The sequence below is a fragment of the Candidatus Accumulibacter necessarius genome, assembly GCF_036625085.1.
In genome coordinates this window covers 115,343-164,332 of the sequence record NZ_JAZKUM010000011.1, presented here as the reverse complement: position 1 = coordinate 164,332, position 48,990 = coordinate 115,343, and the positions used below count along the sequence as shown (strand labels likewise).

Annotated in this window: 46 protein-coding genes, 6 pseudogenes and 1 riboswitch (1 of these 53 running past the window's edge); of the genes and pseudogenes, 37 read left to right on the top strand and 15 right to left on the bottom strand. The window is 61.9% G+C overall.

The window, feature by feature from the left end:
* Positions 1–213 precede the first annotated feature (213 nt).
* Together V5B44_RS23415 and V5B44_RS26905 are read right to left on the bottom strand one after the other, a co-directional pair.
* A complete protein-coding gene (locus V5B44_RS23415; RefSeq protein WP_332361443.1) occupies positions 214–1,614 on the bottom strand; it encodes a caspase family protein in 1,401 nt (466 codons plus the stop codon).
* Positions 1,615–1,718: 104 nt separating this feature from the next.
* Complete coding sequence (locus tag V5B44_RS26905; protein WP_434735520.1) at positions 1,719–1,922, bottom strand: hypothetical protein; 204 nt, start codon at positions 1,920–1,922, stop codon at positions 1,719–1,721.
* Between the two features lie 299 nt (positions 1,923–2,221).
* Between V5B44_RS26905 and nifB the strand changes: the two genes are divergently transcribed.
* Genes nifB through V5B44_RS23385 form a run of 5 tightly spaced genes read left to right on the top strand, consistent with a single transcriptional unit; the run spans position 2,222 to position 6,091 of the window.
* On the top strand, positions 2,222–3,739 hold the full coding sequence (nifB, locus tag V5B44_RS23405) for a nitrogenase cofactor biosynthesis protein NifB (protein WP_332361442.1): 1,518 nt from the start codon (positions 2,222–2,224) through the stop codon (positions 3,737–3,739).
* Between the two features lie 10 nt (positions 3,740–3,749).
* Positions 3,750–4,028: a ferredoxin gene (locus V5B44_RS23400; protein WP_332361441.1), complete on the top strand. Its 279-nt coding sequence runs from the start codon at positions 3,750–3,752 to the stop codon at positions 4,026–4,028.
* 3 nt (positions 4,029–4,031) lie between these two features.
* Positions 4,032–4,523, top strand: a complete 492-nt coding sequence (locus V5B44_RS23395) for an ArsC/Spx/MgsR family protein (RefSeq protein WP_332361440.1) — start codon at positions 4,032–4,034, stop codon at positions 4,521–4,523.
* Complete coding sequence (locus V5B44_RS23390) at positions 4,501–5,775, top strand: FprA family A-type flavoprotein (RefSeq protein WP_332361439.1); 1,275 nt, start codon at positions 4,501–4,503, stop codon at positions 5,773–5,775. Before V5B44_RS23395 ends, V5B44_RS23390 begins: the two co-directional genes overlap by 23 nt.
* 28 nt (positions 5,776–5,803) lie before the next feature.
* On the top strand, positions 5,804–6,091 hold the full coding sequence (locus tag V5B44_RS23385) for a 2Fe-2S iron-sulfur cluster-binding protein (RefSeq protein WP_332361438.1): 288 nt from the start codon (positions 5,804–5,806) through the stop codon (positions 6,089–6,091).
* Between the two features lie 110 nt (positions 6,092–6,201).
* Here the strand turns inward: V5B44_RS23385 and V5B44_RS23380 are convergent, their stop codons facing one another.
* Complete coding sequence (locus V5B44_RS23380; protein WP_332357861.1) at positions 6,202–7,554, bottom strand: IS701 family transposase; 1,353 nt, start codon at positions 7,552–7,554, stop codon at positions 6,202–6,204.
* 142 nt (positions 7,555–7,696) lie between these two features.
* Between V5B44_RS23380 and V5B44_RS23375 the strand changes: the two are divergent.
* Positions 7,697–8,023: pseudogene (locus tag V5B44_RS23375) on the top strand (2Fe-2S iron-sulfur cluster-binding protein); the annotation flags it as partial.
* 5 nt (positions 8,024–8,028) lie between these two features.
* Complete coding sequence (gene draG / locus V5B44_RS23370; RefSeq protein WP_332361437.1) at positions 8,029–8,946, top strand: ADP-ribosyl-[dinitrogen reductase] hydrolase; 918 nt, start codon at positions 8,029–8,031, stop codon at positions 8,944–8,946.
* 16 nt (positions 8,947–8,962) lie between these two features.
* Here draG and V5B44_RS23365 read toward each other — a convergent pair whose 3' ends face one another.
* Complete coding sequence (locus V5B44_RS23365; protein WP_332344556.1) at positions 8,963–9,820, bottom strand: SIR2 family protein; 858 nt, start codon at positions 9,818–9,820, stop codon at positions 8,963–8,965.
* A 255-nt stretch (positions 9,821–10,075) separates the two neighbouring features.
* On the opposite strand from V5B44_RS23365, the pseudogene V5B44_RS23360 reads away from it, so the two are divergent.
* Both V5B44_RS23360 and V5B44_RS23355 read left to right on the top strand, forming a co-directional pair.
* Positions 10,076–11,205, top strand: a pseudogene (locus V5B44_RS23360) (recombinase family protein); the annotation flags it as partial.
* A pseudogene (locus V5B44_RS23355) lies at positions 11,202–11,628 on the top strand (LacI family transcriptional regulator); the annotation flags it as partial. The pseudogenes V5B44_RS23360 and V5B44_RS23355, both read left to right, overlap by 4 nt.
* Before the next feature lie 5 nt (positions 11,629–11,633).
* Here V5B44_RS23355 and V5B44_RS23350 read toward each other — a convergent pair.
* Positions 11,634–11,993: pseudogene (locus V5B44_RS23350) on the bottom strand (reverse transcriptase domain-containing protein); the annotation flags it as partial.
* A gap of 132 nt (positions 11,994–12,125) precedes the next feature.
* Between V5B44_RS23350 and V5B44_RS23345 the strand changes: the two are divergent.
* Positions 12,126–13,487 carry an IS701 family transposase gene (locus V5B44_RS23345; RefSeq protein ID WP_332361447.1) on the top strand — a complete coding sequence of 454 codons (1,362 nt, stop codon included), beginning with the start codon at positions 12,126–12,128 and terminating at the stop codon, positions 13,485–13,487.
* A gap of 23 nt (positions 13,488–13,510) precedes the next feature.
* Here V5B44_RS23345 and V5B44_RS23340 read toward each other — a convergent pair.
* Together V5B44_RS23340 and V5B44_RS23335 are read right to left on the bottom strand one after the other, a co-directional pair.
* A pseudogene (locus tag V5B44_RS23340) lies at positions 13,511–14,026 on the bottom strand (reverse transcriptase domain-containing protein); the annotation flags it as partial.
* A 556-nt stretch (positions 14,027–14,582) separates the two neighbouring features.
* A pseudogene (locus V5B44_RS23335) lies at positions 14,583–15,503 on the bottom strand (ISAs1 family transposase); the annotation flags it as partial.
* A 501-nt stretch (positions 15,504–16,004) separates the two neighbouring features.
* On the opposite strand from V5B44_RS23335, the gene V5B44_RS23330 reads away from it, so the two are divergent.
* Both V5B44_RS23330 and V5B44_RS23325 read left to right on the top strand, forming a co-directional pair.
* Positions 16,005–16,910 (top strand): hypothetical protein, encoded by a 906-nt coding sequence (locus V5B44_RS23330; protein ID WP_332361435.1) that lies wholly within the window; start codon positions 16,005–16,007, stop codon positions 16,908–16,910.
* A gap of 15 nt (positions 16,911–16,925) precedes the next feature.
* The gene (locus tag V5B44_RS23325) at positions 16,926–18,293 is read left to right on the top strand and encodes a phosphoribosyltransferase-like protein (protein WP_332361434.1); all 1,368 of its coding nucleotides are present in this window, start codon (positions 16,926–16,928) and stop codon (positions 18,291–18,293) included.
* 1,271 nt (positions 18,294–19,564) lie between these two features.
* Here V5B44_RS23325 and V5B44_RS23320 read toward each other — a convergent pair.
* The 3 genes from V5B44_RS23320 to V5B44_RS23310 form a co-directional block, all read right to left on the bottom strand.
* Positions 19,565–21,094 (bottom strand): tetratricopeptide repeat-containing serine protease family protein, encoded by a 1,530-nt coding sequence (locus V5B44_RS23320; RefSeq protein WP_332361433.1) that lies wholly within the window; start codon positions 21,092–21,094, stop codon positions 19,565–19,567.
* A gap of 726 nt (positions 21,095–21,820) precedes the next feature.
* A complete protein-coding gene (locus tag V5B44_RS23315) occupies positions 21,821–22,111 on the bottom strand; it encodes a hypothetical protein (RefSeq protein ID WP_332361432.1) in 291 nt (96 codons plus the stop codon).
* On the bottom strand, positions 22,108–22,467 hold the full coding sequence (locus V5B44_RS23310; RefSeq protein WP_332361448.1) for a hypothetical protein: 360 nt from the start codon (positions 22,465–22,467) through the stop codon (positions 22,108–22,110). Before V5B44_RS23310 ends, V5B44_RS23315 begins: the two co-directional genes overlap by 4 nt.
* Between V5B44_RS23310 and V5B44_RS23305 the strand changes: the two genes are divergently transcribed.
* Positions 22,360–23,712 (top strand): IS701 family transposase, encoded by a 1,353-nt coding sequence (locus V5B44_RS23305; protein ID WP_332361324.1) that lies wholly within the window; start codon positions 22,360–22,362, stop codon positions 23,710–23,712. The two genes, V5B44_RS23310 and V5B44_RS23305, sit on opposite strands and share 108 nt — an antisense overlap.
* 98 nt (positions 23,713–23,810) lie before the next feature.
* Here the strand turns inward: V5B44_RS23305 and V5B44_RS23300 are convergent, their stop codons facing one another.
* Positions 23,811–24,002 carry a PLP-dependent transferase gene (locus V5B44_RS23300; RefSeq protein ID WP_332361431.1) on the bottom strand — a complete coding sequence of 64 codons (192 nt, stop codon included), beginning with the start codon at positions 24,000–24,002 and terminating at the stop codon, positions 23,811–23,813.
* 461 nt (positions 24,003–24,463) lie between these two features.
* Between V5B44_RS23300 and V5B44_RS23295 the strand changes: the two genes are divergently transcribed.
* The 4 genes from V5B44_RS23295 to V5B44_RS23280 all read left to right on the top strand — a co-directional run bounded on the left by V5B44_RS23295 (position 24,464) and on the right by V5B44_RS23280 (position 27,794).
* Positions 24,464–25,558, top strand: a complete 1,095-nt coding sequence (locus tag V5B44_RS23295) for an isocitrate/isopropylmalate dehydrogenase family protein (protein WP_332361430.1) — start codon at positions 24,464–24,466, stop codon at positions 25,556–25,558.
* 132 nt (positions 25,559–25,690) lie between these two features.
* Entirely contained in the window at positions 25,691–26,401 is a 711-nt protein-coding gene (locus tag V5B44_RS23290) for an alpha/beta hydrolase (protein ID WP_332361429.1), read from the top strand.
* A gap of 2 nt (positions 26,402–26,403) precedes the next feature.
* Positions 26,404–26,919, top strand: coding sequence for a YgjP-like metallopeptidase domain-containing protein (locus tag V5B44_RS23285; protein WP_332361428.1), 516 nt, complete (start codon positions 26,404–26,406; stop codon positions 26,917–26,919).
* A gap of 110 nt (positions 26,920–27,029) precedes the next feature.
* Entirely contained in the window at positions 27,030–27,794 is a 765-nt protein-coding gene (locus V5B44_RS23280) for a ParA family protein (protein WP_332361427.1), read from the top strand.
* 159 nt (positions 27,795–27,953) lie between these two features.
* Here the strand turns inward: V5B44_RS23280 and V5B44_RS23275 are convergent, their stop codons facing one another.
* Entirely contained in the window at positions 27,954–28,997 is a 1,044-nt protein-coding gene (locus V5B44_RS23275; RefSeq protein WP_332361426.1) for an esterase/lipase family protein, read from the bottom strand.
* 309 nt (positions 28,998–29,306) lie between these two features.
* Between V5B44_RS23275 and V5B44_RS23270 the strand changes: the two genes are divergently transcribed.
* Positions 29,307–30,473, top strand: a complete 1,167-nt coding sequence (locus V5B44_RS23270; RefSeq protein WP_332361425.1) for an HDOD domain-containing protein — start codon at positions 29,307–29,309, stop codon at positions 30,471–30,473.
* A gap of 84 nt (positions 30,474–30,557) precedes the next feature.
* Positions 30,558–30,656: riboswitch (cyclic di-GMP riboswitch) on the top strand.
* A gap of 174 nt (positions 30,657–30,830) precedes the next feature.
* Positions 30,831–33,029, top strand: coding sequence for a DUF1631 family protein (locus V5B44_RS23265; protein WP_332361424.1), 2,199 nt, complete (start codon positions 30,831–30,833; stop codon positions 33,027–33,029).
* Here the strand turns inward: V5B44_RS23265 and hisC are convergent.
* Positions 33,026–34,141, bottom strand: a complete 1,116-nt coding sequence (hisC, locus tag V5B44_RS23260; RefSeq protein WP_332361423.1) for a histidinol-phosphate transaminase — start codon at positions 34,139–34,141, stop codon at positions 33,026–33,028. The two genes, V5B44_RS23265 and hisC, sit on opposite strands and share 4 nt — an antisense overlap.
* Before the next feature lie 151 nt (positions 34,142–34,292).
* On the opposite strand from hisC, the gene hisB reads away from it, so the two are divergent.
* The 10 genes from hisB (at position 34,293) to tatC (ending at position 39,957) form a co-directional block, all read left to right on the top strand.
* Positions 34,293–34,880, top strand: a complete 588-nt coding sequence (gene hisB, locus V5B44_RS23255; RefSeq protein WP_332361422.1) for an imidazoleglycerol-phosphate dehydratase HisB — start codon at positions 34,293–34,295, stop codon at positions 34,878–34,880.
* Positions 34,880–35,539 carry an imidazole glycerol phosphate synthase subunit HisH gene (gene hisH, locus V5B44_RS23250; RefSeq protein WP_332361421.1) on the top strand — a complete coding sequence of 220 codons (660 nt, stop codon included), beginning with the start codon at positions 34,880–34,882 and terminating at the stop codon, positions 35,537–35,539. The genes hisB and hisH overlap by 1 nt, the downstream gene beginning before the upstream one ends.
* A gap of 50 nt (positions 35,540–35,589) precedes the next feature.
* Positions 35,590–36,333: a 1-(5-phosphoribosyl)-5-[(5-phosphoribosylamino)methylideneamino]imidazole-4-carboxamide isomerase gene (hisA, locus tag V5B44_RS23245; protein ID WP_332361420.1), complete on the top strand. Its 744-nt coding sequence runs from the start codon at positions 35,590–35,592 to the stop codon at positions 36,331–36,333.
* A gap of 40 nt (positions 36,334–36,373) precedes the next feature.
* Entirely contained in the window at positions 36,374–37,135 is a 762-nt protein-coding gene (gene hisF / locus V5B44_RS23240) for an imidazole glycerol phosphate synthase subunit HisF (protein ID WP_332361419.1), read from the top strand.
* A 56-nt stretch (positions 37,136–37,191) separates the two neighbouring features.
* On the top strand, positions 37,192–37,536 hold the full coding sequence (hisI, locus tag V5B44_RS23235; protein WP_434735523.1) for a phosphoribosyl-AMP cyclohydrolase: 345 nt from the start codon (positions 37,192–37,194) through the stop codon (positions 37,534–37,536).
* Positions 37,533–37,853, top strand: coding sequence for a phosphoribosyl-ATP diphosphatase (locus V5B44_RS23230; RefSeq protein WP_332361417.1), 321 nt, complete (start codon positions 37,533–37,535; stop codon positions 37,851–37,853). Before hisI ends, V5B44_RS23230 begins: the two co-directional genes overlap by 4 nt.
* A gap of 3 nt (positions 37,854–37,856) precedes the next feature.
* A complete protein-coding gene (locus tag V5B44_RS23225; RefSeq protein ID WP_332361416.1) occupies positions 37,857–38,207 on the top strand; it encodes a histidine triad nucleotide-binding protein in 351 nt (116 codons plus the stop codon).
* An 82-nt stretch (positions 38,208–38,289) separates the two neighbouring features.
* Positions 38,290–38,535 carry a Sec-independent protein translocase subunit TatA gene (tatA, locus tag V5B44_RS23220; RefSeq protein WP_332361415.1) on the top strand — a complete coding sequence of 82 codons (246 nt, stop codon included), beginning with the start codon at positions 38,290–38,292 and terminating at the stop codon, positions 38,533–38,535.
* Positions 38,536–38,657: 122 nt separating this feature from the next.
* Positions 38,658–39,077 carry a Sec-independent protein translocase protein TatB gene (gene tatB / locus V5B44_RS23215; protein ID WP_332361414.1) on the top strand — a complete coding sequence of 140 codons (420 nt, stop codon included), beginning with the start codon at positions 38,658–38,660 and terminating at the stop codon, positions 39,075–39,077.
* 16 nt (positions 39,078–39,093) lie between these two features.
* On the top strand, positions 39,094–39,957 hold the full coding sequence (gene tatC / locus V5B44_RS23210; protein WP_332361413.1) for a twin-arginine translocase subunit TatC: 864 nt from the start codon (positions 39,094–39,096) through the stop codon (positions 39,955–39,957).
* Positions 39,958–39,971: 14 nt separating this feature from the next.
* Here tatC and V5B44_RS23205 read toward each other — a convergent pair whose 3' ends face one another.
* Both V5B44_RS23205 and V5B44_RS23200 read right to left on the bottom strand, forming a co-directional pair.
* Positions 39,972–40,778: a class II glutamine amidotransferase gene (locus V5B44_RS23205; protein WP_332361412.1), complete on the bottom strand. Its 807-nt coding sequence runs from the start codon at positions 40,776–40,778 to the stop codon at positions 39,972–39,974.
* Positions 40,779–40,794: 16 nt separating this feature from the next.
* Positions 40,795–41,967 (bottom strand): trypsin-like peptidase domain-containing protein, encoded by a 1,173-nt coding sequence (locus tag V5B44_RS23200; protein ID WP_332361411.1) that lies wholly within the window; start codon positions 41,965–41,967, stop codon positions 40,795–40,797.
* A gap of 24 nt (positions 41,968–41,991) precedes the next feature.
* On the opposite strand from V5B44_RS23200, the gene V5B44_RS23195 reads away from it, so the two are divergent.
* From V5B44_RS23195 to V5B44_RS23160, 8 genes are all read left to right on the top strand, one after another.
* Positions 41,992–42,738 (top strand): Nif3-like dinuclear metal center hexameric protein, encoded by a 747-nt coding sequence (locus V5B44_RS23195; RefSeq protein ID WP_332361410.1) that lies wholly within the window; start codon positions 41,992–41,994, stop codon positions 42,736–42,738.
* 19 nt (positions 42,739–42,757) lie between these two features.
* Positions 42,758–43,441, top strand: coding sequence for a fumarylacetoacetate hydrolase family protein (locus V5B44_RS23190; protein ID WP_332361409.1), 684 nt, complete (start codon positions 42,758–42,760; stop codon positions 43,439–43,441).
* A gap of 121 nt (positions 43,442–43,562) precedes the next feature.
* Positions 43,563–44,102, top strand: coding sequence for a DUF3124 domain-containing protein (locus tag V5B44_RS23185; protein ID WP_332361408.1), 540 nt, complete (start codon positions 43,563–43,565; stop codon positions 44,100–44,102).
* Between the two features lie 49 nt (positions 44,103–44,151).
* Positions 44,152–44,700 carry a Gx transporter family protein gene (locus V5B44_RS23180; protein ID WP_332361407.1) on the top strand — a complete coding sequence of 183 codons (549 nt, stop codon included), beginning with the start codon at positions 44,152–44,154 and terminating at the stop codon, positions 44,698–44,700.
* Positions 44,693–45,310, top strand: a complete 618-nt coding sequence (locus V5B44_RS23175; RefSeq protein WP_332361406.1) for a flavin prenyltransferase UbiX — start codon at positions 44,693–44,695, stop codon at positions 45,308–45,310. The genes V5B44_RS23180 and V5B44_RS23175 overlap by 8 nt, the downstream gene beginning before the upstream one ends.
* Positions 45,307–45,477, top strand: coding sequence for a hypothetical protein (locus V5B44_RS23170; protein WP_332361405.1), 171 nt, complete (start codon positions 45,307–45,309; stop codon positions 45,475–45,477). The genes V5B44_RS23175 and V5B44_RS23170 overlap by 4 nt, the downstream gene beginning before the upstream one ends.
* Positions 45,474–46,694 carry an MFS transporter gene (locus tag V5B44_RS23165; RefSeq protein ID WP_332361404.1) on the top strand — a complete coding sequence of 407 codons (1,221 nt, stop codon included), beginning with the start codon at positions 45,474–45,476 and terminating at the stop codon, positions 46,692–46,694. The genes V5B44_RS23170 and V5B44_RS23165 overlap by 4 nt, the downstream gene beginning before the upstream one ends.
* Positions 46,695–46,873: 179 nt before the next feature.
* Positions 46,874–48,990: the 5' portion of a PAS domain S-box protein gene (locus V5B44_RS23160; RefSeq protein WP_332361403.1), read on the top strand. Its footprint extends 760 nt past the window's final position; only the first 2,117 of its 2,877 coding nucleotides appear in the window; its start codon is at positions 46,874–46,876; its stop codon lies beyond the right edge, outside the window.

Sequence of the window (48,990 nt, the reverse complement as noted above, 5' to 3'; positions counted from 1 at the left end):
GCAGTTCCAGGCGGTGGTCAAGAAATTCAACGAACTCGGCGGTGCCTTGACCGCCGCAGCGACGACAGTGCTGTCGGTCTACACCGGGTTGAAAGGTGTGATCGGCAGCTGACGCCGGCGGCATTGCGGTGACCGTTGGTCTCCTTGTTGCCCGCCGAACCCTTCCAGCAACTTGTGGCCGTTGGCATGGCAGGCCCCAAGAATTTCCTCGGGTCAGAAACCCCGTCCGTGCGTCGAGGAAAACGCGTCAATTCTTGAAGAAAGTGGCTTCGCAGGGCCGGAGTTCGATCCGCGTTGCCTTGCCGTTCGTCGGCGTGAAGGTGCCGCGCATGCGGTACGAGTACGGCGAGCTTGGGCGGGCGTGGCCCACCGCATAGTCCGGGTTTGAGGTGAGGCCGTTGGCGTTGATCTCGGCCGCTCCGTCCGCCTTGATGACGCCGACCAGGGGTGAGGGGATCCCGCTGTCCCGGGTTCCCCTTTTTGCCCAGTCAGCCGCCCTTCCTTGACGTCGCTGAAGAAGTTGAAGGTGTAGCCCTTGGCTACCTTGCCGCCCTCGCCAACATCCTCGCAGATGAGCGTGATCGCCCAGCGCCCGTCGAAGGCCGTGGATGACCCGGTCGCGGATGCGGTGGGTGGCGCAGTGGATGAAGGGGCAGCGGGTGCCTGCTGGTCGGCCTTGAGCTTTTTCAGCCGGTTTTCGGCCAGCGCCTTGTAGCTACCGTTCGGGTATTTCTGCAGGTAGGCTTCGAAGTCCGCGGCATCGTTGCTGCGCTCGATGCTGGCCCAGAAGGTCTTTTCGATTTCTCCTCGACCGGGTTCGACCGTGACCTGAAAATGGAAGCTCTTTTGCAGCGTCTTCGGGCCGTTGACGTAGGGGGTCTGGGTTTGCCCGCTGGCCTTTTCGACTTCGGCACTGGCGGTCGTCAGAACGCCGTCCAGGGTCAGATCCTTGCCCTTGAAGGCGGTCAGCAACCCGGCCGTGAATAGGCCGTTGCGCCCGGTGCCGTCGGAGGCGACGTTGCCGGGGTCGGTCGCATAGACAATCACGGTGCCCTTGGGCGCGCTGCCTGGGCTGGCCAGCCCGCGCGACTGGCCGGAGCGGAATTTGCCGGTGATCGGATTGTTGCGGCAGGCGTCGAGCATCACGATGTTGGCACCGCTCTTGCCGTTGTCCATCTCGTCGAGAACCAGATTGAGGTTGACGCCCTGGTACGGTACCGAGGCTTCGCTTTCAATCCGGGCATTAACCGGTATCAGGTAGTTCTGGTTCTTGACCTGGATGCCGTGCCCGGCATAGTAGAAGAGCGCGGCTTCGCTGCCGCCGATCTTGCTGCCGAACTCGGCGATAGCCTGGTTCATCCCTTCGAGCGTCTGGTTCTTGCGCTCGATGACGTCAAAGCCGAAACCGCGCAGCGCCTTGGCTATGTCTTCGGCGTCGTTGGTCGGGTTGGCCAGTTTCGGCAGGTCAGGCTGCTGGTAATTGCCGTTGCCGATCACCAGGGCTATGCGCTGTCCCCGGGCGTTGGCGGCGGCAGCCAACAAGGCGCAAGCCAGCGCCAGGACGAGCGCCCGCCACAGGTGCGACGATAAGGCCGGAAAAAAGGTGGAAGGCATGGTGTCTGAATGCGATGCTTGTCGTGTCGCTGCTGCAATTGGTCCTGGCTGGCCGAGCGCAACGGTCATCCGTGACTGAGTATATGAGCGCCCACCAGGCAGCGTCAATCTCCAGGGTTGTTCCAGCACCCCATGGTCACGATGCGGCAGATGAAGGCACCCGCGTCGATCCGGGAATCGGCACCCACAGCCGGGCAGGCGCGGCGCAAGGCTTGTTCCACGACGCTCAGGAAAATGCGCAGCGCCAGCGTCTCGATCGCGGGATCGTGTTGCAGGTAGTAGCGCAGCCGCGTGGGAGCCGACAGCACCCACTGGCGAACCCGCAGTCGCGGAAAACGTGGTCGGCCAGATGGGCGGCGGTTGCGACCATTCGCCGGCTGTTGCCAGCGGGACAGACACCCCGGCCCGTGCACGAATGCGCGAGTGTGTGCGATGAGAAAGTCGTGACGGCAGCCAGTCGTCAATCCGCCATTGTCGCTTTTGCAACATCGCAAGCGAGCGTGAACATCCCATACTTTTCAGCGACTTGGTTGAATCAGCGGGGCTGGCACGGCAGTTGCTGTATTCCAGGTGCCTCCAACCCGAAAATGCCCAAGGGAAGCTCGCCATGGATCTGCCTGTCATCGAACCCTCGCCCGCTGCAGCCGCTGGCTGCAGCGCCGATAGTTGCGGCGCCACGGCCCGGCAGATGGACGGTCTGTCGGACGCCATCCGCGCCCGGGTGCAGGATCACCCCTGTTATTCGGAGGACGCCCACCACTACTTCGCACGCATGCACGTCGCCGTGGCGCCCGCCTGCAACATCCAGTGTCACTACTGCAACCGCAAGTACGACTGTGCCAACGAGTCGCGGCCGGGTGTTGTCTCCGAACTGCTGACACCGGACCAGGCGGTCCGCAAGACCCTGGCGGTGGCGGCGGCGATCCCGCAGATGAGCGTGCTCGGCATCGCCGGCCCCGGCGATCCGCTGGCCAATCCCGAGCGGACCTTCGAGACCTTTCGGCAGCTGGCGCTGAAGGCACCGGATATCAAGCTCTGCGTGTCAACCAACGGTCTCGTCTTGCCCGACTACGTCGAGGAGCTGGCCCGCTACAACATCGACCACGTCACCATCACCATCAACTGCGTGGACCCGGAGATCGGCGCCAGGATCTACCCGTGGATATTCTGGAAGAACCGGCGCGTCTACGGCCGCGAGGCGGCGGCGATCCTCATCGGGCAGCAGCAGAAAGGGCTGGAGATGCTCAGCGCCCGGGGAATCCTGGTCAAGGTGAACTCGGTGCTGATTCCCGGCGTCAATGATGCCCATCTGCCTGAGGTGTCGAAGATCGTCAAGGTCAAGGGAGCCTTCCTGCACAACGTCATGCCGCTGATCGCCGAGGCCGGGCACGGCACCTTCTACGGCGTGATGGGCCAGCGCAGCCCGCAGCCGGCCGAACTCAAGGCCCTGCAGGATGCCTGCGCAGGCGACATGAACATGATGCGCCACTGCCGTCAATGTCGTGCCGATGCGGTCGGCCTGCTCGGCCAGGATCGCGGCGCCGAGTTCACGCTCGACAAGATCGAGGGCATGGAGGTCGATTACGAGGCGGCGATGGTCGTGCGTGCCGAGCTGCGGACGCAGATCGCGGCCGAGCTGGCGGCGAAGCGGGCCAGGGCGCACGCGCCGGCTGCCTCGGCAGCACCGCAGGTGATCAAGTTCCAGCCACAGGTGGCAAAACCGGCGCCCGCGGTCGGCCGCTCGGTTCTGATGGCGGTGGCGGCGAAAAACGGGCTGGTCGCCGTGCACTTCGGTCACGCCAGGGAGTTCCTGGTGTACGAAGCCTCGGCCGCTGGCGCCCGTCTGGTCGGCCACCGCCGGGCAGCGTCCTATTGCGCGGGTGACGAGACCTGTGGCGATGCCGAGGTGGTGCTGGTCGAAACGATCCGGGCGCTTGCCGACTGCGAAGTCGTGCTCTGCTCGCGCATCGGCTACGAACCCTGGGGGCAGCTTGAGGCAGCGGGAATCCAGCCGAACGGCGAGTACGCCATGCAGCCGATCGAGGAAGCCGTCATGGCGGTGTGGAACGAGATGCTCGCCGCCGGCAGGCTGGCGGTCGGGCAATCCGCCGCAAGACGCGCCTGAGGAGCAGATCATGGCCCTGGAAATCGTCGACAGCTGCGTCAATTGCTGGGCGTGTCAACCGCTCTGTCCGAACCAGGCAATCCACGAGGCGACACCGCACTTTCTGATCGAAGCAGATAAATGCACCGAATGCAGCGGCGACTTTGCCGAGGCGCAGTGCGCCAGCATCTGTCCGATCGAAGGAGCGATCATCAACGAACTCGGTGAAGCACTGAACCCGCCGGGTTCGCTGACCGGCATCCCGCCGGCGCGCTGGGCAGCGGCACAGGCCGAGATTGCGGCGCGCTGAACCATGGCCGAAGTCATTTTCTACGAGAAGGCCGGCTGCGCGGGCAACGCCCGCCAGAAGGCCTTGCTGCGCGCCTCCGGTCACCAACTGGTGGTCCGCGATCTGCGCGAGCTATTCTGGAGCAATGTGCGTCTGCTGGAGTTCCTCGCCGACCTGCCGGTGGCGCAATGGTTCAACCCTGCCGCGCCGGCGATCAAGTCGGGGATCCTCGTGCCTCACCAGCTCGATGAGCTCAGCGCGCTGGCCCTGTTGCGGCACAATCCCCTGCTCATCCGGCGGCCGCTGTTGCAGGTCGGCGAAGAGCGGCGGGTGGGTTTCGATGTCGCGACAATCGATGCCTGGATCGGTCTGCGCGCAATTCCTGCCGGCGACCTCGAAGCCTGCCGGCGCGATCGCGCCGAGGAACGCAAGTCCCCTGTGCAGACGGCAGGTGGCGTCGCCTGTCCGTGCAGCTTCGACGAGCAACCAGCCAATGCGCCCCACGGCCGACCTTGACCAAGCGGTGCCCGTCGCCGCCGGGGTTCACTGGATCGGCGCCTTCGACCCCGACCTGCGCAGCTTCGACATCATCCTGCGTACCGCCAACGGTACGAGCTACAACGCCTATGTCGTGCGCGGCAGTCACGGCGTGGCGGTGATCGACACGGTCAAACTCAACTTTTCCGAGACCTTCTTTCGCCGTCTGGAGTCGATCGCCGATTACGACGAGATCACCACCATCGTCCTCAATCACCTCGAGCCTGACCATTCCGGCGCCTTGCCGGAATTGCTGCGGCGCGCGCCCGGCGCGACGCTGCTGGTCTCGCCGCAGGCCCGCCTGATGCTGAAGGGGCTCTTCGATCCGGCCGATCTGGCGGGGCGGATCACTTTCGTCGGCACCGGCGATTGCGCCGATCTCGGCGATCGGCAACTCGCGTTCCTCAACACGCCCTATCTGCACTGGCCAGACACCCAATGCACCTGGCTGGCGGCAGAGGGCGTCCTCTTCTCGGCTGATTTTCTCGGTTGCCACTATTGCGATACCCGCCTGTTCAACGATGCCGTCGGCGACTTCCGCTTTTCCTTCGAGTACTACTACGCGCACATCATGCGCCCCTTCCGCACCTACGTGCACAGCGCCCTCGACCTGATCGAACCGCTGCCGCTGCGGATCATTGCCCCGGGGCACGGCCCGATCCTGCGCCAGAATCCGCGCGACTACGTGTCTCGCTATCGTGCGCTCTCGGCAAGCAGTCTGCGCTGTGCCAACACCAGGACGCTGCTGGTCTTCTATATTTCGGCTTATGGCGCCACGCGCCGGATGGCTGAAGCCGTGGCGGCGGGTGCCGAGTCGGCTTCGAGCGCAGCTGGTGAGGTGCGCGTCTCCCTCTACGACCTCGAAGGTGGCGACGCGCAGCCTTTCGTCGACCTGATCGAGGAAGCAGACGCGCTGCTCTTCGGCAGCCCGACAATCAACGGCGACGCGGTCAAGCCAGTCTGGGATCTGCTCTCGTCGCTGACGATGGTCGATGTCAAGGGCAAGCTTGGCGCCGCTTTCGGTTCCTACGGCTGGAGCGGCGAAGCGGTGCCGATGATCGAAGACCGTCTGCGCCGCCTGAAGCTGCGCGTGCCCGTGCCCGGCGTCAGGGCACGCCTGACACCGACCGCCGATGACTTTACTGCCTGCCGCGATCTCGGCCGCGAGATCGCGCTGCACCTCCTCGGTCGTGCGACGCCGCGAACCATCGACCTCGCCCAACTCGCCTGATTCCCCCTTACTTACCGGAGAAAACCGCATGCCCAAGGCCAGCATCACCTTTCAGGATATCGGCGTCACCGTCACCGTACCGGCAGGCACCCGCCTGATCGAGGTCTCGGAAAAGGTCGGCGCGGGCATCACCTACGGCTGCCGCGAAGGCGAATGCTGCACCTGCCTGACCAGGATTGTTTCCCGTCATGAACACCTTGCTGCACCGTCCGTACTGGAAGATCAGGTGCTCAAGGACAACCTCGCGCCACGCCGTCACCGGCTGGCCTGCCAGGCGCAGGTCCTCGGCGGCAGCATCGTCGTCCAGCCCGCTTGAGTCTTCACCCACCCCTTCCATTTACCAGGAGCCCAGCATGCCAAACATCACCTTCTCCAGTCCGATGCACAAGGACAAGACCATCTATTTCTACTTTGTCAGATTGTCTTTCAATCTAATGCTGAGAGCATGGCGGCTTGCTTTCTGTAGGCGGATTCCATGGCTTTGTGCCGCCGTCGATGCCTATCGATGATGGATGCCGCGAGGTCTTCGTCGGTGACGATCTTGGTAGGCAGCCGATGGCGCATGATCTCTATCAAGTCACGGCAGGAGAGCAGTTCAGCCGTCTCGCGATGGGCCAGGCGCTCCTTGGCCAGGAACATGGTGGCGATCATGACCAGGGCCATGTGATGGTGCCACGCCTGCCAGCGGCGGACCTGATACTCGGCCATGCCGCAGGCGCTCTTGGCCTCTCGGAAGGACTGCTCGACGAAATGGCGCGCTCCCTGCATTTCCGCCAAGCGGCGCAAAGACGCCCTGGGCTTGGCATTGGACAGGCCGAATTTGAGTTTCGTCCCATCGAGTTCCCGTCGTACCAGGAGATGCCAACGGCTCGCCAACGGCGCCTCGCCGTCCCAGACCCACACCCGCTGGGTGAGATAGTCGGCCATCACCTCGCCCTTCTCGCCGTCACGGATCGACAGACGCCCCCAGGCGGATGCCGACTGCGTGGCTGCCCACGCGGCCACCGTCATGGGCACCGCCGTGGTCCGCAGCCGACGGGGCGCTCGACCCTTCGACGAACGACGAGCCGCCACCGCGGGTGCGGGATCCTGGAGATAGATCGCCTGATCCGAATGCACCTCAGCGAAGAAGATCTCTCCCTCGACATCCAGTTCCCCGAGCAGCCAGGGCAAGTGCCCGTAGCCGCCATCAAAGGCGACGAAAGAGAAGTGCAAGCCTTCCCGCCTCAGGCGAATTACCATGTCCAGAGCGATCTCGCCCTTGGTGCGGAACGTCTGCGCCTCCTCAGGCACCCCCACCGCCTCGCAACGTGTCGTATCTTTGGCCCACTTCTCCGGCAGATACAAGTCGGCATCCACCACGCTTGCTACGCCATCGCGCGTCACCGCCGCGAAGACGCCCACCTGACAGTTATCGACCTTCCCCAAGCGACCGTTCCACTGCCGCGCCACGCCCGCGGACATGTTTCCCTTCTTCCCGAACGCGCTCTCGTCCAGGAGTAGAGCGCTGGGATAGCCGAAGTGGGCGTTGGCATCGACCACCAGTTGCCGACGCACCGCGCGCCGATCCCAATTGGATTCGCTAAGCATATGATGCAGTGGCTGATAGCGGCTGTCGGATACGGTTTCCGCCATGCACTCCAGGTTACGGCGCGAACTCTGGAACAGCCCGTGCAGATACCGGCGCGCGGTGTCTTCTACCGAACGGGTCCGGCTTCGAAAGCAATGGAGATAGGGCGCGAAGTGCGAATCGAAGTGCTCGAGTGCCGAAGCGACCAGCGAAGATATGCTATCGACGTAATGGAGTTGACATTGTCATTTACAACTCCATGAATAGATTAAACAATCACGACGTATGGCATTCTAGCACATGACAAACGCAGATCACAGGAAGGCGAATACGAATCTGACAAAGTAGAACTATGCCGTTGCCGGCAGCCACACCCAGACCATTCTGAAGCTCGCCAAGGAGAACCATGTCCCGATCGACTTTTCCTGTGGTGACGGCGAGTGCGGCACCTGCCTGGTCAAGGTCAGCAGCGTCGACAAGAGCAGTCACAACAAGTACGGCCACATGGGTGGTCCGCTCAACGTGCGCGAGGTCGCTGTCCTCAAGGAGATGGGCAAGATCAAGCAGGCGCAGATCGAACAGATGTACGTCGACGATCTGCCGCCAACCGAATGGCGGCTCGCCTGCCAGTACATCGTCCGCGACGAGGACATCCTGGTCGAGTACCCAAGCCGGTGACACTGGTGGCGCCAGCCAGCGCGCAGGCCAGTGTTTCCCGGGCGCTGCTGGCACGGGCCGAGGCCGCCTATCTGGGCCTGGCGCTGGGCGACGCGCTGGGCGCCACGGTCGAATTCATGACGCCACGCGAAATCGTTCATCACTTCGGCGTGCATCGCGAGATCGTCGGTGGCGGCTGGCTCAAGCTCAGGCCAGGCCAGGTGACCGACGACACGGGCATGTCGTTGGCTCTCGGCGATGCCATCCTGGCCAACGGCGGCAGCGTCATGCCGCTCGCCTGCGCCGAGGCCTTCGATGCCTGGATGCGGCGCAAGCCGGTCGATATCGGTAATACCGTCCGCCGCAACCTGCTCACCTTTCGCCAGACCGGCGTGCCGGTCGCGCCGTCGTCGGATCACGACGCCGGCAATGGTGCCGCCATGCGCGTGTTGCCGGTGGCCCTGGCGACCCTCGGCCAGTCGCCAGCCGCCGTGAGCGCGGCCGTGCAGGCGCAGGCGCACGTCACGCACAACAACGCCGTGTCGGACGCGGTCTGCCAATTTCTGACCCTGGCCGTACAGGATCTGCTGCGCGGTTGTTCGCTGCCGGAGACCCTCAGCCACCACCTGGGCTCATTGCTGGCGGTACATCCCGAACTGTCGTTCCGCGACCGCCCTCGCCGCGAGAACCCAAGCGGCTGGGTCGTCGAGACGCTGCAGGCGGTGTTGCAGGGGCTGGACGACAGCGACGGTTTTGAGGACTGCCTGGTCGATGTCGTCAATCGCGGCGGCGACGCCGATACGACCGGTGCCATCGCCGGCATTCTCGCGGGCGCGCTGTACGGGCCGCAGGCCATTCCGAAACGCTGGCTCAACGCCCTCGACCCCGGCGTCGCCAGCCGCTGTCGCGCGCAGGCGCGCTCCCTGCTGCCAGTCACCGCTTGACGGGTCGCCGAGCGAATCAGCCCGGCACGGCCTCGGCCAGCAGCGCCAGCGCGTCGGCCTCGACGATCTCGATACCGATGCGCTTGCAGAAACGACGCTCCTTGTCGTTTGGCTCGGCGATCAACGCCCAGCCGGCGGGCTCGACAGCGGCATCATGGATCAGGTCGGCGAGGACCATGCGCTCGGTGTCGCGATTCAGTCGCATGCCGAGCAGGAGATAACGCCGGCCGCGGCGATGCGCCTTGACGAACGATGGCACGGCAAAGCCGCCCATCAGCTCGGTGATGTAATCCACATAGTCGGCGTCAGAGGCAATGTAGCTCGGCTGTGGCAGCGGCGCCCCCATCGGCTTGAAGAGCACCGGCAGCGTCGCGTCGGCCTCCGCGGGCAAGATGGCGCGGTAGCTGTGGCCATCCGAGACATGCAGCCGGAAGCGATAGTCGGTGCCGCCGAGCCGTGCGCAGCCGAGGATCAGCAGGTGTGGCGTCCCGGCATACGACTCGAGCAACTGCGTATCGCGGTTGATGTCGATGACGTAGGGCGGCCGGACGGTCGCCAGCCAGTCATGCAGCGCCGCCCGTGTCCAGCGTGTGGCACCGTAAGTGCTGTCGAGGAAGCGCGTCACGGCGCTCCTGCCGCGCTTGAGTTCGACATTCATCGCCGCCCGGGGGAACTCGTACATCTGCTTCGGCGCCATCGGCCGGCCGCCGTTCATTGCCAGGATCAGTTGCTCGCTGGTCGCGGGCATGCTGCGGCCGTCGGCCAGCGAAGCGACATCGGCGAGCACGCCCGGCCCTAGGTAGGGAACGATACTGCCGTCGGCCAGGCCAGCTTGCCATGGTTCGAGGAGGTCGGTGAGGGTCATTGTCGGCATTGTGCATACTCCGCGTGAATTCATCCTGTCCACGCAAGAAGCGCGCCGGCCCGGACATCCCTTGACGACGGGTTGTCCGGGCCCCGCTGGCAATCCGGTTGTCGGTTTCGCGACAAAGCCGTCATCAGTTCGGATCCGAGGCAAAAGGTCGTGCCTTTTGCCTCGAGGTAGGCTGCGCAAGAACCAGGAAGAAGGAGAAGAGCGGCCCACCCGAGTTCGACACAAATACCGCCAAGTGATTGTTTGCGGGAAAATGACATCGAGGCCGGCAAGATCGACGTGGTCGTGATCTACAAGATCGATCGCCTGACGCGCAGCCTGGCGGACTTCTCCAAGATGGTCGAAGTCTTCGAACGCTACGGCGTCTCGTTCGTCTCGGTGACCCAGCAGTTCAACACCACGACCTCGATGGGCCGGCTGATGCTCAACATCCTGCTGTCCTTCGCGCAGTTCGAGCGCGAGGTCACCGGCGAACGCATCCGCGACAAGATCGCCGCCAGCAAGGCCAAGGGCATGTGGATGGGCGGCGTGCCGCCGCTGGGCTACGACGTCGAGAACCGGCGACTGGTGCCCAACGAGCGCGAGGCCAAACTCATCCGGCACATCTTCCAGCGCTTCGTCGAACTCGGTTCCAGCACCGCCCTGTTCAATGAGCTGAAACTGGACGGCGTCACCTCGAAGGCCTGGACCACGCAGGACGGCAAGGTCCGCGAGGGCAGGCCGATCGACAAGGGGATGATCTACAAGCTGCTGAACAACCGCACCTACCTCGGCGAGTTGCGGCACAAGGAGCAGTGGTTCCGGCGGCGCACCCGCCGATCATCGAACGCGAGTTGTGGGACCGCGTGCACGCGATCCTCGCCACCAACTGCCGGGTGCGCGGCGGCGCCACCCAGGCGGTCGTGCCCTTCCTGCTCAAGGGCATCGTGTTCGGCAACGACGGGCGCGCCCTGTCGCCCTGGCACTCGACGAAGAAGAGCAACGGGCGCCGCTACCGGTATTACATCCCGATGCGCGATACCAAGGAGCAGGCGGGCGCGTCCGGTCTGCCACGCTTGCCGGCGGCAGAACTGGAATCGGCGGTGCTCGAACAACTGCGAGGAATCCTGCGCGCCCCGGCGCTGCTCGGCGACCTGCTGTCGCAGGCGAGCAAACTGGATCCGACCCTGGACGAGGCCAAGGTCACCGTCGCCATGACGCGCCTCGATGCGATCTGGGACCAGTTGTTCCCGGCCGAGCAGACCCGCATCGTCCGACTGCTGGTCGAGAAGGTGATCGTTTCGCCCACCGATCTGGAAGTGCGCCTGCGCGCCAATGGCATCGAACGGGTGGTGCTGGATCTGCGTCCGGAGCCGGCCGAACGGCGGCAGGAGGCTCTGGCATGAACGGGGTTCGGATCCGCAAGACCGGGGCGCCGGATGTCATCGCCGCCAGCGACGGCAGGCTGACCCTGTCGGTGCCGATTCAGATCAAGCGCCGCAGCGGGCGGAAACTGGTCACCCTGCCGAACGGTGAGGCCGCCAGCCCAGGCCCTGGGATGTGGCCGCCACGCCGATGCAACTGGCGCTGGCCCGGGGCCATCGCTGGCTGGCGATGCTCGAATCGGGCGAAGCCAAATCCATCACCGAACTCGCCGCCCGCGAGAAGATCGACAACAGCTACATGTGCCGCATGCTCAACCTGACCACGCTCGCGCCCGACATCGTGGCGGCCATCCTGGATGAGACCTTGCCTCAGCTCACGTCACCGTGCATGAGCTTGCGATCAGTCCGCCGGTGTTGTGGGAGGAGCAGCGGGAGCGGATTGGTGCCACCCTTGGCCGGAAGGTATATCCGAGGAAATCAAACTGCGTGACCGGATACCTCCCCTTGCGACTACCGTCTTTGCAGTACACGATCTTGGTCTTGTCCGGATGCATCTGCAGGGCGCATTGCGCAAACCTTGCATCGAGCGCCGCCATCAGGGCCTGCGCCTCCTGCTCGGTCCGACAATGGACCAACCCATCATCCGCATACCGGCACCAGGGGTTGTCCGGATAGTGTTTCGTCATCCAGACGTCAAACGTGTAGTGAAGGAACAGGTTGGCCAACACCGGACTGACGACGCCGCCTTGCGGTGTCCCCCGGGTACGTTCTACCCGGGTTCCGTCCGCCTGTTGCAGCGGCGCAGTTAGTTCTACTTTGTCAGATTCGTATTCGCCTTCCTGTGATCTGCGTTTGTCATGTGCTAGAATGCCATACGTCGTGATTGTTTAATCTATTCATGGAGTTGTAAATGACAATGTCAACTCCATTACGTCGATAGCATATCTTCGCTGGTCGCTTCGGCACTCGAGCACTTCGATTCGCACTTCGCGCCCTATCTCCATTGCTTTCGAAGCCGGACCCGTTCGGTAGAAGACACCGCGCGCCGGTATCTGCACGGGCTGTTCCAGAGTTCGCGCCGTAACCTGGAGTGCATGGCGGAAACCGTATCCGACAGCCGCTATCAGCCACTGCATCATATGCTTAGCGAATCCAATTGGGATCGGCGCGCGGTGCGTCGGCAACTGGTGGTCGATGCCAACGCCCACTTCGGCTATCCCAGCGCTCTACTCCTGGACGAGAGCGCGTTCGGGAAGAAGGGAAACATGTCCGCGGGCGTGGCGCGGCAGTGGAACGGTCGCTTGGGGAAGGTCGATAACTGTCAGGTGGGCGTCTTCGCGGCGGTGACGCGCGATGGCGTAGCAAGCGTGGTGGATGCCGACTTGTATCTGCCGGAGAAGTGGGCCAAAGATACGACACGTTGCGAGGCGGTGGGGGTGCCTGAGGAGGCGCAGACGTTCCGCACCAAGGGCGAGATCGCTCTGGACATGGTAATTCGCCTGAGGCGGGAAGGCTTGCACTTCTCTTTCGTCGCCTTTGATGGCGGCTACGGGCACTTGCCCTGGCTGCTCGGGGAACTGGATGTCGAGGGAGAGATCTTCTTCGCTGAGGTGCATTCGGATCAGGCGATCTATCTCCAGGATCCCGCACCCGCGGTGGCGGCTCGTCGTTCGTCGAAGGGTCGAGCGCCCCGTCGGCTGCGGACCACGGCGGTGCCCATGACGGTGGCCGCGTGGGCAGCCACGCAGTCGGCATCCGCCTGGGGGCGTCTGTCGATCCGTGACGGCGAGAAGGGCGAGGTGATGGCCGACTATCTCACCCAGCGGGTGTGGGTCTGGGACGGCGAGGCGCCGTCGGCGAGCCGTTGGCATCTCCTGGTACGACGGGAACTCGATGGGACGAAACTCAAATTCGGCCTGTCCAATGCCAAGCCCAGGGCGTCTTTGCGCCGCTTGGCGGAAATGCAGGGAGCGCGCCATTTCGTCGAGCAGTCCTTCCGAGAGGCCAAGAGCGCCTGCGGCATGGCCGAGTATCAGGTCCGCCGCTGGCAGGCGTGGCACCATCACATGGCCCTGGTCATGATCGCCACCATGTTCCTGGCCAAGGAGCGCCTGGCCCATCGCGAGACGGCTGAACTGCTCTCCTGCCGTGACTTGATAGAGATCATGCGCCATCGGCTGCCTACCAAGATCGTCACCGACGAAGACCTCGCGGCATCCATCATCGATAGGCATCGACGGCGGCACAAAGCCATGGAATCCGCCTACAGAAAGCAAGCCGCCATGCTCTCAGCATTAGATTGAAAGACAATCTGACAAAGTAGAATTAGCCAGCGCCTGATATACAGCATGGCCCATTCACACTCCACGTGCTTCTCGAGCGCCTTCTCCAGCAATGCATGGTCGATGTTGTCAAACAGGCCTTTGATATCAAACTCTAGAACCCAAGAATACTTCCAGCATCGTTCCCGCGTTACCCCCACGGCATCCAGCGCCGACCTTCCGGGCCGATAACCGTAGGAATCCGGTAGAAACTTGGCTTCAATCCCGGGCTCTATCACCCGCTTGACAACCGTCTGCGCCACACGATCTGCCACCGTTGGAACACCCAATATGCGCTCCCCGCCATTCTTCTTGGGAATGGCAACCGCTTTGACCGGCGGCGGAAAGTAGCTTCCCGACGACATCCGGTTCCAGATCTTGTACAGGTTACCCTTCAGATCCTTCTCGAAGTCGCCGATCGATTCCTTATCCACCCCTGCCGATCCCGCATTGGCTTTGACCGCTTGATACGCTTCGTACACCAGCCATTTGTCAATGGCAAATGGTTTTGTTGCACTCATCCGTTTCCTCCTGTTGCCAGTTGAACGCCAAGTGCAACCGCTTGATCCGACCCCTTTGCTCCAGCCGCATTACCAGCCTTCATCGCTCGTACGGGTCGGTCCGTCCCAGTGCTCCGCATCGGTACTCTCGCCTCGTGGTTTCTGCCACTTGTGCTTCTCCCTTGACATCGGAACGACTGGTTCCCGCAGTTCCACACAAAAGCCTGGATCAGCTTCACGCCTCCTATACGCCGGCCGCCGCTTGCCCAGTAGTCAGGTGCCCGGCAAGCTTGTCCCAGAAGATAGAAACGCCCCTGGTTTTGACGACAAGTCTCTGGATTACGACGCGTCAGCGAAGGTTCACTTTCGTTCGTCTCTCTGATCCTTACCTGCTCGAGGTACGTCCTCGACGCTTTGACCCCAACGCTCACCACCACGGCTCTTGACCGCAGCAGCTTGGGGTGGTTTGAGGCCCGCTCCTGAAAGCCGACCCCGAGGGACCTACCCTCATCTTCCGTGTAGCTTCTACACAGTTCGTCAGTCCATTACGAACTTCCTTTCTGTGTGCCTGCGGCACACTCTCGACACGCCAGTGCTGGCGGACGCTCTGATTCATGCGCTGAGCGTCAGGTGGCAAGCTACTGAGATACACGCGCCGTTCAGTCGAAGTCGCTTTCCCCCTGATGGTCCGTTCGCTGGTGATCACCGCAAACGATTTCAGGTCTGGCCAGCGCTCGGGGGCGTGCAGACAGTCCAGCTGGTTGAAGACGTAGCAGCGACGCACTTCGATCCGGCCATGATCCTTCTCGATGACTTCGTGGAACTGGTGGGGCGTCTTGGCTGGTGCCGCCTCGAAAGCGCCGAAGAAGTCGTCGATCGATTCGGCCAGCCTGGGCTGATTGTCCTTGACGGCCAGGAGGTAGTCCGCGCCGCGGTCCCGAATGGCCTGCGCAATGTTGGGCTGGGTGCCCATCGCATCGATGGTGACGATGCTGCCTTGCAGTGCCAAGGTCGCCAGCAGTTCAGGGATGGCGGTCTTCTCGTTCGACTTCTTGGCGGTCGCGCGCTGCCCGAGCACCACACCCGCTTGGGCCGCAAAGGCGCTGACCAGGTGAAGGGGTGTGGCGCCCACCTTTCCCGACCGACGACTGGTCTTGCCGTCGATGGCCACCACGTCGCCGTTTGCCAGCACGGGCAACACCTGGCCCACCCAGCGCACGAAGGCCGCCCCGAATTCGTCGGGATCAATCGCCGCAAAGACCCGGCCAAAGGTGTCGTGCGAGGGGATGCCCTGTTCGAGTTTCAGATACTCCCGCAACCACTCCAGCTTCTCTTTCGCCCAAGCCTCGATTTCGACAAAGGTGTCGGCCCCTGACAGGACCGCACTGACTGCAACCACCAGCAACTCGATCAGGTCGTGCTCGACCTTCGTACTCTGCCTCGGATCGCGCACGCCCACCCAGACGTCGACCAACCGGAACTTGCTTTCTGCCCTCATGGAAAACCCCAAAAAGACAGAAAACTACACAAATCAAGGGGCTGTGAACAGCCCCTTTGTAACTCGTTGAGCGTAAAAGATTATTTCGGAGGGTTCACGACGATGGCATTCATGCGATTGCCCTGCACAGACAGTTGACGATCGTATGCGTTGGTTGCATACTTGAGACCGTCCGACAGGCGTAATCGTACATGACGATTTTCCTGGGTAGCAGCGTTATCTCATACGTTCGGATAGTGGGTTCTGTCCGCTAAGGGCGACCTTTCTCTTGGAACGGCCTTGGCCAAGAGCGACCGACAAAGGCTTAGCCCACTATAGTTCCGCGGCAGCGGGGCCGATAACGGTCTGTGGGCGCGTGAAGGGAGCCAGCCCTTTCGCCGCGAGCGCGATTACTCGGCCGCCCCGGCGCAGCCATTTCACCGAGACCGAATGAGATCGGAATGAGATCGCCTCAAGTGATACCACCTGAGGCGATTTTCATATCCGCTGCCGGAGTCAGAAATGGGCACATCGAACCTTTCCGCAAGTGAAATAGCAAATATCCAGCGAGTTCTCGCTATTCATGCGATGTCCCGCGGTAGAACAATCCTCGGAGCCCAGTTAGGCGAACTGCTCAACTCGGCGATCCGTCCGAAGACCGTCCGCGAATTCGGCGGCATGCGCCGTTTCGTCCAAGCGGAACTCCACGACGCCGTCCGCCTGGAAGGGCCGGACAGCGCCTCCCTTGACCTACTATTCACCATTTTGGGGCCGGGCGATAGGTCACCGGCAACAGTCTCCCAGTCGGGCATTCGCGAGGTCGCCGGCCAAGACCTATGGAAGATATTCGCCAACCCGAACGTCGCAGACCAACTTGTCGTGGCACCTTCCGGCGCTGTGCTCGTCCTCCCGCCTCACGAACCTATCCCCGAAGGCTACCAACCCCTCACCCGTCCGAGTTCGGACGACTACCGGACCCTCGCGCGCCAGTTTGCAGAGATTCAGGATGCGCCAGAAGTCCGTTCCGCCCTCATGGTTGCCTTGGCGGGTGACGATTTCTACAAAGGGTTCATTTCCGAACTCCGTGCCCTTCGCACACCGACTGAGAACGTGTTGAAGAAATGGGAAACCTCACGGGCTGAGTTCGTCACCCAAAAACTCCTCGAATCGCTTGTCGAACGCGGTGTCGCTAACGCCAAGGGCGTAGAAATTGTCTCCTTGGCGCGTCCTATCATCGCGCAGCCCCGCCCAAAGGCGGCGGCTGTAACTTCAAAGTCTGCCGGCAGCAACTGCCCACTAGACCTGGAGTCGACCTCGCTTAGAAGCATATTGCATCATGCTATTGATCTGATGGGTAACTCGGAGCTTCGGGAGCTTAAAGTCCCCGTCGGTATCTTCCTTGATGCGACGCGCAGAGCGCAGCGCTGATCAGGAACCTGCTTCATGCGCCAGCTAGTCATCGTGTGCGATCTCGAACACGCCGACAAAATTCGGCGGGCGCTCGACGCTTACGGTCATCCGGAAGCGGTCAAAGACCTGATAGACGTATTTCCGCTAGATATGTCGGTTGACGTCGACCGCCAGCGCGCCAAGCACGATATCTTGGCTCTGCTAAGGAGCAATCGGTCGCTCCACAAACTTACCAACCTGCCTCTTCTGTGCGCCACCAGAGAGGCGGGAAGATATCTCAGCCTGAACGGCCTGGCTCGAGAGATGGGTTACGAGTACCAGTCCGAAAACGCCCGTGCCTTGTGCAAGGCGGATCGGCTGCAAGGCACCCCGGTTGTTGGACGACTGCTAAACCAATGCAATTTGAGCGTGCGCGCATTCAGTGCGAGCGTTCTCGGAAATTGGGCTCACTACCAGATTGACCGGCAGTGGATCGATAGATGGATTCAGCAGTTCGGGCGACTCGGCCGATTTAGCTGGCTTGGCGAAAGGTTGTTGCGCAACCTGCGCATGGTGGACTCAGCCCAACTCGGGAAGATGCTGCTCGGCCTCCGTCAGGATGATGAGGCTGCGATCTGTGTTAACCGCGACAGGAGGGCTACTGGGAAGAGCGGCGAGGTTATCGCCAACCTTCTTACCAAACAAGCTCGGGGTCGCGTCCACGAGTCGCCCGCGTCCGCTATTGAGGCGGAGCGCAATAGTAAACTCGTCCTGTTCGAGGACGGTCTGTGGTCCGGAACCGAAGCGATCGGCGTACTCGAGAGCCTACTCGGCCGCCGTGACGAAGGGCGGCTGAAAACACCTCCTCTCATAGACCCCGATATTCTCAAGACGCTCGATTTAACTTTAGCTTACGGGGTCGCGACTGACTACGCGGAGTCACTCGTCCGCCGATTCCTGCAAAACGAGGGCCTGTCGGGCGTCAAGATAGTCGCGAGTGAGAGGGTGCAGATTGCCGGCGTTGAGCTTATCTCCGGCATTGACAGTGGCGAGTTCGATCTGGGCAAGCTATGGGAGGAAGGACCGCCATCCGCATTCGTGAAGCCGTATCTCGTCGCCTGCCTCGAATGCGACCCGGCCCTCGACAACGCGCAAAGGTCTTCCGCCAACGAATTTTGCAGAGAAATCGGACGGCAGCTTTTCGATAACTACCTGAACGCCATGTGCGTCCGGCGGGGCTGGTCGCAATGGTCAGAAACAAAAAGGCAGAAGTGCGGGCTAGGCATGCACGGCCTTGGCTTGCTCCATGCTTTTGGGCACTCGGTACCCAAAGCCTCGTCTCCGCTGCTCTGGGGCTCCGGCAAGGTCCGCTGGAAAAATGCCACTCTGGATTGGCACCCCCCTGTTCATGCATGCCGCTGAGTCCGTATAGCGGATCAGAGCACCACGCTGTAGCACTTCTGGGGAGAACCCAGCAGTATCGGAAGAAGATAGCGAAACCCTCCGAGATGCATCTTCTCAGGCCGGGAAATGGAAGCAGGCGCTCGCACTGACTACGATGAAGGTCGGAAGTTGGCCCGCAGCGGCTCGCCAACGAGCAAGATTTCCAGGATCCTTAGCTCCGTGCACTGGCGTTGTTGTTCCCACCGCCCACCAATGCCACGAATCAACCGCTTGATTAGTCCACGCGTAAGCCCTTGATTCGCAATGCGGCTATTCGGGACGCTCGTGGACTTCGGCCTCCAGCGGACAGCGAGGCCGGAGAGAAAAACGGCCAGGAGAGAGTGGAAACCGCCAAATCCTGGTGCCAGCGGGAAACGACGAAGTCCACAGGAACCCGCACGAACCCGCGCAAACACGCGGGAGTACGCAAGAAAAGACCAACCCGATGAGGGGTTGGTCTTTTTGTTTGGTGGTGTTGGCGAGGGACTCCTGGACTGATTGGCCGCACCCGGGTACATGCGGAGTAGTGGCCGCAACCGACCTAGAGCGGAAGTAGCCAGACCTAGGAAGCTGCAATACAACATCGAACGTTAGAGGCAAGGAACAATTCGAAGACTTGCGTGCGGGCATTTTGCGACTGCAATTGCTAGGAAACGACTTGGAACCAAGGCTCTGTTTGAACAGCACGACGCAGCGGAGTATCGACCAGAGTCGGAGAGCGCCGAATGTACTCAGCAGCGCGAGCCTTCCCTTCAGATGGCAGAAGTCGCAGATGCACGATCGCATTGGCAACCGAGAACGCGTCCTTAACCGAGCTTTTCTGTTGAAAATTTGACCCTAGATCCGTCCAAACAACCACATCAATACTCTCTTTACGCGCCCAAGGACCTACCGCAGCTAGTGTGGCCTCGGATCTAGCATGACCGCGAGTCCCATCGGCGAAATAGCATCCGACGTTGGCAAGCGTGGTTCCTTCGCGGCAACGTAGGTCGCTGATGGCGTCGTCAGGATTCTCTCTAGCGCTTATGGAAAATAGTGTAACGCACGGCGCACCAAACTGATGATCAATGACTAGCGTAAGGGCTCCGTTTCGCGTTTCAGAGATGCGACTGAACTCAATAGGGAGTGTCGGCCCGTTTGGCTGCCACGGGCCATGGTGTGAATCGAAATCGGGGCGATGATCCCAAAGCAAAGAGCCCCAACCCAGTATCGCTGTCTTCATGGTCATGCGCCCTCTTCATCTTAGCGACTCATTTCCAGCACTCTACTGCCAGCGTCCATTTTCTTGCTTCATCAGCAAGGTCAGCTGCGGTCTTCTCCCACGAGAAGTAGCTACTGCGCGTGGTGTACGGAACCTTGTGCGCATCGAGAAAGGACTTCAGAGTCTGTCCACTAACGGCGAAATTGACATTTTGACCGACCTGCCCGGTCGCCTTCGTCATCTTCATATCGTCAAGTTTCATTGACACCACTCCGACCACTTCTCCTTTCTTGTTAAGTACGGGACTGCCACTCGAACCAGGTTGCATCGGCGCAGTGATTTGAATCTGGTTGGTGTTGTTGCCAAGCCCCGTCAGCGCACTGACGACACCTGGCGAAAGATTGCCGCCAGACGACAAGACCGCATTGAGCGGAAAGCCAAACGCTACTATTTCTTCGCCTTGCCGCAGCCTCCCCGGTTCGAGCGCTATGGTCGCCGTGTCCGTGACGGCGCCTTGCAGCTGCACCAGAGCCAAGTCATTGACTTTGTCGGCGATGAGCAGTTTCGCGACATCGTCGCGGCCTTGAATGCGAAGTTCAAGGCAATCCCCAGCCACGTGCTGGTTGGTTATGGCATGCCCCGTCTTGCTAACGAGAAAGATGGTGCCGGATCCACGCTTGCTCCGGGCGTCAGGGGTGGCTGATGGTGCAGGATGGACAGCGGTTCCTTCGCGTACAAGTATCTCTCCCTTCTTCCAGTTGGATGCAAGGCGTTGCGCTTCAGTTCTTTCATTGGCAGAGAGGCTAGATTCGATGGCGTCGCGAACCGTAGCGCCAGTCTCTTCCCCGCCCGCAGCTGCCAAGCTTGACCACGCGTAACCGAGAACGACATCCTTGGCCACGCCTTCGCCTCGGTAATAGCTCACGCCTAGAGCAAGTTGCGCTTCCACATGCCCCTGAGCAGCAGCTTTCTGCCACCACTCCACAGCCTTGGCATGGTCCTTGGCTACGCCTTCGCCATTGTCATACGCCGCGCCAAGGCTCCACTGCGCGTTGGCTGTCCCTTGGGCTGCCGATTTCCGCCACCACTCCACAGCTCTTGCCAGGTCCTTCGGAACACCGATGCCATCTTGGTAACTAAGAGCCAGCATGTTCTGTCCGTGGGCGTTCCCCTGTGCCGCTGATTTCTGGAACCATGCAACGGCTTTTGCGGAGTCTTTTGGGACGCCTTCGCCTAACACGTACAGGACACCGAGGTTGGCCTGCGCCTGGGCGTCCCCCTGTACCGCTGATTCTTGGAGTAATTCAACAGCTTTCACAGAGTCTTTTGGAACACCTTCGCCTTCGGCGTATATGGTGCCAAGGTAAGCCTGCGCCCGGGCGTCCCCTTGTGCCGCTGATTTTTGGAGTAATTCAACAGCTTTCACAGAGTCTTTCGGAACACCTTCGCCTTTATCATACGCACGACCCAGCGTGTATTGTGCTCTTGCATCCCCACTCGCCGCTTTCTTGACAACCTCCGCTAGTTCCTGCTCGGGCGACAACTTCGCCTCTTCGTGAGCCGCAGGCGACACTTGCACGCCATCCCCGCAACCACCGATGAAAGCCGCGAAGGCCTACCAATGCCACGAATCAACCGCTTGATTGGACCACGTATAAGCTGTTGATTCATAACGGTGCAATTTCGTGAGCTCGTGGACTTCGGCCTCCAGCGGACAGCGAGGCCGGAGAGAAGAATGGCCCGGAGAGAGTGAAAACGGCCAAATCCGGGCGCCCGCGGGAAACCACTCGAAGTCCACAGGAACCCGCACGAACCCGCGCCAACACGCGGGAGTAGGCAAAAAAAGACCAACCCGATGAGGGGTTGGTCTTCTTGTTTGGTGGGCCCGCAGGGACTTGAACCCTGGACCAAAGGATTATGCTTACCACTACGGCTTTCGCCGCCTCTTTCGAGTTTGTGGTCTGGACTATACCTTCCCGTTACAGGCTGGCCGTCTAGTCTCTACACCTTTCCCCGCACTGCCGGGGCTTGGCTCGGTATTGGCGTATCCCGGAGGGAGTTAGCTTCCACCGAATTTGACCAGTTCTACCCGTCACCAGCGTCAAAGCTGGCAACGGGCAACCCATGAGGACACCCAGACATCTGACGATGTCCAGGCTGCCCTCGCTAAGTCCTCTGCTCTAACCAACTGAGCTACAGGCCCGGGGCGTATTCTACAGGCTTCCAGCCCGATGACCACAGGCCCTGGCCGCATTGGCGCTATCGCTTGCCGGTGGCGGGCATGCTGGCGCTGTACAGCCGACCTTCAGGCGTGCGCACTCCCCGTCCGACTGGCTTCGGCTTCGACAAGGCAGTGTTGGATGCGCGTCATGGTCTCGGCGATATCTTCGTCGAGACCGATCGAAAAGCGGATCAGCCCTTCATGCAGGCCTGCTGCCTCGCGTTCTCGGTGGGATCTCGGACGAGGTGCTGTGGCCGGGTGTGTAAACAGGTCTTGAAATAGCCGAGGCTGACGGCCAGGTAGCCGACCTTGTCGCGGCATCAGCGTCATCAGGCGATTGGCGGCGGCATGGTCGCCGGCGTCGAGGGTCATCATTCCTCCCCCAGCCATAGCCCGGGTTCATCAGCCGGGCGAGCAGCGCGTGCTGTGGATGACTGGCCAGCCCCGGTAGTGCACCGTGTAACCGAGTGCGTCGAGCCCACTCGCCAGGTACAGTGCGTTGCGCCGTGCTGGCGCAGGCGGATGTGCAGACTGTGCAGGTTCTTCAGGATGCTCGCTACGCGCGTACTGTCGAGCACCGGGCCGAGCAGCATGCTCGGACCGGCGTTGATGTCGTTGATTCGCTGGTCGCTTCGGCACTCGAGCACTTCGATTCGCACTTCGCGCCCTATCTCCATTGCTTTCGAAGCCGGACCCGTTCGGTAGAAGACACCGCGCGCCGGTATCTGCACGGGCTGTTCCAGAGTTCGCGCCGTAACCTGGAGTGCATGGCGGAAACCGTATCCGACAGCCGCTATCAGCCACTGCATCATATGCTTAGCGAATCCAATTGGGATCGGCGCGCGGTGCGTCGGCAACTGGTGGTCGATGCCAACGCCCACTTCGGCTATCCCAGCGCTCTACTCCTGGACGAGAGCGCGTTCGGGAAGAAGGGAAACATGTCCGCGGGCGTGGCGCGGCAGTGGAACGGTCGCTTGGGGAAGGTCGATAACTGTCAGGTGGGCGTCTTCGCGGCGGTGACGCGCGATGGCGTAGCAAGCGTGGTGGATGCCGACTTGTATCTGCCGGAGAAGTGGGCCAAAGATACGACACGTTGCGAGGCGGTGGGGGTGCCTGAGGAGGCGCAGACGTTCCGCACCAAGGGCGAGATCGCTCTGGACATGGTAATTCGCCTGAGGCGGGAAGGCTTGCACTTCTCTTTCGTCGCCTTTGATGGCGGCTACGGGCACTTGCCCTGGCTGCTCGGGGAACTGGATGTCGAGGGAGAGATCTTCTTCGCTGAGGTGCATTCGGATCAGGCGATCTATCTCCAGGATCCCGCACCCGCGGTGGCGGCTCGTCGTTCGTCGAAGGGTCGAGCGCCCCGTCGGCTGCGGACCACGGCGGTGCCCATGACGGTGGCCGCGTGGGCAGCCACGCAGTCGGCATCCGCCTGGGGGCGTCTGTCGATCCGTGACGGCGAGAAGGGCGAGGTGATGGCCGACTATCTCACCCAGCGGGTGTGGGTCTGGGACGGCGAGGCGCCGTCGGCGAGCCGTTGGCATCTCCTGGTACGACGGGAACTCGATGGGACGAAACTCAAATTCGGCCTGTCCAATGCCAAGCCCAGGGCGTCTTTGCGCCGCTTGGCGGAAATGCAGGGAGCGCGCCATTTCGTCGAGCAGTCCTTCCGAGAGGCCAAGAGCGCCTGCGGCATGGCCGAGTATCAGGTCCGCCGCTGGCAGGCGTGGCACCATCACATGGCCCTGGTCATGATCGCCACCATGTTCCTGGCCAAGGAGCGCCTGGCCCATCGCGAGACGGCTGAACTGCTCTCCTGCCGTGACTTGATAGAGATCATGCGCCATCGGCTGCCTACCAAGATCGTCACCGACGAAGACCTCGCGGCATCCATCATCGATAGGCATCGACGGCGGCACAAAGCCATGGAATCCGCCTACAGAAAGCAAGCCGCCATGCTCTCAGCATTAGATTGAAAGACAATCTGACAAAGTAGAATTGAGTTGGCCGATGAACTCGCGTGACGAGGCGACGCAGCCGGCAACACAGTCGCTGGTGCCGTTGACGAACTTGGTCACGCGAGATGCACGACGACATCTGCGCCGTGACGCAGCGGTGACATGATCATCGAGGTGAAGGTGTTATCCACCACCAGCCGGGCACCACTCTCGTGCGCGATCGCAACCAGCGCTGGCAGGCCGCTGACTCCGAGCAAAGGATTCCTGAGCGACTCGCAGTAGAGCACACGCGTGCGCGACGTCATCATGCTTGCACAGGTCTACGAAGCGGGTGGTGACGCCGAAACGCGGCAGCAGGTTCTTCAGCAGCGCACAGGTGCCGCCGTAGATGCTGCGGCCGCCAACGACAAAGGAAGAGCGCCCGGCGCTACGCGTGGCAACCGCAGGATAGGCGGCTGCCGGCGCGCGACTCAAGCCGACAAACACCCGGACTGCCCTGAAAGCACTTGACCGTTGAGCAGGTTTTCTTTAACAGTGCACGGATGGAGCCATGCAAGGGTGCTTGCACCCGATCCGTACCCCCGCGTGTCCGGTTAACGCAGTGCAGCCCCCTCAGACGACCCGGTCGGCGTCGCCAGGGGAAATGCGTTGTCCGCGCGGCTCGCGGCGCTGGCGTTGCCCATCCGCGACGCATTGAAACTGGAGAAAGCTCCGCGATCGCTGCGTCAACGACTGGTCTCTGCGCTATCAGAACAAAGGAATGACAAGCATGAAAAGAGATTCACGCTTCCATATCGCGGTGGTTCCCGGCGATGGTATCGGTCCTGAAATCGTGGGCGCCTGCCTGCAGGTTCTCGACGTGCTCCACGAGCGTCTGGGTGGCATCGGCTTCGACTTTCGACACCTCGACGGCGGCGCCGCACATTACCAGAAAACCGGCGTTGCCTTCTCCGACGAAAGTATGGCCGAGTGCAAGAAGGCCGATGCCGTGCTGTTTGGTGCGATTGGTCTGCCTGAAGTCCGTTACCCCGACGGCACGGAAATATCGACGCAGTTTGATCTGAGGGCTGAAATGGACCTCTACGCCGGTCTGCGTCCGATCCGCAGCTACCCCGGCCTGCCGCTGGTGCTAGCCGATAAACGCGCCGCCCGGATTGACCTGGTTCTGGTTCGCGAGCAGACGGAAGGACTGCTGTACTCGCGCGGACGAGGTACTGTTGAAGAGGACAGGGTTGCCTGGGAAACAATGATGATCTCGCGCAACGGTAGCCGTCGCGTTTCCGAGTTCGCCTTCCGGGTTGCCGAGCGACGCGCCAGAAACCGGCGGCGTCCAGGCAGGGTCACCTGCGTCGACAAGGCCAACGCCCTCGCTGCAATGGCCTTCTTTCGGAAGGTATTCGGCGAGGTGGCGGCAAGTCACCCGGAGGTCAAGGCTGATTATGCCTACGTCGATGCCACGGCGATGAACCTGGTCAAGTCACCTTGGGATTTCGACGTTCTGGTCACCGAGAATGTGTTCGGCGGCATCCTTTCGGATCTAGCGGCTGGACTCGTTGGCAGCCTTGGTCTGGTGCCGTCGGCAGACATCGGTGAAAAGCACGCTGTTTTCCAGCCGGCGCACGGTAGCGCACCGGATATTGCGGGCCAGGGCATCGCCAACCCGGCGGCGCAGGTCCTCTCGGCCGCACTGATGCTCGACTGGCTGGCCGACCAGCATGCCGAACCGCGACTGGCGCATGGTGCGCGCATTCTGGAGCATTCAGTCGAAAAGGCCCTGACTGTGGTATGCCCGATCGAATTCGGTGGCCATGACGGCACGGCAGCGATCACCAGGGCGATCATGACGCAGATCCGCAAGGTCTGACGCACGCTGACCACCTGCGCGGCAACTGGCCTTGGCCACCAGGCTCGATCCATGGCCGCCGCAACACGGTCGATGAGGGCTGGGGGCTAGCTGATAGAATGGCGGCCTTCGACCCGAACAAGGATCTGTTCCATGAGTGCCAATCAGCCACCTGTCACAGCCGATGGTCCGCTACTTCAAACCGTCGAACGGCAAACCGGCGAGTCCCCCAAGTGTGCGATCATCTGGCTTCACGGCCTGGGTGCCGACGGACACGATTTCGAGCCGATCGTGGACGAATTCGATTTTGACCAGTTGCCGGCGCTCCGTTTCGTCTTCCCGCATGCACCCATGCGGGCGGTAACCATCAATGGCGGCTACGTGATGCGCGCCTGGTATGACATCGTTTCTCCCGACTTCGCGCCTGGACGTGAAGAAGCAGAGGGCGTGCGGGAATCGGCGCGACAGATCGAGGCGCTGCTTGCTCGCGAGAATGCACGCGGAATCCCCGACGCACGCATCGTGCTCGCCGGCTTCTCCCAGGGCGGAGTCATCGCCTTGTACACCGGGCTGCGTCATCCGCGGCGGCTGGCCGGTATCCTGGCGCTATCCTGTTATCTGCCGCTGACCGAGACACTGAGCACGGAGGCGCACAGGGCCAACCGCAACGTGCCCATCTTCATGGCGCATGGGCACGCTGACCCGGTGATCCCCTACGACCTTGGCAAACGCTCAAGCAAGCTGCTGAAAGCGCAGGACTATCCGGTACAGTGGCACGCCTATGCCGCCGAGCATACCGTGTGCATGGAGGAACTGACCGATATCGAAAACTGGCTGAATCGGGTGCTGGCAGACGTCTGCTGACGGTGCCGCCGCTCAAGTACCTGGCGGGTTATCCCGAAGACCTTCAGAGGGAGATCTGGGAGGCGATAAGACAGGGACACCTAGCCATCATGCTGCGCAAGAAATATCCGGGAACGCACGAGGTACGCAGTGGTGAAGCGCTCTACGAATACACCCTGGCGCTGAAAAGCCGCTTCCTGCGCAGTGCGGAGTCGCCGGCCAAGGTGGCCTTTGACAACCGCTTGCACGTCACGGCAAACGCTTTTGGACTCAACGGCCAGATTCCTCGGGTCCAGGGCAACCGGGTCAAGGCCAAACGCGAGATCCGGATCGCCAGCCTGTTCAAGGAGGTACCGCCCGAGTTTCTGCGCATGATCGTCGTCCATGAGCTGGCCCATCTCAGGGAACGGGAGCACGACCGGGCCTTTTACCAGCTCTGTTGCCACATGGAGCCGGGCTACCACCAGCTTGAATTCGATTTGCGGCTTTACCTGACTCTGCGCGACCTGGACGACTGGCCAGGCTTGCAAGAAGGATAGCAAGACCGCCGGCAGCAGCCACACACTCCCCCGCTGGCGCGCGCCGCTCGACGCCACCGCCGGAGTTGGCTACACTCGCATGGAATCCTTACCACTCAAGGGGAAATGCCATGCGCCGAGTCGTTTTCAATCAAAAGGGGGGCGTCGGCAAGTCTACGATCGCCTGCAACCTTGCCGCCATCGCCGCCACGCGGGGTCGGCGGACACTGCTGATCGATCTGGATCCGCAGGGCAATGCTTCCCGCTACCTACTCGGCAAAGCGCTGGACGAACAGAAGAAGACCCTGGCCCATTTTTTTGAAGATATTCTCGGCTACAAGCTGTTTCCCGAAACCCTTGCCTCGTACGTCGTTGTCACCCCGTTCGCCGATCTCGCCGTGTTGCCGTCCGACCCCAGGCTGGAGGAGGTACAGTTCAAGCTCGAATCGCGTTACAAGATGTACAAGCTGCGCGAAGCGCTGGACAAGCTTCAGGGTTATGATGAAATCTTCATCGATACCCCGCCCGCGCTCAACTTTTTCACCCGCTCGGCGCTGATCGCCGCCGATACCTGCCTGATTCCCTTCGATTGCGACGATTTCTCGCGTCGCGCCCTCTACTCGCTGATGGACAGCGTGCGCGAGATCCAGAGTGACCACAACCCAGCCCTACGCGTAGAGGGCATCGTGGTCAACCAATATCAGGCGCGCGCCAACCTGCCGCTCCGTTTGGTCGGTGAATTGCGCGCTGAAGGGCTGCCGATCCTTGACGCCTTCCTGTCGGCGTCGATCAAGATTCGAGAGTCTCACCATCTCGCCCAGCCGATGATTCACCTCGACCCCCGGCACAAGCTGAGCAACGAGTTTTCGGCGCTTTACGACCTGCTGTCTCAATAGGCGCAGGCGCCGGAGACCCACTCCCTGATCTGGCGATACACCCGTCGGTCGTTCAGCAGCCCCATGTGGCCGAGCTTGCCCAGCCTGGCACTCTGCACGTCGCCTTCGACTTCGTGCGCGATGGCACTGCCCAGCGGGACCAGACCATCGCCAACGAATTCACTGATTCGATGGTTGACATCTTCGGTCAGGCTGGCGCCGAGAAAGCGGAACGCGATCGCGTGCCGCCGGGCTGGAGCCCGCGGCGCACCTGGGCCGCGGCGCAGGTCCTTGATCCCCTGGCTGCGCGTTTGCGGCTATGCGGCCGAGCGGGCGAGTGACTGGCGAGAGGTTCAGCGCCGTGTTCGCGAGGTGTCCCAGTCTTTCAAGTGGTGAGCCGAGAGAAGGGGAGCCCAGACAGATCAACAGCCGGGTTGACGCCGGCCAGCGCATCGCTGCGGCGATCGCCTGATCGCAGGCACCCAGGGCGATCAGGCCACCCATGCTGTGGCCGACGATGACCAGTTCGCTGTCCGCTTGCGGCCAGGCGGTCAGCAGCGCCTCAAGCAGAACCGCCAGTCGCGTGCAGTTCTCGGCAATCGGCAGGCCCGTGTTGTAGCGCAGGTAGATCGGCGTGAGGGCGAACTCGGCCTGCAACTGGCGGCCGAAATGAGTTTCCGACTCGCTGGCCTCATCGCCGGCTTCCCAGCTATGCTCGTCGCAGCCCAGCCCATGCACGAAGAGGCAGAGGCGTTGGCCGGCCCGGGGGAAGGCGCTGCGCAGGGAATCGGCGGTCAGCGGCACTGCGGCGCCATGCACGTGGATCGCCATGTCGATCGCCAGCACGTTGTTGCTGGCCGCAAGATGATCGCCAAAAGCCCCGTTCAATGCGCTGCGAAGACCACTGGCGAGGCGTCCGGGTGGCTTGCTCGTGGAGAAGCCGGTGTGCTGCTTCTCGACCAGCGCGGCGGCGGCGAGGAGGCCCCCACTGCCGTGGTGGATCGCTGCGTAGACGCCGGCGACAATCGCATCATGAGCGGTTTGCACCAGCCGTGCTGGCCCGGAAACCAGCGGAATTCGCCGCAGGACGGCGAAAGACTTGCCGGCAATCGCGCCATGCATTTCCCTGACCCGCTGCGTGGTTTCCTGCACCGCGGTTCTGGCCACATGACTGTAACCTGTTTTGATCGGCCGGGCGCCGGCGGCGTGCTTGCCACGCGGCATGGGTGGTCCTCTGAAAGTGATGACGAAAAAGGCGGTCCGCGAGGCTTGCAAGCACTTGGCGCGTGCCTGGAGCCAGGACGGAGGGAAACTGCCGCGCAAGCCACCGGCAAGGTGCGGCGGCGAATCCAGCATCGCCGCTCAGCCTATTCTAACGGACACTCAGGATTTCCGGACTATCTGGCAAAGGGGTTGACTCAAGTGGCAGAGTGCCTGCCAAGCGTCTGTCCTTGCCCATCCGATTTTCAGCTATCATCCGCTTCGCGTCGAGTCGTCAAACGGCCGTGCACGAGGTGATGACGGGAGCACAGGATGTTGAGATTGCGCGTTGTTTCGTCAGATGGAAAGGATTTCCAGACGCCCCACGAAGTGGAATTCGACGAGGCTGGCGGCAGCATTGGGCGTCGGCCGGAAAATCGGTTGGCATTGCCATATGATCCCTCGGTTTCGACCGTCCACGCGACCATCGGTTTTCGCGACGGCCGCTACACCCTGACCACCCGGGGCAGAAATCCGAGTCGATTGAATGGTCGCGGGCTGAAGAATGGCGTCGAGGAGGCCATTGCGGATGGCGACCAGTTGGAGCTGGGTGGATCCGTGGTCGAGGTAATCATCAAGTCGCCAGACGGCGTTGTGCGCAAGCTGAGCTTCACTATGCTGGAGGACATCGCCCGTGACCTCTCCGCCGAGACGATCTGCTTTCCGACTTTCCTTGATATCACACTCAAGATTCGCAACGCTCTCAAGAATCCCAACCTGACGATCGACGAACTGAGCACCTTGGTCAGCGCCGAACCTCTGCTGAGCACCAAGGTGATTCGTCTGGCCAATGCGGTCGCCGTGAATCCGTCAGGGCGCGCGATCATTGCCATCAATGCTGGGATTTCGCAAGTCGGCATGGAGGCTGTGCGAGCGCTTTCCTTTGCCGTCGCCATAGAACAGTTGCTTTCTTCGAAGAGAATGGCCCCGTTCCAGCTACTGTCCGGGCGTCTGTGGGAACACTCGATGCACGTCGCTGCCCTGTGCCGCGTACTGGCGCGCCGACTGACCCGGATCAGTCCCGACGAAGCGATGTTCGTCGGTCTGATCCATGATATTGGAGTGTTCTATCTGCTGTCGCGGGCCGCGAATTTCCCACAGTTGATCGGCGAACCTGCCGAGCTCCATCAATTGCTGGTGCAGTGGCATGAGCACATCGGACACGCCTTGCTCGCGGCCATGGGCCTGCCAGACGAGGTGGTAACCGTAGTCCAGGAGCACGAGTTGCCGCGCACGGTGACAACGATCAAGACGCTGCCGGACGTGCTCTTCGTTGCCAACAAGTTGGCCAATATTCAGCATGGGTGGCGAGATCCGAAGTTCTGTGAACCAGTTGACACAGCTCCCTTGTCCGAGTTGTTCGATGCGGCGGCGCTGAGCGCCTTGCTTGCCGATTCGGCAGAAGACGTCGCCTCGCTGAAAAGTGCGCTGCATGTCTGAGGCGGCGTCGCGAACCCTTTTGCTGGCCCTTACAATAGCCTTGCATTTTCAACACACTTGATATAGATTCAAGATGACTTACTTGACTGAAAAAGGCAAACCCGTCGAAAGACGGGGACGCAAAGTCACCGGTCTAAAGGAAGCGGGATTCGTGCCGTTTCCAAAGATGGCGGGGCCGCCAGGCTAACCAAGGCGCTGTCCGGACAGGCGAAACTCCTTTGCGAGTTCTCGGTCCGCGGCAGGTCCGTCGGTTCCCCCAAGCGGTTTATTGGCCGCTCCGCGAGTGATGTTGCGCCAGCCCGGCAGTTTTTGCGGTGTGGCAGGGCGCTTTGGCGCTAGCGGCAAGGAGAATCGGCGATGGCTGTTCCAGGCGACAACGTGATCAGGTTCCCTGAAGGGGTGCGTGGTTTGACGGCCGACTTCGATCGTCCGCAGACCCTGGTCAGGGCTAGAGACCTGATGACCCAACGGCTCCGCGTTGCCTTTAGCTCCCTGCTACCGCAACTCGAGGAGGAGCTTCTGACCCAAGGCGATGTCGCAACAGGACGTGCGCAGCGCGAGCTTTTCTATGGCACGCGGGAGCTCATCCATGACAAGGCGCTGCGACTTGAGAGCTTTCTCGCGGCCGAATGGTTGGACCTCTTTGAGCAGAGGCTCAGGCCTGGCGACAAGGCCAAAGCCCCCAGGGCCATCGGCGATGCGGATGAACTGCAATTGCTCGATTTTGGCGCAATGGACCAAGAGCTCGCTGTCAAGGCGATCGCGAGCCGTCTGCGCAGCGCTTGCGACGATGGCTTGTTCGGCGCCGGGTACCGTCTGGCCTTTTTGTCCGGACAGACAGGAAATAGCTGGCTTGTCGAGGACCTCATAGCCCAGTCATTGGACAAGGCTTTCGTTGCTGCAGGAGTGGCTGGAATGGCGCAGGTTGAACTGCTTCATGCCATAGAACGGCACGTAGTCGAAGCGTTTGGCCCAACGATTCAAGATCTGAATACCTTCCTGATTGACCGCGGCGTGCTGCCCAAGCTACGCCGAAGTTACTCCGCGTCGGGAGCGGACAAGAAGCAATCGACCGAGACAGAAAAGGCTGGCGACGCTGCTGACATATTTGCTCTGCTGCAAAAACTCGTCGCGGCGCAGCCGGCCGATGGGGGCACGGCGGCCGTCGGTCTACCGATAGTGGGCGGCCATGGTGACCCAGCCGCAGGCATGTATCGTCAGGGAGGTTTGCCTGGCAACATGACCGTGCCGATCGAACAGGTCATGAGCTCTCTTTATTCCCTGCAGACGGCAGCGCCTGTCCAGACCTCGGGTCCACTGACGGGCAACGTATTGCGGGAGTTTCGGGCCAGTGACACCGGCCAGGGTCTTGGCCATCTGCACGCGGTGACGGTGGATATCGTCGCCACCTTGTTCGACTTCATTTTCGACGATGCTTCTGTCGCCGATCCGATCAAGGCACTGGTCGCACGCTTGCAGATTCCGGTGTTGAAGGTCGCGATGCTGGACAGCAGCTTCTTTTCCAGCAAGGCCCATCCAGCGCGGCGCCTACTCGACGGGATCTCGCGAGCAGCAGTGCGCTGCGGTCCGCGGGCTGGACATGATGACCCGCTTTACGCCCGGATCTCTGAAGTCGTCGACCGACTGCAGAATGAGTTCAAGCAGGATACGAGTCTATTCGATGTGCTTTGCGTCGAGCTGGACGCCTTCCTAGACGGACAGGAGGCGGCAGCCGACGCCTGTGCGGTCGAGGCTGCCCCCCTGGTCGCCGAACAGGAACGGCGCGAACTGGCAACCCTGGCCGCCGACCAGGTCCTCGCTGGCTGGTTGTCCATGCCGCTGCCCCCTGCCGTCAGCGATCTACTGCATCACGAGTGGCGCTCGCTGCTCATTCGGTATCATCTGAACAGCGACGACAACGCCTGGGGAGTGGCGATGAGCACCATCGGCGACCTTGTCGCGAGCGTTCAGCCGCAACCAGATGCAAAGAGCCGGAAGCGTCTCGCGACCTCTCTCCCAACCCTGGTTCGCCGGATTTACGAGGGCCTGGACAAGCTGAAGGTGGCTGAAGATCGCCGTCTTGCGCTGGTCGATCAGCTGTTCACTCTACATGCGGCAGTGCTGCGCGGCGCGGCGCCACTCATGACGAACGCGGCACCAATGGCGTTGGCAGCCGAACCAGCGTCGACAGAGCTGAGCAGCGAACGCATCGAGTACGGCGAGAGCTGTCTGGAACGGATTTTCCTCTCACCCGGTGCTCTGCTGCCCTCCTCGGAGGGCAGTGACCACGCCCAGTCCCTGGTAGCGAAGCTTCGGCGCGGTGACTGGCTTGAGTTTGCCAATGCCGACAGCGGCCCGCTGCGTTATCGGCTTTCCTGGATCAGTCCGCAGCGCGGCATCCTGCTATTGACCAATCCCCAGTCGCCAAAAGCGATATCGGTGTCGCCGGAGGCTCTCGCGCTTCAGATCGAACGCGGCGACGCAAGCGTCGTGACCGTCGAACCGATGTTCGATCGCGCCGTCCACCGCGCGCTGGAAACCCTCAAGGCGGCCTAGATCGCAGAGTTCATGGCCTTCATCGTCGGCTGATCTGGCTTCAGAATCTCGCGCAGGGCCGCGACCAGTAGCTTGCATTGTGTGTCGGTGCCAATCGTTATCCGCAGGTATTGATCGATGCGCGGCAGCTTGAAATGGCGAACGATTATGCCGCGCTGGCGCAGCGCTGTGGCAAGCTGGCCGGCATCACGCCGCGGGTGGCGGGCAAAGATGAAGTTGGCTGCCGATGGCAGGACGGAAAAACCGAGCGACAGGAGGGCGCCGCGTAGCACTTCGCGACTGCTGATCACCGCTTGCCGCGTCTTCTCGAAATGCTCCTGGTCACCAATCGCGGCGACCGCGCCGGCAATCGCCAGTCGATCGAGCGGGTAGGAATTGAAGCTGTTCTTGACTCTGTCCAGCGCCTCGATCAGGTCGCTCTGGCCGACCGCATAACCGACACGCAGACCTGCCAGCGAGCGCGACTTGGAGAGGGTATGCACAACCAACAGGTTGGGGTGGCGATTGACAAGCGCAATGGCCGACTCGCCGCCGAAATCTACATAAGCTTCGTCGACAACGAGCACCGACGCACCGTGCGCGGCAAGCAGCTGCTCGATCGCCGTAAGCGGTAGCAGACAGCCAGTGGGTGCATTGGGATTGGGAAAGATGATGCCGCCGTTGGCTGCCGTGTAATCTTCGACGCAAATGCCGAAATCGTCGGCCAGAGGCACGGTCCGGTACGCAATGTCGTACAGACCGCAATAGACCGGGTAGAAGCTGTAGGTGATGTCCGGGAACAGAATCGGCAGCTCGTGCCTGAGCAAGGCGACAAAAACGTGCGCCAGCACTTCGTCGGACCCGTTGCCAACAAAGACCTGCTGCCGCGAAATGCCAAACTCGGCGTAGCGAGCCGCGATCGCCCGCTTCAGGAGGTCAGCGTTAGGGTCCGGGTAGAGGCGTAGCGACTGCCCACCGTTGGCCAGTTCTGCGGCAATTGCAGCCTGTACCTGCGGTGACGGGGGATAGGGATTCTCGTTGGTGTTCAGCTTGACGAGGTTCGGCAGCTTCGGCTGCTCGCCGGGAACATAGGGCGTCAGGCGATGAACGAGGGAACTCCAGTAGCGGCTCATGAAAGGCTGCTCAGGTCGAATGCACGGGAAGCGCGAGATGGTATCATGCGCGTCTATTGTCCAGTCCGGTTTGCTGATGATCACCAGAGGTACGGAGCAGCAGGCTGAACTTTTCTCCAGACCCGAAATGCCACCCTGCAATGGTATCCCGATGCGGCAAGCAGAAGTTTCCAGGAATACCCTCGAAACCCGGATCACCGTACGGCTGAATCTCGACGGCAGCGGCAAGGGTAGATTCGCCACCGGCGTCCCCTTTCTCGATCACATGCTTGAGCAGATTGCCCGCCACGGCCTGATCGACCTCGAGATTGAAGCCAGCGGCGACCTGCACATCGACGCGCATCACACAGTTGAGGATATCGGTATCACGCTCGGCCAGGCACTGGCCAGGGCTCTCGGTGAGAAGAAGGGACTGCGCCGCTATGGGCACGCGTACGTACCACTTGACGAGGCGCTGTCGCGAGTCGTGGTCGATCTCTCCGGGCGGCCGGGCCTCGAGTTTCATGTCGAATTCAGCCGCGCAATGATTGGCGAATTCGATGTCGATCTCGTACACGAGTTCTTCCTGGGCCTGGCAAACCACGCCCTGCTGACTCTGCACGTCGACAATCTGCGCGGTGTTAACGCCCACCATCAGGCTGAGACGGTGTTCAAGGCCTTTGGTCGGGCGTTGCGCATGGCCATCGAAGAGGACCCCCGCGCCGGTGGCAGCATCCCATCGACCAAGGGTTCACTTTGATGCCCGAAACCTGCACGCCGCGAGGCAAGATCGTCGTGGTCGATTACGGCATGGGTAATCTGCGGTCGGTCTGGCAGGCGCTGGTACGCGTCGCGGATGGCCGTGAAGTCGTCGTCTCGGCCGACCCGGCAGTGGTCAACGCCGCCGAGCGCGTGGTCTTTCCCGGACAGGGAGCAATGCCCGACTGCATGCGCGAAATCGAGGCGCGCGGCTTGCGGACAGCAGTACTTGACGCCGGCCGCAACAAACCCTTTCTCGGCATTTGTATCGGCCAGCAGATGCTCCTGGAGCACAGCGAGGAAGGTAACGTGCCGGGGCTCGGCGTCATCGGGGGTGCTGTCCGCCGATTTCCCGCCGCGCGGATGTTTGACGCCACCGGCAAGCGGCTCAAGGTACCCCACATGGGCTGGAACCAGGTGCAGCAAACCAGGGCGCACCCCCTGTGGAAGAACATTACCAATGGCGCGCGCTTCTACTTCGTGCACAGCTATTTCGTTGACCCGACTGATCAGGAATATGTTGCCGGAACGACTGATTACGGCCTGCTCTTTACCAGTGCAGTGGCACGGGATAATATCTTCGCCATTCAGTGTCACCCGGAAAAGAGTGCCACGGCGGGACTCGTCATGCTGGCCAACTTCGTCGCCTGGAAGCCCTGACCAACCGGCGGTGTTCTACTTGTCTCAACCCATTATCTTCTGCCTTCAACATGCTGATCATTCCCGCGATTGACCTGAAAGACGGACAGTGTGTCCGCCTCAAACAGGGGCTGATGGACCAGGTAACCGTCTTCTCAAATTCGCCCGGCGAGCAGGCTCGCCACTGGCTGGCAGAAGGGGCGCGGCGCCTGCATGTGGTTGATCTCGACGGCGCTTTTGCCGGCAAGCCGAAAAACGAGCGGGCCATCAAGCAGATCGTGCAGGCGGTGGGCGACGATATTCCCGTGCAACTCGGCGGTGGTATCCGTGATCTGGACACCATCGAACGCTGCCTGGACGACGGCGTTAGTTATGTGATCATCGGTACTGCCGCGGTCAAGAATCCTGGTTTCCTGCACGACGCCTGCGGTGCCTTTCCTGGCCACATCATCGTCGGTCTCGATGCCAGGGAGGGCAGGGTTGCCGTTGATGGCTGGTCGAAAATGACCGGCCACGATGTCATCGATCTGGCCAGAAAATACGAGGACTACGGCGTCGAGGCCATCATCTATACCGATATCGGCCGTGACGGCATGCTCTCGGGGATCAATGTCGAGGCCACGGTGAAACTTGCCCAGGCGCTCCTGATTCCGGTGATCGCCAGTGGCGGCCTGTCGAGCTTTGACGACATCCAGCGGCTTTGCGCTGTCGAACAGGAAGGCATCAGCGCTGCCATCGCTGGTCGCGCGATCTACGATGGTTCACTCGACTTTGCTGCGGCACAGGCAGAGGCCGACCGCGGGACAAATCCGTGATCCGCCCGGCCCGCGGGCAGATACAGCGCGGTCGCTGACCTTGGGCCTCGCCAAGCGTATCATCCCCTGCCTTGACGTGACTGCTGGTCGCGTCGTCAAGGGCACCAATTTCGTTGACTTGCGTGACGCCGGCGACCCGGTCGAAATTGCTCGCCGCTACGACGAGCAAGGTGCCGACGAGGTCACTTTTCTCGACATCACAGCCTCATCGGACGAGCGTGATATCATTTTGCATATCGTCGAGGCCTGCGCGGCGCAGGTGTTCATCCCGCTGACCGTTGGCGGCGGCGTGCGCTCGGTGGCCGATGTGCGCCGCCTGCTGAATGCCGGCGCCGACAAAGTCAGCATGAACACCGCGGCCGTCGAGAATCCAGATCTCGTCGCTGAGGCGTCGTCCAGGGTGGGCAACCAGTGCATTGTGGTTGCCATCGACGCGAAGCAGGCAGCACCAGGCGTGTGGCAGGTATTCACCCACGGCGGGCGCAGGAACACCGGCATCGACGCCATCGCCTGGGCACGCCGCGTACAGGCGCTCGGTGCGGGTGAAATCCTGCTCACCAGCATGGATCGTGACGGCACCCGGAACGGCTTCGATCTTTCGCTGACGCGTGCAGTTTCCGACGCCGTCGACATCCCGGTGATTGCCAGCGGCGGCGTCGGCAATCTCCAACATCTGGCAGATGGTGTTTCCGAAGGCCACGCCGACGCCGTTCTGGCAGCAAGCATTTTCCACTTCGGCGAGTACACGGTGCGCCAGGCCAAGGAGTACCTGCGAGAACGGGGCATCGAGGTCCGCCTGTGAGCGATCTCAACCCCGAACAGCAATGGCTCGACGCCCTGAAATGGGATGCACAGGGTATGATTCCGGCCATTGCCCAGGACGCAACCAGCGGCCGCGTCCTGATGTTTGCCTTCATGAACCGGCAATCACTGCAGGCGACGGTTGACGGTGGTACCGCGGTATACTGGTCGCGTTCACGTCAGCGCCTGTGGCGCAAAGGTGAAGAGTCCGGTCACGCGCAACGGGTGCGCTCGATTCGCGCGGACTGTGACGGCGATGTGCTGCTGCTGTCGGTCGACCAGGAAGGCGGTATCGCCTGCCATACCGGCCGCGAGAGCTGCTTCTTTTATCAACTGCAGGGGGAGGTCTGGGTTGCGGTGGACCCGGTGCTCAAGGACCCCAGGGATATCTACGGCAAATGAACATGGACATGCTGCACCGGATCTCGGACACTCTGCTTGAGCGCCGCAAGGCCGACCCGGAAACTTCCTACACGGCACAGTTGATGGCCAAGGGGCCGGACGCGATCCTGAAGAAGATTGGGGAGGAAACTGCCGAGCTGATCATGGCCGGAAAGGAAGGCAACCGCCTGCATGTGGTCTGGGAATCCGCCGATGTCCTCTATCACACGATGGTGCTGCTCGCCTTCTACGGTCTGTCGATCGAGGACGTACTGCAGGAAATGCGGCGGCGCGAAGGCATCTCGGGAATCGACGAGAAAAAGTCACGGAAGACTTGAAACATGGAGAACTGTCTGTTCTGCAAGATCGTGGCTGGCCTGATTCCGGCGCGCAAGGTCTATGAAAACGACGAGATACTGGCGTTCCACGACATCCACCCGGCTCGTCCGGTACACTTGCTGGTCATCCCGAAGCATCACATCACCTCCCTGGCAACGGCCACCGAGGCCGATGCGCCGGTTCTCGGCAGAATTCTTGCCGTTGCCAACCGCCTCGCCACGGAGCAAGGTAGCCCGGACGGTTTCCGACTGATCATCAATACCGGACCTATCGGCCATCAGGAAGTGCAGCACCTGCACGCGCACATCGTCGGCGGACCTGAACCGGTCGGGCCGATGCTCAAGCGAGTCTGAATGCTGCTACCGGCTGATGGTCTGCGCAGGGCCGACCTTGCGCCGGGCATGGCATCGCATTTCACCTTAATGGAGGCCTGACATGGGTTCTTTCAGCATCTGGCACTGGTTGATCGTTCTGATCATCGTCCTGTTGATTTTTGGCACGAAGAAGCTGCGCAACCTCGGCTCGGATCTCGGTGGCGCGGTCAAGGGCTTCAAGGACGGCATCAAGGATGCGGCGACCGACGACAAACCGGTTGAGACAACTCATCCTTCTCAACCGCCACCACAGGTCACTACTGGTCAGACCATCGACGGCGAGATCAGGGAGAAAACCAGGAGCTAGGCAAAGCGCAGGTGGCATTTCAGCGATCGCCAAAGCCATGACAAGCAGTGGGCACCTCATGGCTTTCCAGCCAGCGGCCGCTCACCGTTTGTCCTCCGCTTTCGCCAGACAGGTGACCGTCAATGTTTGATATCGGCTTTTCCGAAATGATGCTTATCGCCATCGTTGCCCTGGTGGTAATCGGCCCCGAACGCCTGCCGAAGGTGGCGCGCACCGCCGGGCATTTGCTTGGCCGTCTGCAGCGTTACGTCAGCGACGTGAAGTCCGATATCAACCGCGAAATGCAGCTCGAAGAGTTGAGGAAATTGCAGAGCGAGATCCAGGAGTCTGCGCGCAGCGTGGAGCAGAGCCTGACGACGGATCTTCAGGCTGCGCGGCGCGCCCTCGACCAGACGGCGGAAGCGGTCAGCGGCGATCTGACGACGCCGGCGGCGCTCGCGCAAACACCGATGGCCACGGCACAACCGGCTGCCTCGGTAAATACTCTGACAGCCGCAGCGAGCAATCGGGTCACGTCGACCGACGCCGGCAAGCCAGGATGAACTTCCTGATTTCGCGATGAGCCCGCCAGAAGATTCCTTCCTCTCACACCTGGTGGAGTTGCGTGACCGCCTGATCAGGGCGCTGGTTGCGACGGGCCTCGTCTTCATCTGTCTGTTCCCCTGGGCAAAGGAACTTTACGCGCTATTGGCGCAGCCCTTGCTGGCCACGTTGCCGCAAGGCGGGCAAATGATCGCGACCGATGTGGTCGGAGTCTTTCTGGTGCCAATGAAGGTGGCGCTGATGGTGGCCTTCCTCATTGCCCTGCCCTATGTGCTCTATCAGGTCTGGGCTTTTGTCGCGCCTGGCCTTTATGCCCATGAAAAGCGTCTGGCACTGCCGCTGGTGGCGGCGAGCGTGCTGCTGTTCTTCATCGGCATGGCTTTCGCGTATTTTCTGGTCTTTCCCACTGTCTTCGGTTTCATGGCCACCGTGGCTCCCGCGGGCGTGGCCTGGATGACCGACATCGAGAAATACCTCTCCTTCGTGCTCACGACTTTCATCGCCTTCGGGGTAACCTTCGAGGTGCCAGTAGTGGTGCTCGTTCTGGTCTACGCTGGAATCGTTGACCTCGCGAGGCTGAGGGAATGGCGGCCGTATGTGATCGTCGGCGCTTTCGTCGTCGCCGCGGTGTTTACGCCGCCCGACGTGATTTCGCAGTTGATGATGGCCATTCCGCTGTGCCTGCTTTTCGAGCTGGGGCTGTTTCTCGCGCGTTTCGTCGGCCGGCGCTCAGCGCGCCCTGCCCCGAGTGATCAGCCGCTTGCGGAAACGTCGCTCAACGCGACCACCGAGTGGACGCCCCTGTCGACCGAGGAGATGGATACGGCAATCAAGGGGCTTGGCGGCGAGCAGGAGTCTGACCGCAAGCCGGATGCCTGATCGGCCGGACAAGCTCAGCAAGGCGATTTCCCGGGCACGGCAATGGTGATCTGATGCCTGACCGGCGCACCTTCTTCGAATAGCCACAGACTCCCGTTCGGCATCGTCGTCCAGCACTCGTTGTCGGTCAGTGGCACGGTGGCAATGACTGCGACGCGATCTTCCGGTGTCGTCACCGTGCTGAAATCAATGCTCAGATCCTGGTCGCGCAGGTGCGCAACGGCAAAGGGCGCCTGGCGAATGATGTAGCTGAGTTGGGTGGAACAGTGGGCAAAGAGGCAGTCGCCGTTCGACAGCAGGTAGTTGCATGCGCCGCGAACGGCGAGATCGAGGGTCAGCTGATGCAGTACGTCGAACAGGTTCGTCTGACTCGGGGCCCGACTGCCAAAGCGCTGACGCAGGTTCTGCAACAGCCAGCAAAATGCGCGCTCGCTGTCAGTCTGGCCAACCGGGGTGAAACTGCCGTCGAGTGGCGGCAGAAAATCGGTCAGGTTGCCGTTGTGGGCGAAGATCCAGTAGCGTCCCCACAGTTCACGCTGAAAAGGGTGGGTGTTCTCGAGAGCAACCGCCCCCTGGGTCGCCTTGCGGATGTGGGCAATCACGTTTCTTGAATGGATTGGATAGCTGCGTACCAGTTCGGCGACCGGAGAAACGCAGGACGGTTGCGGGTCGAGGAATACCCGTGTGCCGCGACCTTCGAAGAACGCGATCCCCCAGCCGTCGGCATGGACGTCGGTTGCACCACCGCGCGCCTGAAACCCGGCAAAGGAAAAGCAGATGTCGGTCGGGACATTACAGTTCATGGCCAGCAACTGGCACATCTCTTTACTCCGACGACTAGCGCTCGCGGCGCTGCGGCGCCCGCTTGCCGATCTTGACGTTGGTGTCTAGCGCGCTGTTCTGGCGACGCAACCTGAAGGCAACGGTGTCGCCGGGCTTCTGACTGGCGATCAGGTCGAGCATGTCCTGGGGATTCTTCACCGGCCGGCCAGCGACCGCCAGCAGGATGTCGCCCGGTTTGATCCCGCCCGCATCCGCCGGGCTGCCGCGCAGTACGCCGGCTATCAAGGCGCCGCTGGTGTCCGGCAGGCCAAAGGACTCGGCCAGGTCGATGGTGATTTCCTGCGCCTCGACGCCTATCCAGCCCCGCGTCACGCTGCCGGTCTGAATGATCTGCTCCATGACATCGCGAGCGATCGAGATCGGAATCGCAAAGCCAATCCCGAGCGAGCCGCCCGAGCGCGAGTAAATGGCCGTATTGATGCCGATCAAGTTGCCTTGACCGTCGATCAGCGCGCCACCAGAATTGCCCGGATTGATTGCCGCATCAGTTTGGATGAAGTTCTCGAAAGTATTGATCCCCAGATGCGACCGCCCCAGCGCGGAGACGATTCCCATGGTCACCGTCTGGCCAACGCCGAAGGGGTTGCCAATCGCCAGAGTCACGTCACCAACGGCGACATTGTCCATTCTTCCGAGGGTAATCGCGGGCAGCAGCAGTTCCTTGCCTTTCGACTCGGTGATCTGCAGGACGGCGAGGTCTGACTCGGGGTCACTGCCAACCAGGCGGGCGTCGAGGTTGTGACCGTCGCTGAGGGCGATTTCGATCTGGTCGGCGGCTTCGACAACATGGAAGTTCGTGAGAACATAGCCGTTCGGACTGACAATGACTCCCGAACCAAGGCCCGACGTCTTCGGACCCTCACCTTCCGGGCTGTCGCCAAAGAAGTGGCGGAATACCGGGTCGTCGAACAAGGGATTACGCCGCGCCTTGACCTTCTGCGAGGTGAAAATATGCACCACCGAGGGCAGTGCCTTCCTCGCCGCATCGCGATATGAGTTGGCGGTGGCAGCTGCCGCGGTTGCCGGCGACGACTCCTGCAGGGCGACGACACCGGCGCCGGCGGGGGCGTGCTTGCCCAGCCACTCCGGCTTGAGCGTGGTCACCACAAAGAGAACGGCAAGACTAACCGTCACCGTTTGTGCAAAAATCAGCCAGAGCCTGCGCATGGGCAAAGAAAACGGGGCCAGTGAATGAAACGCGAAGAGTTGACACGCTACCTGGACGAGCTACTCGGAGCAGGGCGCTTCCGGGATTATTGCCCAAACGGCCTGCAAGTGGAAGGACGCCCGGAGGTGCAACGCCTGGTCGCCGGCGTCACGGCCACCCAGGCCCTGCTCGATGCGGCGCTTGCGCGCTCGGCCGACGCCGTCCTGGTCCATCACGGCTGGTTCTGGCGCGGCGAGGATGGCCGCGTCACCGGCATCCGCAAAGCGCGCCTGCAAACTCTGCTCAAGCACGACCTCAACCTCATTGCCTACCATCTGCCACTCGATAGCCATCCGGAGTTCGGCAACAACGCGCAGCTTGCCAGGCGATTCGGCTGGGTGGCCGACGAGCGATTCGGCGAGCAGGATGTCGGCTGGCTCGGCTACCTGGAAAGCCCATCCAGCGCTTCGGCCATCGCCGGGCACGTCGGCAACGCGTTGCAGCGCACGCCGCTACTGGTCGGTAACGGCGAACGCCGGGTGCGCCGCGTCGGATGGTGTTCGGGGGCCGCACAGGGATTGTTCGAACAGGCCATCGCGCTCGGCGTCGATCTCTATCTCAGTGGCGAGATTTCCGAACAGACGGTGCATCTCGCGCGCGAGTCCGGTGTCCCCTACATTGCCGCCGGGCACCATGCCAGCGAACGCTACGGCGTGCTGGCGCTGGCCGAACATCTGGCCGAACGTTTTGGCCTTGACTGTCAATTTGTCGATATCGACAACCCTGTCTGAAGCACACCAAGGAGCCGCAATGGACTACGTCTTTCCACCACCACCACAGGTCAGTGTCCCCGTTGTCGGCGGCAGTGCCTTTTTCCCGGTACGCCGCGTCTACTGCGTCGGCCGCAATTACGCCGATCATGCCGCCGAAATGGGTGCGGACACCCGCGAACCACCTTTCTTTTTTGGCAAGCCGGCCGATGCGCTGGTCCCCGGTGGGGGCGACGTCCTCTATCCTCTCGCGACCAGCAATCTGCAGCACGAAGTCGAACTGGTGGTCGCACTGATCGGTGGCGGCGCCGGCGTACTGCCGGCCAGGGCACTCGACTGGGTCTATGGCTACGCCGTTGGCCTTGACCTGACGAGACGCGACCTCCAGCAACGCGCCAAAGACAAGGGCCACCCCTGGGACATGGGCAAGGGCTTCGATCAGAGCGCGCCAATCGGCGCGATCCATCCGCTGGCGGCGGTGGGTCATCCGGAGCGCGGCGCGATCTGGCTCAAGGTGAATGGCCAGTTGCGCCAGAATGGCGATCTCGGGCAGATGTCGTGGAAGGTCGCTGAAGTCATTGCAAACCTGTCGAACTATGTCGCGCTTGCGCCGGGCGACCTGATCTTCACCGGCACCCCCGCTGGCGTCTCGACGGTGGTGCGTGGCGATGTGCTCGAAGCCGCTGTGGAAGGGATCGGTGAGTTGACGGTCAGGCTGGTCTGAAATTGTGGAACCTGTCTCCACCCTTGGCGCGCTGATTGCGCCCGGGGACAAGCGCTCACCGCTGCGCATGAGCATCGATTCCCGGGTCGCTAACGCGACTCTCACTCTGAAGGAGCCGACAATGAACGCCACCCGCAATTCACCACAGTCTTCCCGCCTGGTCACCAGTTGTCGGAACTGTCGGTCAGCCATCGCGTTGACCCTAGCTTGCCTTGTGCCACCAGCGCTTGCCGAGGGAATCGAACCGGCATCGAAGGGGCAAACGGTGTATGTCCCGATCTACTCCGAGATTCGGCATGCCAACGTCGCATCCTCGGGGCGAATCGACAGCACGCTGATGTCGGTCCTGGTCAGCGTCCGCAACACCGACCCGAAGAACGCGATCCGCATCGTCGCCGCTCCCTACTACAACACCGATGGCGGCCTGGTGCGCAATTCGGTGCCGAAACCCAGGGTAATTCCACCGTTCGGCACCTTTGAACTCTTCGTGGAACTACGCGAGAACGCCGGGGGTTCCGGTGCTAACTATGCGATCAAGTGGGAAGCCGAGAAACCGGAGACACTGGTTTCGCCGCCGACAATCGAGGCCCTCCATTCGAGGTTCCAGGCGGGTTATTCGGTCGCCTTCATTTCGCGCGGCAGGGCGATATCGGAACCTTGACGCGGTCGCTCAGGCTGCGCCGGCCACGCCGCTTCCCGCAATCACGCTAATGCCCGACGCGAAGCAGCTGGTCAAGCTGACCACGACGCCTGAGGACCACCGGATCGCCCAGCTCGCGGCAGCAGCGATCGGTCTCTCACTGATCGACGCGGCCATCCCGCTGCCATTGCCGGGTATCAAGCCCGGCCTGGCCAACATCGTGACCCTGATCGTCCTAGCGCGCTACGGCTGGATAGCTGCCGCCTGGGTCAGTGGCCTGCGTATCTTCGCCGGTAGCCTGCTGCTGGGCTACTTTCTTTCGCCCGGATTCTTCATGAGCCTCACCGGCGCCCTGTTCAGCCTGCTGACGCTGGCTCTGGCAATTCGATTGCCGCGCTGCTACTTCGGGCCAGTCAGTTGGAGCGTATTGGCGGCCTTTGCCCACATTGGTGGCCAGCTGCTGCTGGCCCGATGGTGGCTCATTCCACATGATGGCCTTTTCCTTCTGCTCCCTTTTTTCGCGGTGGCTGCACTCGTTTTCGGTATCATCAATGGCCTGATTGCCGCGCGCCTGCTTGAGGAACTGCCGGCCACAGAGAGCGAGATCGAAAATGCCTGAACCCATCTGCCTGGCTTTCACCGGCGCCTCCGGCATGCCCTACGGTGTACGCTTGCTCGAATGTCTGCTGGCCGCCGGTTGCCGGGTGCAGCTCCTCTACTCACAGGTCGCACAGATTGTCGCCAGACAGGAAATGGGGCTCGACCTCCCCGCGCGCGCCAGTGATGCGCGTCGATGCATTGAGGAGCGCTTCCCGGCCTTGCCGGGCCGGCTTGAAGTCTACGGCCGAGAGGAATGGTTTGCACCGCTCGCCAGCGGGTCCAACCCGCCGGGCGCGATGGTCATCTGCCCGTGCTCAATGGGTACGCTGGCGGCGATTGCCCAAGGACTGGCCAGCAAGCTGATCGAACGGGCGGCCGATGTGGTCCTCAAGGAAGGGCGCAAGCTGATCCTGGTCCCGCGCGAGACGCCGCTGTCGGCGATCCATCTCGAAAACATGTTGCGTCTGTCGCGAGCCGGCGCCGTGATCCTGCCCCCCAGTCCGGGCTTCTATCACCATCCGCAACGCGTCGAGGACCTGGTCGACTTCGTCGTTGCCCGCATCCTCGACCAGCTGCAGGTGCCGCACACGCTCATGCAGCGATGGGGAGACAATGAGGCCTCGCCATGAGGCTGTGCGGGTGGCATGTCGTTCACGCTACCGCCGTGATTGGCTACCGGCTGCCTGACATCCGGCTGCTGCAGAATCTGGCGAAGCCGAGGCGCCTTGAACTGGAAGGCCCCGTCGTGCGCCTGCCGGCCCTCTCGGTCTGGCTGTCGCAACGGCGGCAGCCGTGAGGGTCGCTGCACGCTCGTGGCCGGCGCTGGTGCTGGTCTTCTGTAGTGCGGAGACGTTTTCGATGGCTGGCTTTGCGCTGGTACCGTCGCTGCTGCCGCAGCTGTCACAACAATGGTCGCTGTCGGCGACAGAAGGCGGCTGGCTTGGCGGCATTTTCTTCCTCGGCTACATCCTGGCCGTACCAGTCCTGGTCAGCCTGACCGATCGTATCGACGCACGCCGCATCTACCTCGCCAGTGCTGCCCTGAGCGGGCTCGCACTGGCGGGCTTTGCCCGTCTTGCCGACAGTTTCGCAACCGCCCTTGGCTGGTGGTGGCTTGCCGGCCTCGGCCTGGCGGGCACTTACATGCCGGGTCTGAAGGCGCTGACCGATCGGCTACCGGTCGCCGCCCAGTCGCGGGGTACCGCTTTCTATACGGCCACATTTGGTGTCGGAGCGGGTCTGTCCTATCTCTGGATTGGACTATCACAGGTCCTGCTGCCATGGCGCTGGCTATTCGCCCTGGCGGCAGCTTGTGCGGCAGTGTCGGTGCTGCTGGTCTGGCATGGGGTATCGCCGGGCACTTCACCGACTCCTGTCAAGGCCCATCGGGGCCATTGGCGGGAGGTTCTCCACGACCGACGTACCCTGGCCTTTTGTGGGGCCTACTTCGGTCACAACTGGGAGCTCTTCGGTTTCCGCGCGTGGCTGGTGGCTTACCTGACCTGGACCCGCGCCATATCCCCGGATCCATGGACAACGATGCCGGGATTGATTGCCGCCCTGGCGACTTTCCTCGCTGTACCCGCAAGCCTCCTCGGCAACGAAGGGGCGCATCGCTGGGGACGCCAGCGTTGGCTGCAGAGCGTCATGCCCCTTTCCTGCGCTCTGGCTCTCGTCGTCGGCTTCTCGGGGAACCTCCCGAGCCACTGGCTGATACCCCTGATTCTCGTCTACGCGGCAAGCATGAATCTCGATTCGGCAGCGCTGACCGCCGGTGTGCTCACCGAAACACCGCCCGAAAGACGCGGCACGACGCTCGCGCTGTACTCTTCGATAGGCTTCGCCGGCGGTTTCATTGGACCGGTGGCCTTTGGCGTGGCGCTCGACGCCTGGGGTCGTTCCAGTCCCAGCGGCTGGACGGCCGGCTTCGTGACGCTGGCCGCCGGCGTTGGCGTCGGGCGCTGGGCGATCGGCAAGATCGAGAGGCCAGTGACCGGCAAGGGGGCGTCATGAGCGATCATGGGAACCGCGTCGGTCGGTTGGCGCCCGCGGCGTCGCCGGCGGCTTGGGCGTCCTTGCCTTCGCCGGCAAAGTCTTGCAGTATTGTGCAATGCTTCCAGTAGTCCTCACTCGACGGTCACAGCCTGCGGACCCTGTATATCCGGGTCGTCGTCCGCCGGGCGACTGGTGAAATGCCGACCACTGGCAACCGTTTCGTCGACAGCAATGAGCGCCAGCAAATGGAGGAACGCAACCGCCAGCTGCTGGCAGAAATGCAGACACTGCTCAGCAACGCGCTCGTCGGAATTGTGCACCTCAGGCAGCGGCGAGTCGTGTCATGCAACCGACGCCTGGAAGAGATCTTCGGTTATGCGCCAGGCGAGTTGATCGGCGAGTCATCGGCAAGGTTCTATCCTTCGCGCGAGACCTTCGAGAAGGTCGGCACCTGCGCCTACGCCGTGGCCGCAGAAGGAAGAAACTTCAGTACCGAACTGACGCTCAGACGCAAGGATGGCAGCCTGTTCTGGGGCGCACTGACCGGCCGGGCAATCGATCCCGATCAGCCTCAGGAAGGCAGCATCTGGGTTTTCGCCGATATCTCCGAGCGCCGGGAAGCCGAGGAGGAATCCCGGAACCTCCTGCAGGCCGTCGAACAGAGCCCGGTCACCATCATCATTACCAGCCGCACTGGCGAGATCGAATACGTTAACCCGAGCTTCACCCGGGTAACCGGCTATTCGCGACTGGAAGCAATTGGCCAGACCCCCCGCATTCTCAAGTCCGGTGAGGCCCCGCCCGAAACCTACCATGCCCTGTGGCAAACCCTGCTCGAGGGCAGGGTATGGAGCGGTGTTTTTCACAACCGACGCAAGAACGGCACCTTGTTCTGGGAAAAGGCCTCCATTTCACCGATCTTCGGTGATCACGGCGAGGTGACGCACTATCTGGCGGTCAAGGAAGACGTGACCGAGCGCTTGCTTGCCGAGAAGGCGCTGCGCGAGAGCGAGGAGGCCTTCCGCCGGCTTTTCGAGGACGCCAAGGACCCCTTGCTGCTCCTCAAGGGTGGCGCTTTCATCGACTGCAACACCGCTACCCTGGAACTGCTCGGTTACCGGTCAAAGGCCGACTTTCTCGGCCATAGCCCGGACGATATCTCGCCGGCCTGCCAGCCAGACGGCCAGTCGTCGAGGGAAAAGGCGGCGACGATGATCACCACGGCGCTCAAAGTCGGCTTCCACCGATTCGAGTGGACGCACCTGCAGAGCGATGGCACCCCTGTTCAGGTGGAGGTGACCCTGACGCCGATCACGCTGCGTGGCGAAGTGATCTTGCACACCCTCTGGCGCGATATCCGTGAGCGTCGGGTAACCGAGAACCGCTTGCGTCTGCTGGCTGGCGTTTTCGAAAACAGCGCCGAGGCGATCATGGTCAGCGACCGCGACAATCGGATCCTTGAAGTCAACAATGCCTTCTCCCGCCTCACCGGATACGCCGCCGACGAGGTCCGTGGCAGCGATCCCCGCCTGCTGTCATCGGGGCGTTCAGCGCCGGAGGCGTATCGCGCCATGTGGCAGTCGATCAGGAGCACCGGCCAGTGGCAGGGTGAAATCTGGGACCGACGCAAGGACGGCAGCGTCTACCCGAAGTGGCTTTCGATCTCCACCATCCGCGGCACAGACGGCAACATTGAGCACTACATCGGCAGCTTCGTCGACATCTCGGAGCGCAAGGCGGCAGAAGAGAAGATCAACCATCTGGCGCATTTCGACACCCTGACCGACCTGCCCAACCGCGCCAACCTTCAGGGCCGGCTTGAGCAGGCCCTGGCCTCGGCACGACGCGACGGCCATCGCCGTCACGTCGCGGTGATGTTCCTGGATCTTGATCGGTTCAAGAACATCAACGATACCCTGGGTCACCACATCGGCGATGCGCTACTGCTGGAAGTCTCGCGGCGATTGCGATCGAGCGTGCGGGAAAGCGATGTCGTGGCTCGCCTGGGTGGCGACGAGTTCGTCGTTGTTCTGACCGGAGCTGACGCTGTCGCCGCCGAACGCATCGCCGGCAAGATGCTCCAGGCCCTGACGCAACCCTATCACATCGATGGACAGTGTCTGCACACGACTTCAAGCATCGGCATTGCCGTCTTCCCCGGCGACGGTGAGACCGTCGACCTCCTGATGCGCAATGCAGACGCCGCGATGTATCAAGCGAAGGCGGCCGGGCGCAACAACGTCAAGTTCTTTGCTGCAAGCATGAACCAGGCCGCCAGAGACAGACGTCAACTGGAAGAGGATCTCCATCTTGC

Coding starts and splice junctions, on each gene's coding strand:
- V5B44_RS23415 (WP_332361443.1), bottom strand. CDS start 1,614: ATGCCTTCCACCTTTTTTCCGGCCTTATCGTCGCACCTGTGGCGGGCG.
- nifB (WP_332361442.1), top strand. CDS start 2,222: ATGGATCTGCCTGTCATCGAACCCTCGCCCGCTGCAGCCGCTGGCTGC.
- V5B44_RS23400 (WP_332361441.1), top strand. CDS start 3,750: ATGGCCCTGGAAATCGTCGACAGCTGCGTCAATTGCTGGGCGTGTCAA.
- V5B44_RS23395 (WP_332361440.1), top strand. CDS start 4,032: ATGGCCGAAGTCATTTTCTACGAGAAGGCCGGCTGCGCGGGCAACGCC.
- V5B44_RS23390 (WP_332361439.1), top strand. CDS start 4,501: ATGCGCCCCACGGCCGACCTTGACCAAGCGGTGCCCGTCGCCGCCGGG.
- V5B44_RS23385 (WP_332361438.1), top strand. CDS start 5,804: ATGCCCAAGGCCAGCATCACCTTTCAGGATATCGGCGTCACCGTCACC.
- V5B44_RS23365 (WP_332344556.1), bottom strand. CDS start 9,820: ATGCCGACAATGACCCTCACCGACCTCCTCGAACCATGGCAAGCTGGC.
- V5B44_RS23330 (WP_332361435.1), top strand. CDS start 16,005: ATGGGCACATCGAACCTTTCCGCAAGTGAAATAGCAAATATCCAGCGA.
- V5B44_RS23325 (WP_332361434.1), top strand. CDS start 16,926: ATGCGCCAGCTAGTCATCGTGTGCGATCTCGAACACGCCGACAAAATT.
- V5B44_RS23315 (WP_332361432.1), bottom strand. CDS start 22,111: ATGATGACCCTCGACGCCGGCGACCATGCCGCCGCCAATCGCCTGATG.
- V5B44_RS23300 (WP_332361431.1), bottom strand. CDS start 24,002: ATGATGACGTCGCGCACGCGTGTGCTCTACTGCGAGTCGCTCAGGAAT.
- V5B44_RS23295 (WP_332361430.1), top strand. CDS start 24,464: ATGAAAAGAGATTCACGCTTCCATATCGCGGTGGTTCCCGGCGATGGT.
- V5B44_RS23290 (WP_332361429.1), top strand. CDS start 25,691: ATGAGTGCCAATCAGCCACCTGTCACAGCCGATGGTCCGCTACTTCAA.
- V5B44_RS23280 (WP_332361427.1), top strand. CDS start 27,030: ATGCGCCGAGTCGTTTTCAATCAAAAGGGGGGCGTCGGCAAGTCTACG.
- V5B44_RS23275 (WP_332361426.1), bottom strand. CDS start 28,997: ATGCCGCGTGGCAAGCACGCCGCCGGCGCCCGGCCGATCAAAACAGGT.
- V5B44_RS23270 (WP_332361425.1), top strand. CDS start 29,307: ATGTTGAGATTGCGCGTTGTTTCGTCAGATGGAAAGGATTTCCAGACG.
- V5B44_RS23265 (WP_332361424.1), top strand. CDS start 30,831: ATGGCTGTTCCAGGCGACAACGTGATCAGGTTCCCTGAAGGGGTGCGT.
- hisC (WP_332361423.1), bottom strand. CDS start 34,141: ATGAGCCGCTACTGGAGTTCCCTCGTTCATCGCCTGACGCCCTATGTT.
- hisB (WP_332361422.1), top strand. CDS start 34,293: ATGCGGCAAGCAGAAGTTTCCAGGAATACCCTCGAAACCCGGATCACC.
- hisH (WP_332361421.1), top strand. CDS start 34,880: ATGCCCGAAACCTGCACGCCGCGAGGCAAGATCGTCGTGGTCGATTAC.
- hisA (WP_332361420.1), top strand. CDS start 35,590: ATGCTGATCATTCCCGCGATTGACCTGAAAGACGGACAGTGTGTCCGC.
- hisI (WP_434735523.1), top strand. CDS start 37,192: ATGATTCCGGCCATTGCCCAGGACGCAACCAGCGGCCGCGTCCTGATG.
- V5B44_RS23230 (WP_332361417.1), top strand. CDS start 37,533: ATGAACATGGACATGCTGCACCGGATCTCGGACACTCTGCTTGAGCGC.
- V5B44_RS23225 (WP_332361416.1), top strand. CDS start 37,857: ATGGAGAACTGTCTGTTCTGCAAGATCGTGGCTGGCCTGATTCCGGCG.
- tatA (WP_332361415.1), top strand. CDS start 38,290: ATGGGTTCTTTCAGCATCTGGCACTGGTTGATCGTTCTGATCATCGTC.
- tatB (WP_332361414.1), top strand. CDS start 38,658: ATGTTTGATATCGGCTTTTCCGAAATGATGCTTATCGCCATCGTTGCC.
- tatC (WP_332361413.1), top strand. CDS start 39,094: ATGAGCCCGCCAGAAGATTCCTTCCTCTCACACCTGGTGGAGTTGCGT.
- V5B44_RS23205 (WP_332361412.1), bottom strand. CDS start 40,778: ATGTGCCAGTTGCTGGCCATGAACTGTAATGTCCCGACCGACATCTGC.
- V5B44_RS23200 (WP_332361411.1), bottom strand. CDS start 41,967: ATGCGCAGGCTCTGGCTGATTTTTGCACAAACGGTGACGGTTAGTCTT.
- V5B44_RS23195 (WP_332361410.1), top strand. CDS start 41,992: ATGAAACGCGAAGAGTTGACACGCTACCTGGACGAGCTACTCGGAGCA.
- V5B44_RS23190 (WP_332361409.1), top strand. CDS start 42,758: ATGGACTACGTCTTTCCACCACCACCACAGGTCAGTGTCCCCGTTGTC.
- V5B44_RS23185 (WP_332361408.1), top strand. CDS start 43,563: ATGAACGCCACCCGCAATTCACCACAGTCTTCCCGCCTGGTCACCAGT.
- V5B44_RS23180 (WP_332361407.1), top strand. CDS start 44,152: ATGCCCGACGCGAAGCAGCTGGTCAAGCTGACCACGACGCCTGAGGAC.
- V5B44_RS23175 (WP_332361406.1), top strand. CDS start 44,693: ATGCCTGAACCCATCTGCCTGGCTTTCACCGGCGCCTCCGGCATGCCC.
- V5B44_RS23170 (WP_332361405.1), top strand. CDS start 45,307: ATGAGGCTGTGCGGGTGGCATGTCGTTCACGCTACCGCCGTGATTGGC.